Below are 55,786 nucleotides of genomic sequence, written 5' to 3' on the forward strand. Positions count from 1 at the left end.
GGCCGCGCGCCCCCCCGCGCGCGGGCCGGGGGGGGGGGGGGGGCGCCCCCCCCCCCCCCCCCCCCCGCCACTGGGATCGCTCACCAGTGCTCACTCGGACGTGCTCACTCCGAAGCGCTCACTCGGCGGTCCTCACGCAGTGCTCACTTGTTGAGGCCCGGCGGCGTCCGCGGGGACCTGCCGGGGGTGGCGTCCGTGAGGCCGTCGAGCAGCGCGAAGTACGCCGGCTTCTTCTCGAACTCCTCGGTCATGATCGTCGCGTAGCCCTCGTCGAAGACGCCCGGCACCCACGAGTGCCCGTCGTCGAAGCCCCAGACCGTGAAGCTCGAACAGGCCGGGACGTTCAGGCACGCCTGGAGCATGCCGTCGTACCGCTCCGCCTGCAGCGCGATCTGCTCCGCGGTCGGCTCGCCGTTCTCGTCCAGCGGCATGCGGACGTCGGCCTCGGTGACGGCCACCTGCAGGCCGAGGTCCGCGAACCGCTCGAAGTTCTCCTGCATCGACTCGTCGAACCCGTACATCAGGCTCAAGTGCCCTTGGGCGCCGAAGCCGTGCAGCGGCACACCGTCGGCGAGCAGCTCCTGCGCGAGGGCGTAGTAGGCGTCGGTCTTCTCGTTCACGCCCTCGGCGTTGTAGTCGTTGAGGAAGAGCGCCGCCTCGGGGTCCGCCTCGTGCGCCCACCGGAAGGCGTCGCCGATGAGGGCGACCGGGTCCTCCGAGCATGCCTTGAGGAAGGGGTTGGCCTCGGTGCGCAGCTTGACGCCGCCCGCGTCCCAGGTGTCCTGGAAGATCTCGTTCGCCACGTCCCACTCGTAGATGTCGCCGGCGTAGCGGCCGACGACGGTGCGGATGTGGTCTTCGAGGACGTCGCGCGCCTCGTCGCAGGTCCAGGTCGCACTGGCTTCGGTCACCCACGCCGAGTTCTGGCTGTGCCACAGCAGCGTGTGGCCGCGCACCTCCTGGCGGTTCGCCTTGGCGAAGGCCACGACGGCGTCCGCGCCGGAGAAGTCGTAGACGTCGGGCTCGGGATGGATCTCGGCCCACTTCATGTCGTTCTCGGGGGTCACCGAGTCGAACTCGCCGCCGAGGATGGCCTCGAATTCGTCGGGGTTCGCGTGGTCGTAGTCGAGCAGCTCGCTCTGCCCCCAGACGGCGCTGCCGATCCTGAGATCGATCGGTGCTTCACCGCGGAGGGTGGGCTCGTGCGGGTCCGCCCCGGCTGTGGCCCCCGTCAGCGCCGCTGCCGCGACGGCCGCCGCCGAGACGGCGGCAGCCCGAATAACGGTCCTGGAATAGGACATGTTCGTTCCTCTCGTATCGGGTCCTACGGGAGGTGAGGGCACACCGTGGAACTCGTCCGAGACTAGCGGCGCCGATCACACGACACAAGAGCCCCTCTCGCATCCTGGTAGGCCGGGCAGGGCGCGCCCGACCGCCCCGACCGCCCGGCCGGACGCGACGCGGCCCGCGGTCAGGCGTTGCGGTCCCAGATCATCCTGAGGCCGTGCAGGGTCAGGTTCGGCTCGTAGTGGGTGATGGTCTCGCACTCCTCGATGACGACCGGGGCGAGGCCGCCGGTCGCCACGACCGCGGTCGGGTCGGTGCCGAGCTCGGCGGTGATGCGGCGGACCAGGCCGTCGACCTGGGCGGCGGTGCCGTAGACCATGCCGGACTGGAGGCATTCGACGGTGTTCTTGCCGATGACGCTGCGGGGCTTCACGAGCGGGATCTTCAGCAGGTTCGCGGCGCGGGAGGCGAGGGCGTCGATGGAGATCTCGATGCCGGGCGCGAACGCCCCGCCGAGGAAGTCGCCGGTCTCGGAGATCACGTCGATGTTCGTCGAGGTGCCGAAGTCGACGGTGATGCACGGCCCGCCGTAGAGGTGGAAGGCCGCGTACGTGTTCGCGATCCGGTCGGGTCCGGCCTCGCGCGGGTTGTCGATGCTCAGGCGCACACCGGTCTTCACGCCGGGCGCGATCTGGACGAGGACGGCGTGCGGGTAGTACCGCTGCGCCATCTTGGCGACCTCCGCGCCCTGCTGGGGCACGGTGGAGGACAGGGCGATCCCCGACAGGTCCACGCCGTCGCCGTCGAGGAGGGCCCGGAACGTCAGGCCCAGCTCGTCGGCGGTGGCGTGCGGGTCGGTGCGGATCCGCCACGAGTGCTTGAGGGTCTCGCCGTCGAACACGGCCAGCACCGTGTTCGTGTTCCCGATGTCGACGCACAGCAGCACGGGTCTACTCCTCGAAGTCCAGGCCGATGTCCAGAATGGGCGACGAGTGCGTGAGCGCGCCGACCGAGATGTAGTCGACCCCGGTGGCGGCGTACTCGACGGCCGTGTCGAGGGTGATCCTGCCGGTGGCCTCGAGCTCGGCGCGCTCGCCGACGGTCTCGACGACCTCGGCGAGCTCCTTGGGGCTCATGTTGTCGCACAGGAGGAACACCGCGCCGGCGGCGACCGCTTCGAGGGCCTCCTCGAGGGTCTCGACCTCGACCTGGATGTCCACGTCGGGCTCGGCGGAGCGGACGGCGGCGAAGGCCTCGCTGATCGAGCCGGCGGCCTCCTTGTGGTTGTCCTTGATCATCGCGACGTCGTACAGGCCCATGCGCTTGTTGTCGCCGCCGCCGGCACGCACCGCGTACTTCTCGAAGGCGCGCAGGCCGGGCGTGGTCTTGCGGGTGTCGAGGACGGTGGTGTGCCAGTCGGCGAGGACGTCGGCGAAGCGGCGGGTGTGGGTGGCGACGCCGCACATGCGGCACAGCAGGTTCAGGGCGGTCCGCTCGGCGGCGAGGAGCGACCGGGTGGGGCCGGTGACGCGGGCGAGGACCTGGCCGGCGCGGATGCGCGCGCCCTCCTTCGCGAGGTACTCGAACCGGACGTCGCCGGGCATCGCGTGGAAGACCGCGTGCGCGACCGGGAGGCCCGCGAGGAGCCCGTCGGCGCGCGCCGTGATGGCCACTGTGGACTTGTGATCGGGGCCGAAGATGGACTCGGAGGTCACGTCGCGGCGGGCGTGGGAGAGGTCTTCGTCGAGGTAGTCCTGGACGGCGACGTACACGTCCTCGGGGTCGAGGCGGAGGGCGAGCAGCCGCTCGTCCAGTCCGGCCCCGCCGGGGACTTCGGCGAATCGGCTCATGCGATGGGCTCCCAGGTGGTCTCGAGCTCCCCGTCGGAGCTGATGGAGAGGCACAGGTGGCCGAGCCAGGCGTCGGCGGCCTCGGGGTGGTCCTCGCGCCAGTGGCTGCCGCGGGTCTCGCGGCGCCGGTGGGCGGCGGCGGTCACGGCGGCCGCGACGGTGAGGAGGTTCGTGGCCTCCCATGTGGCCGGTCGCGGACGTCCGGACACATTGTCCCCCAATGCCGTCAGCGACGCAGCGGTGGCCTCCAGTGACGCCTCGGAGCGGAGCACGCCGGCGCCGGCGGTCATCGCCTCCTGGAGGGGCGCGCGGGAGGTGGTGGAGCAGACGCTGCCCTCGCCCTCGGGCAGCTCGGGGACGCCGGGGCTCGGCTTGGACTCGGCGAGGCCGTCGGCGATGCGCTGCGCGAACACGAGCGCTTCGAGCAGGGAGTTCGAGGCGAGCCGGTTGGCGCCGTGCAGGCCGGTGCAGGCCGCCTCGCCCGCGGCGTAGAGCCCGGGGACGCTGGTGCGGCCGTGCAGGTCGGTGCGGACGCCGCCGGAGGAGTAGTGCGCGGCGGGCGCGACGGGGATGAGGTCGGTCACGGGGTCGACGCCGATCGCCCGGCACGACGCGGTGATCGTCGGGAACCGGTGCTCGAGCATGTCGCGGCCCAGGTGGCGGGCGTCGAGCCACATGTGCGGCTTGCCTTCTGCGATCATCCGGGAGGTGATGGCCTTGGCGACGACGTCGCGGGGCGCGAGCTCGGCGAGCTCGTGGACGCCGACCATGAACCGGTCCCCCGAGAAGTCGCGCAGGTGGGCTCCCTCACCGCGGAGCGCTTCGGAGATCAGGGGTTGTCGGTCCCCGGAGATAACTTCGGAACCCAGTTCGGTGCCCCCGGCCGCGGAGCCGCCGCCGGGGCCGGGGGTCCCGTTCAGTCGCAGGTCGCCGCCGGCGACGAACAGGGACGTCGGGTGGAACTGGACGAATTCGAGGTCGGTCACGGTCGCGCCGGCCCGCAGCGCCAGCGCCACGCCGTCGCCGATGGACACGGAGGGGTTGGTGGTCGACTGGAAGATCTGGCCGAGGCCGCCGGTGGCGAGCACGACCGCGCGGGCCTCGACGCCGCCGACGCCGTACTCGACGCCTTCGCCGAGGACGTGGAGGCTCACCCCGGCCGCGTGGCCGCGGGCGTCGGTGAGCAGGTCGAGGACCATGGCGTGCTCGATGATCCGGATCCACGGGTCGCGCAGGACCGCGGAGTGGAGTGCCCGCTGGATCTCGGCGCCGGTGGCGTCGCCGCCGGCGTGGACGATCCGCCGGGCGCGGTGCCCGCCTTCGCGGGTGAGCTGGAGCGAGCCGTCAGGATGGCGGTCGAACTCGGTGCCGAGGTGGATGAGGTCGGCGATGCGCTGCGGGCCTTCGGTGACGGTGACGTCGACGGCTGCGGGGTCGCAGAGTCCGACGCCGGCGATCTGGGTGTCGCGGGCGTGCGCTTCGGGGCTGTCGAGGGGGTCGAGGACGGCGGCGACGCCGCCTTGTGCCCAGCGGGTGGAGCCGTCGTCGATGCGGACCTTGGTGACGACGGTGACGTGGAATCCGGCCTGGCGCAGGTTGAGCGCGCAGGTCAGGCCGGCGACGCCGGAGCCGATGACGCACACGTCGGTGGTCTCGGTCCAGGACGGCGCCTCGGCGCGCAGGCGCCGCGGCAGACGCGGCAGGTGCGGGAGCGCCCCGGCCTGCGGTCCGGTGAACACGGGTGGCACGTGCCGTCGCCCTTCTAGCCCGGCCGCCCGGCTCGCCCGGGGACCTGCTCGGTGTGCGCTCCGGCCGGAGCCGGTGCGCGGTTCGGATCAACTGTGCTCTCAGAACGCGCCCTCGCGCCAGCGGACGTGACGCCCGCATCAGCGGCTCCGGCTGCAAGTCCGGTCCGGCGGAGCAGTCCCCGCACCGCGGGCGCCGCGCGGCGCACCGGGGTGCCGCGAGACTGAAACCGTCGTGCCCGGCCGGAGATGGACCGCACGGAGTCGTGGCCGCCGCTGGGAGCCGTCGCGCGGGAGCCGCCGGCGGGTCCGGGGTGCGGCGTGTTCTCGGCGGGACGCGGCCGGGCCCGGCCCGCGCCGCTCGAGGCGGTGCAGGCCGGGCCCGGGTTCGCGGTGGTCACGGGTGCGGTCAGCCCCGGGCCGAGGCGCGCTGGACGAAGTCGGCGAGGTCGGCCGACTGGCGCACGCGCGATTCCTCGTGCACGTACATCATGTGGCCGGCCGGGTAGGACTTCGTCTCGACGCGGTCGCGGTCCGCGAGGGGGATCTCGAGCTGGTCGAGGGTGTACTCGATGGCCTCGATCGGGACGCCGCCGTCGTAGCGGCCCATGGCCACGTGGACCTTCATGTGCGGGTTCAGGCGCATGGCGTTGCCGAGCTTGCCGATGACGTCGACGGCCTCGCCCTCGAACTCCTTGTAGGACCACGGGTGGACGGCCCGGGAGAGCCGCTCGTAGACGTGGTCGTTCTCGTATTCGAGCTCGGCGCGCAGGTAGTACTGGAGCGCGGCCGAGTACGGGCCGTCGGTCCCGGTCAGGAACGGGTCGTACGGCATCTGCTCGTACGTGTAGTGCTGGGCCGGGCCGGTGAAGCGCGTGTCGAGGCGGCCGGTGACCAGGCGCTTGTGGCGCAGCAGCTCCGCGTAGAAGCGGGTGTGCTCCAGGCGCAGGTTGGCGCGGTCGACGTAGTCCTCGCTGACGCCGGCGAGCGACGCGATCTTGGCGACGGCGGCGGCGCGCTCCTCGGGGGCGAGGTTCTGGCCCTTGGCGAGGACGGCGCGGTACTCGTCGGCGTAGGCGCGGGCCTCCGCGACGACGTCGTCGAGCTCGCGGTCCGGGTGCAGCCCGTGGTAGTGGGCGGTGGCCGCGTACATCGGCAGGAACAGCGGGTTCGGCAGGTCGGAGCGGCTGGTGTGGTACAGCGTCTCCATGTTGAACGCGGGGGCGATGAACATGACGCCGTTGAGCGCGAGCCCGAACCGGGTGAGGAGGTACTCGGCGATGCCGGCGCCGCGGGTGCCGCCGTAGGACTCGCCGATGAGGAACTTCGGGGAGAGCCAGCGGTTGTTGCGGGTGGTCCACAGCCGGATGATCTCGCTGACGGACTCGATGTCCTTGGAGAAGCCGTGGTAGTCGCGGGGGTTGCCGCCTTCGACGGCGCGCGAGTAGCCGGTGGAGATCGGGTCGATGAAGACCAGGTCGCTGTGGCGCAGGAGGGTCTCCTCGTTGTCGAGGAGGCCGTACGGGGGCGGGGTGAGGTCGCCGGCGTCGCCGGAGTCGACGCGGCGCGGGCCGAGCAGGCCCATGTGCAGCCAGATCGACGACGAGCCGGGGCCGCCGTTGAAGGCGAAGGTGACCGGCCGCTCGGTGACGTCGGCGTCGTCGAGGGTGTAGTAGGTGATGGAGACCTCGGCCTTGGGCTTGCGGCCGTTGAACTTGTCGTCCTCGGTGACCTCTTCGTGGAACACGATGCGGCCGGTGGTCGCCGTGTAGGAGAGGTCGCCGAGGGTGTGGTGGGTGGTCTTCAGGTCGTCGACGGGCTCGGACTTGTCGGTCTTGCCCCCGTCCGTCCCTTTGTCAGCGGTCTCGTTTTTGGGTTCTTCGCTCATGAGTCTGTAACTTACCGCTCGGCTAGTGGCGATGCCACTGCGTTGCCGGCGGTCCCGGGCGCGGGGTGGGCCTTGTCGTCGTTGACCTCGATGATCTCGTTGCGCTCGTTCACGTGGACGACCGTCGGCCGGAACGCGCGGGCCTCCGCGTCCTCCATCTGCGCATACGAGATGAGGATCACAAGATCGCCGGGGGCGACGAGGCGGGCGGCGGCCCCGTTGATGCCGATCACGCCCGAGCCGCGCTCGCCGGCGATCGTGTAGGTCTCCAGGCGCGCGCCGTTGGTGATGTCCACGATGGACACCTGCTCGCCGTCGAGGATGTCGGCGGCGTCGAGCAGGTCCGCGTCGACGGTGACCGACCCGACGTAGTGCAGGTCGGCCTGGGTGACGGTGGCGCGGTGGATCTTGGACTTGAACATGGTCCTAAACATCGGGGGTCCAGCCTTTCTGAATGACCACGGGGGCGTTGTCGATGAGGCGGGTGTTCCCCACCTTCACCGCGATGAGGATCCGCGCCGCATCGGCTTCCGCGAACGGGATCGAGAGGAGGTCGCTGCGGACGTCGACGTAGTCGACCTCGACGCCGGGCTCGGCCTCGAGGACCGCGAGGGCCGCGCCGCGGACGCGCTCGGCCCGGTCGACGTGCTCGGAGACGCCCTCCTCGGCGAGGGCCACCGCCGCCGCCTGCGCGGCGCGGATCGCGCGCGGCACCGCCAGCGCGGTGCGCCGCTCCGCGGCCGACAGGTACGCGTTGCGGCTCGACAGGGCGAGGCCGTCGGGCTCGCGGACCGTCGGCACCGTCTCGATCGCGACCGGGAAGTCGAGGTCCCCGACCATGCGGCGGACCATCGCCTGCTGCTGGAAGTCCTTGGCGCCGAAGCACGCCACATCGGGGCGGGTGAGGTTGAACAGCTTCGCCACCACGGTGAGCACCCCGGTGAAGAACCCGGGGCGGGACGCGCCTTCGAGGACCTCGCCGTGCTCGCGCGGGTGCACCTTGGTGACGTCCTCGCGCCCGTCCGGGTAGATCTCCCGCTCCGAGGGCGCGAACACGAGGTCGACGCCTTCGGCCTCGCACATGGCGACGTCGGCGTCGAGGGTCCGCGGGTACTGGTCGAGGTCCTCGCCGGGGCGGAACTGGAGCGGGTTCACGAACACCGTCACGATCACCGAATCGGCGATCTCCTTGGCGCGCTTGATGAGCGCCCGGTGCCCGTCGTGGAGCGCGCCCATCGTGGGGACGACCGCGACGCGGCCGGGCAGCGCGGCGCGGGCCTGCGCGAGCTCGGCCTTCGTGCGGACCAGCCGTACGGCGCGGCCGGACGGCACCGTCTCGCGCTGCGGCACCGACGTGTCGGGCGAGGGGTGGGGGCTCAAGGGGTCTCCTCCTTGTCGGGGTGGGCGAGCACGTCGAGAAGGCCCTCGGCGTCGCCGCTCCTGAGGCGCCCGGAGTCGAGGGCGCGCTCGGCGGTGCGCCGGGCCATGGCCCGGTAGGTCCCGGCGATGCCGGTGCCCTCGAGCGCCTTCAAGTGCTTGGCGACCGTGCCCGCGTCGCCGCGCGACACCGGCCCGGTCAGGGCCGCGTCGCCGTGTCGCAGGGCGTTGTCGAGCGAGGCCGACACGAGCGGTTCCATGAGCCGCTCGGGGTTCGCGACCCCAATGGCGCGCAACTGGTCCGCGGCGTCGTTCACCAGGGTCATGAGGTGGTTCGCGGCGTACACGAGCGCCGCGTGGTAGCGGGGCCGGTCGGCCTCGTCGACGTGCTCGGGCTCCCCGCCCATCTCCAGGACCAGGGCCTCGCCGACGAAGCGGGCCTCGGCCTCTCCGGTGACCGCCCACGAGATCCCGGCGAGCCGCTCGAGGTCCTCGTCGCGGCCGGTGAACGTCATCGCGGGCGCGAGCGCCACCGTCAGGGCCCCGGCGTCCCTGGCGGGCCGCAGGACGTCGGCGCCGAGCGCACCGGAGGTGTGGACCCAGATCTGGCCGGGCCGGACCTCCAGGGAGGCGACGAGCGGCGCGATCGCGTCGTCGGGGACGGCGATGAGCACGAGGTCGGCGGCGGCGACCACGTCGGGAGGGGAGAGGATCTCGGCGCCGGGCAGGTGCCGGGCGGCGCGCTCGCGGGAGGCGTCGGATACGGCGGAGGCGGCCACTACGCGGTGGCCGGCGCGGGTGAGGGCCGCTCCGACGACGGAGCCGACCCGGCCTGCGGAGACGACGCCCACGGCGAGCCGTGAGGCCGGCCGCTGCCACGCTCCGCTGCGCTGCTGATCCATGAATGCTGATCCAGTCCTCAGAGGTACCGGTCATTGCTTACGCGTTAATTGTGCGTCTCCGAAATGACAACGCCAGTCCGGGAGCCCCCGAGTGGTGATTCTCACTGACGGCCGGGCCGGTGGCGGAGGCCCGGACCTACCGGAACGCCGACGGCGAAACCGACTGCCACCGGTGAACCCGGCGCGAACGTGCGGGCCCGTCCGTTCGCGCGTAAGGCGACCGACCGTCCCGGCACCGGCGACGGAGCGAGCCGGCGGGTGGGACGTGCCCGCGCATCTTCCCGAACCACCGGACAGGGCCTATGGTCAGACGATGGCGGGGTTCGAGCGGTGGGGCGCGGCGATGGCGCGCGCCCTCTACGGGCCCGGCGGCTTCTACCGGCGCGAGCTGCCCGCACACCACTTCGCGACCAGCGCCCAGACCCGCGCCTTCGCCGACGCCGTCGCGGCCCTCGCCGAGGAGGCCGACGCGCGGCTCGGCCGACCCGACGCGTTCACGGTCGTCGACGTCGGCGCGGGCGGCGGCGACCTCCTCGCGCACCTCGCCGACCTCCTGCCCGAGCGGATCGCCCTGACCGCAGTGGAACTGCGCCCTCGGCCCACGGGCCTGCCCGAGCGGATCGGCTGGCGCGCCGAACCCCCCGAGCGGATCACCGGCCTGCTGATCGCCTGCGAACTCCTCGACAACGTGCCCTGCGACATCGCCCTTGTGGATGACGCCGGCGAGCGGCGGTACGAAGAGGTCGACCGCGACGGCGCGACCCGCCCCGGCGACCGGCTCGACGCCCGCGACGCCGACTGGCTCGACCGCTGGTGGCCGATCGCGGCGCCGGGCGACAGGGCCGAGATCGGCCGGCCCCGCGACGAGGCGTGGCACGACCTGACCGGCCGCCTGGTGCGCGGCACCGCCCTCGCGGTCGACTACGGGCACACCAGGACCGACCGGCCCGGGGACCGCACCCTCACCGCGTTCAAGGACGGCCGCAGCACCGCGCCGGTCCCGGACGGCACCTGCGACCTCACCGCCCACGTCGCCGTCGACGCGGTCGGCGCCGACCGGATCGAACGCCAGCGCGACGCCCTGCGCGACCTCGGCGTACGCGCCGAGCGCCCGCCCATGGACCTCGCCTACCGGGCGCCGGTCGAATACGCGACGGCGCTCGCCAAGGCGGGCGAGGCGGCCCGGCTCACCGACCCGGCGGGCCTGGGTGCGCACTGGTGGATGCGCACCGACCGGTGACCCTGCGCCGCTTCGCGGACCGCGGCGGTGCAGGTCACCGCCGGCGTCGCCGCCGAGCCGGTGGCGACGAATCCCCATGCCGAGATCGTCTGGCCGGCCCGCACGCTCCCGTTCCAGCCGACGTCGGCCGCGGTGACGGTCGATCCGCTGGTGGTGACGTCGGCGTTCCAGTGGCTGCTGATGCGCTGGCCGCCGGGCCAGGTCCAGGTGACCGTCCATCCGCTGACGGCGCCGGATCCGGCGGTGACGAGGAGGTTGCCCTGCCAGCCGGAGCCCCAGTCGTTGACCACGTCGATCTCGGCCGAGCAGCCGGAGCCGGTCGGGGGCGGGCTCGTGGTCTCCCCGGGGGAGGTGGTGTCGTCGGGAGAGGTGGTCTCCTCGGGCGGGTCGGACGCGAACCGGTTGAAGAACGCCCAGGTCTCGCCCGGGAGCCAGGAGTTCGCGCCGTCACCGGAGGCGCCGTCCCGCGGGGCCTGGATGTGCCCTTCGTCGAACGAGGCCCAGACGACCGGGTGGTCCTCGGAGCATCCGGCGAACTCGGTGGTGATGTGCGTCCGGCTGCCCCGCGGCGGCGACGGCGTGGTCTGCGGGGTGCAGCCGTTGTTGGCGACGAACCTGTCGCGCTGCGAGATGCCGTCGGTGAAGTTGTCGGTGGTGCCGTGCGCCGCGAAGACGGCGACGGGCTCGGTGCCGCCGCTGCATCCGCTGACGAACCCGGGCGAGCCGTACGGGGCGATCGCGCGGAACACGTCGGGGCGGGAGCACGCGAGCGAGTAGCTCATGGCGCCGCCGTAGCTGAATCCGACCGAGAACCGCTGGTCGGTGTCGATGCACAGCGCGCCTTCGATGACGTCGAGCATGGCGTCGGTGAAGGCGACGTCTTCGCCGCCGTTGTTGGCCCAGGCGTTGTCCAGGCCCTGGGGGGCGACGAAGATCGTGGAGCCGCCGGCGAGCCGCTTGAGCCCGTAGTAGGCGTAGGTGCCGGTCTGCACGTTCTCGCCGGTGGCGACGTTCTGGGCGGTGCCGCCCCACCAGTGGAATCCGAAGACGAGCCGGTACGGGTGGTCGCGGTCGTAGTCGGCGGGGATGTCGAGGATGAAGCTGCGGCTCTTGCCGCCGCTCTGGATGGTGTGCGTGCCGCTGGTCAGGCCGGGGGCCCGGCCGCATCCGGCGGTCGATGCGGCCTGCGCCGGGGAGGCTGCGGGGTCGGCCGCGGCGGTAAGCGCGCCGGCGGTGACGAGCGCCGCCAGGGCTGCCGCGACAAGCGCGAGGCGCGCACCTGTTCGCAAGGGCTTCATGATGAGACGCCTTTCGTGTTGACGAATGGGGTGGATGAACTGCGTCCCTGTGGCCGAGCGTGCTGTGAGAGGCCCTGAGCCCCACAGTACCGTGGTTATCGATAACTGTCTATATATCGGTGTGTCGCGAACCGGCGCCGGCTCCCTCCGGAAGGCTCACACCGCGACCGGGTGCCGGTTCGCCGCCCGGTACGCCGTGGGGCTGGTCCCCTTGCGGCGCTTGAACGCGTTGCTGAACCCGAACTGGTCGGCGTAGCCGACGATCCGGGCCACCTGCGCCACGGTCAGCTCCGGGTCGGCGAGGAGCTCCTCGGCGCGCTCCATCCGCCGCTCGGTCAGGTACGTCAGGGGCGGTTCGCCCATGATCTCGTTGAAGCGCTTGGCGAGCAGGGCCCGCGAGACCCCGGCCTCGGTGGCGAGGCCGGCCACGGTCCACGGCGCGGACAGGCGGGTGTGGATGGCCTCCAGGGCGGGCCCGGCGACCGGGTCGGCGAAGCCGCGGTACCAGGCGGGGGCCTGCTCGCCCTGCTGGTCGAACCAGGTGCGGAGGGTGCAGACCAGCCCCCAGTCGAAGAGGCGGTCGATGTACGCCTGCGTGCCGGGCTTGCGGGAGGCGAAGTCCTGGATGGACGCGTCGAGCATGACGCACACCTCGGTGGGGTCGTCGATGACGAGCACCGGCGGCAGGGCCCGCATGAGCCGCTCGTGGCGGCGGCCCGAGGCCCGGTAGGCGCCGACGTACAGGTCGGTCGCCTCGCCCGGCCCGCCGGGCGGGTCGCCCACGCCGGCGGGGCCGCACGCCTCGGGGTCGAAGCAGGTGAGCCAGTACTCGAGGTGGGAGCGTTCGACGGAGGCCGGGTCGTCGGCCATGCGGAACGGCTCGTGGCCGCGGACGACCGCGGTCTGCCCCTCCTTCAGGGGCACCTCGGTGCCGTCGGCGAGGAGGATCACGCCGCCGCCGCGGGCGACGCTGATCATCGTGAGCGGGGCCCGGTCGTCGAAGCCGACCACCCAGGGCGCCTTGAGGATCGCGCCGGAGAGGAGCGCGCCTTCGGCGCGGATGCCACCGAGGAGTTCACTGAGCGGGTCCATGCCCCGATGGTAGACGATCGCGCATGAATCGGAGCGCCTCGGCCATCGCACGTCCACGCGTTCGCGGTTGTACTGGAGTCCACCACACCGTTTGGAGGCCATCATGAACCGGACCGCCCTGGTCGTCGTCTCGCACCACCGCGCCGACTCGCTCACCGTCCACATCGGCGACGTCGCCGCCGCGCGCCTCAAGGAGGCCGGGTACGAGGTCGACGTGCTCGACCTGCACGCCGAAGGGTTCGACCCGCGCATGACCGAGGCCGACCAGCCGGACTGGGACGACCGCGACAAGGTCTACTCCCCCGAGGTCCAGGCCCACATGGAGCGGATCCTCGCCGCCGACGTGATCGTCCCGGTGTTCCCCGTCTACTGGAACGGGCTCCCGGCCCTGCTCAAAGGCTGGATCGACCGCGTGTGGAACTACGGTTTCGCCTACGGGCGCAGCAAGCCCCGACTTGCGGGCAAGCGCATGCTGTGGCTCGGCCTGGCCGGTGCCGCCGACGGGGACGAGTACGCGGCATGGATGAAGGACATCCTGGACCGCGTGCTGCGCGAGGGGATCTCGTTCTACAACGGGATCACCGAGGCCGCCGTCGCGGTGCTCCACGACGCCGAGGGGGAGCCGCAGATCGTCGACGCCGAAGGGAACTTCAGCAAGGGCGAGGCCCTCTCCGGCGAGGCGCGCGCGGCCCACTACGCGGCCATGGACCGCCGGGCCGCGGCGCACCTCGAGGCGTTCCTCGGCCTGCCCGAGGCCGCGCCGGCGCGCCCCTGAGCCGGCCGGCTACTCGCGCCCGAGGAGCCAGCCGATCCCGGCGATGAGCGCGATCAGTCCGAACGCGACGTAGATGGCCAGCTCGACCCAGTCGCTGGGCGACAATCGGCGCCAAAAGCCCTTGGGGGTCCGCTCGGGACCGTTCCGGTCAGGGGTGTCGTTCATTGCTCCAGCGTATGCAGGTCCGCCCGGCCGCGGCCACCGCCGCAAACGCTTTGACGGGCGGAGCACGTCCGACCACAATCGCGGGATGGGATTCGTGGACCTCGCAGGCGTACGGTACGGGCTCGGCGACGGCCGGACCCTGTTCTCGGACGTGTCGTTCCGTGTCGGCGAGGGCGCGAAGGTGGCGCTCATCGGTGCGAACGGGACGGGCAAGACGACCCTGCTGCGGATCGTCACCGGCGACCTCCAGCCGGAGGCGGGGACGGTCGCGCACGCGGGCGGGCTCGGCGTCATGCGCCAGCTCGTCGGCATGCGCGAAGGCGAGCGGCCCCTGGGGGACCTCGCGGCCGAGCTCGGCCCGCCGCCCCTCCGCGCCGTCTGGGAGCGCCGCCGCCGGGCCGAGCGGCGGATCGCGGACGGCGGCACCGAGCGCGACCAGCTCGCGTACGCGCAGGCGCTCGCCGACTGGGGCGAGGCCGGCGGGTACGAGTTCGAGGTCGTGTGCGACACGGTCGCCGTCGCGGTCCTCGGGAAGCCGTGGACGGAGGTCGAGCAGCGCCCCCTGCGGACGCTCTCGGGCGGCGAGCAGAAGCGGTTCGCGCTCCACCTGCTGCTCCAGGGCCCGGGCGAGGTCCTGGTGCTCGACGAGCCGGACAACTTCCTCGACGTCCCGGCCAAGCGCGAGCTGGAGGCGGCGATCCGCGAGTCGGCCAAGTCGATCCTGTTCGTCTCCCACGACCGGGAGGTCCTCGCGAACGCCGCGGACCGGATCGTCACGCTCGAGGCCGGGACGGCCTGGACGCACGGCGGCGGGTTCGCGACCTGGCACGAGGCCCGCGCGGCCCGGCACGAGCGGTTCGAGGAGCTGCGGCGCCGCTGGGACGAGGAGCACCACAAGCTGCGCGAGCTCATGCTCATGTACAAGAACAAGGCGGCGTTCAACTCCGACATGGCCTCCCGGTACCGGGCCGCGCAGACGCGGCTGCGGAAGTTCGAGGAGGCCGGGCCGCCGCCGGCGCCGCCGCGCGAGCAGGACATCCGCGTGAAGCTCGCGGGCGAGCGCACCGGCAAGCGCGCCGTCGTGTGCGAGCGGCTGGAGCTGGAGGACCTGACGTTCCCGTTCGACCTGGAGGTCTGGTACGGCGACCGGGTCGCGGTCCTGGGCGCGAACGGCACCGGCAAGAGCCACTTCCTGCGGCTGCTCGCCCGAGGCGGCTCCGACCCGGAGGCCGGGGTGGCGCCCGAGCGGCGGCTGGACCCGGTGCGGCACAGCGGGACCGCGCGGCTGGGCGCCCGCGTCCGCCCCGGGCACTTCTCGCAGACGCACGAGCATCCGGAGTTCGCCGGGCGCACCCTGCGGGAGATCCTGTGGGAGGGCGACCGGGACCGGCCCTCGCTCGACCGCTCGCGGGCGATGAGCGCCCTGTCCCGCTACGAGCTCGCCGACCAGTCCGAGCAGGACTTCGGGACGCTCTCGGGCGGCCAGCAGGCCCGGTTCATGGTGCTGCTGCTGGAGCTGTCGGGCGCGACCTGCCTGCTCCTGGACGAGCCGACGGACAACCTCGACCTCGCCAGCGCCGAAGCGCTCGAGGAGGGCCTGAAGACGTTCGACGGCACCGTCATCGCGGTCACGCACGACCGCTGGTTCACGCGCGGCTTCGACCGGTTCGTGGTGTTCCAGCAGGACGGCGAGGTGGTCGAGTCGGACGAACCGGTCTGGGACGTCCGCTGACGGCGCGCTGGGGCGCGGCCGGGACCGCACTGGTGGCTGGCGGTCCCGGCCGCGCGTCTCGGGGGGGGGGGGGGGGGGGGGGGGGGGCCCCGGCCGGGCAGGCTGGGGGGGGGGGGGGCCCGGCCCCCGCGTCTCGGGGGGCGGTGCGGGGCGGGGCGGTCGCCTCGGCCGGTCACCGCCCGGCGGTGCTCATCAGGCTGTCCTCACCGGACGGTGCTCATCAGGCTGTGCTCATCGACGGTGCCCGCCATGCGGTGCTCACCAGGCGACCGGGAGGGTGTGGACCCCGTAGGTGACCATGTCGCTGCGCAGCGGGATGGTCTCGGAGGGGACGGCGAGCGCGAGGCCGGGGAACGCGGCGAGGAGCTTGGCGAACCCGATGCGCATCTCGATGCGGGCGAGCTGGTGCCCGATGCACTGGTGGACGCCGAAGCCGAAGGCGAGGTGGCCCTGGGCGTCGCGGGTGACGTCGAGCGCGTGCGGGTCGGGGAAGCGGGACGGGTCGCGGTTGGCGGCCTGGAGCGAGATGGTGACGTGGTCGCCGGCCCGGATCCGGTGCCCTTCGAACTCGAAGTCCTCGGAGGCGACGCGGAGCCGTCCGATGTGGAGGATGGTGAGGTAGCGGAGGAGTTCTTCGACGGCGCCGGGCATGAGCGCGGGGTCGGCCCGGAGCAGCGCCATCTGGTCGGGGTGCTCGAGGAGCGCGAACGTGCCGAGGGCGAGCATGTTCGCGGTGGTCTCGTGGCCGGCGAGGAGGAGGAGCGCGGCCATGCCGCAGATCTCGTCGTCGCCGAGCTCGGGGTCGGCGGCGAGGTCGCTGAGGATGTCGGGCCCGGGGTGCTCGCGCTTGCCGGGGACGAGCCCGGCGAGGTAGCCAAAGAGCTCCATCATGACCTGGCCGCGCCGTTCGAACGGGAGGGTCATGTCGACGACTTCGGCGGAGGCGGTGTGGAACCGCTCGCGGTCCTCGTCGGGGACGCCGAGCATCTCGCCGATGACGAGGGCGGGGACGGGGAGTGCGAAGTCGGTGACGAGGTCGGCCGGGGCGCCCTTGGCCTTCATCGCCTCGATGTGCCGGTCGACGAGGACGCCGACGTGCGCTTCGAGGGCGCGCATGCGCCGCAGCGTGAACGACCCGGTGAGCTTGCGGCGGATGCGGGTGTGTTCGGGCGGGTCGAAGAAGTTGAAGAACCCGGGGGTGACGGGCCGTCCGGCGTCGTGGAAGCCGGGCAGGTCGATCGGGGAGCGGACGGGGTCGGCGGCGCTGGACCAGCGGACGTCGGCGAGGGCGCGCTTAGCCTCGTCGTACCCGGTGACGAGCCAGCCTTCGACGCCGTCGGGGTGGTACCTGATGCGGCGCACGGGGACCGCCTGGAGGTCGAGCAGCGCCGCCGGCGGGTCGTACCGGCTCTCCTTGCGGTAGGGCATGCCGAAGGGGAGCGTGTCGGCTTGGGACATGTGGTCTCCTGTGCGCGAACGGATCGGCTCGTGGTCCCCACCACAGGGGAGCCTAGGGCGGTTCGCGCCGCGGCGCAACGGCCGCGGCGCGGGTTGTCCGAGATCCGACAGACCGCTCCGGGCGGCTACAGGAGTTCGAGGAGTTCCTCGATGTACTGTGCGACGCCGTCGTCGTTGTTGCCGGCGGGCGCGATCTCGCTGGCGGCGGCCTGGACCCACGGGTGCCCGTTGGGCATCGCGACCGAGTGGCCGGCGGCCCTGATCATGGAGAGGTCGTTGGTGGCGTCGCCGAAGACGAGCACGTCGGACCAGTCGATGCCGAACTTGTCGAGCACGACCTGGATCCCGGCGGCCTTGGTGACCCCGACCGGGCAGACCTCGAGCATGCCGACGCCGGACTCGGTGACGGTGACCAGCTTCGGGTCGACGACGTCCTGCGCGGCCACGAGCAGCTCGGGACCGGTGTGGTGGTCGGACACGAAGTAGCCCTTGACCATCGGGCCGGTGAACGCGACCTCGCGCGGCGCGGTCTCGAGGTGGACGCCGGGCCACGGCCAGTCGGGCATGGCGTCGCCGATGATCGCCCGGTCCGGGTCGGCGGGTTCGGCGAGCGCGCGCACGGGGCCGACCTCGGCTTCGATGAGCCGCAGGGCCTCGTGGAGGATCTCGCCGTCGACGGACCGGTCGGCGAGCTCGACGACCGTGTCGTCGTAGCGGCACTCGTAGACGAACGCGCCCTGGCCGAGGACGAGGAAGTCCGCGGACGGGACGTCGTTGCGGCACATGTCGAGCAGGCGCGGGCCGCGGCCGGTGGCGCCGACGAGGATGACGCCGGACGCGGCGAGGCGCTTGAGCGCGGCCATGGTCCTGGGGGACACGGTCTCGTCCGTGCGGACGACCGTCCCGTCGAGGTCCGTGGCGACGAGTCTCGGGAGCCGGGCCAGTTGGATCATGCGTCCTCCTCGTAGTCTCGATCCGCTGCCGCCACGAATCTCGTTCGTCGTAATCCCGCCCGGCTCATGGGAACCAGCGGGCGAGCACTGTCGCGACGCCGTCCTCCCACACCGAGGGCGCGACCTCGTCTGCGGCGGCGCGCACGTCGGGATCGGCCTGTCCCATCGCGACGGCGTACCCCGCCCACGCGAACATGGTCAGGTCGTTGTGGGCGTCGCCGAAGACCACGGTGTCGGCCGATGATACGCCGTAGCGTTCGGCGATGCGGGCAATGCCGGTCGCCTTGCTGACGCCGGGCGGGCCGATGTCGACCCAGCCGTTGTATCCGACCTCCACGTGGTACGCGAGCGGGTCGAGCCCGGCGCCCTGCGCGAGGCGCAGCGCGTGCGGGCAGCGGCTGGCGCCGCCGTACCGGTTGTCGGAGGCGACGCGGGCGACGATCCGGGCGGCGGGCCGGCCCATGATGTCGTCGAGGTCGATCGCGCCGGCCCACTTCGCGTGGAAGTCGCGCTTGAAGCCCTTGGTGTGCCACCAGCCCTCGAGGCCGTACGCGACGGCGAACTCGACGTCGGGGTCGGAGGCGAGGAACGCCTCGATCGCGGCCCGGGTGTCGACGACCGCCTCGTGCGAGACCTCGCCCCGGCCGAGGTCGTACTCGGCGGCGCCGTGGTTCGCCGACGCGAAGCCCTCGTCCAGGCCCAGGTCGGCGGCGGTGCGGACGGTGCCCCACAGGGCCCGGCCGGTGACCACCGCGACCGGCACGCCGGCCTCCCGGACGGCCGCGATCGCGTCGATCACGGCCCGCGTGGGGGTCGTGAGCTGCTTGTCGTGGTAGTCGACGACGGTGCCGTCGAGGTCGATCGCGACGAGTTTCGGGGGCGTCTCTCTCAGTCGGGCCGGGGCGATGTCTGACACACTCCAACCGTAGCGTCACCCGGGTGAACAGCGGGGTGTCGAGCGGCTGAACTCACGTGGCCGGCCTCGTGAAAGCTGCAATCGCACCAAACCCACCCATCGCGGGGCGCGGGGGCCTACCGTGCGTGTATGTCCGACATCACGATCCAACGCGTCTACGAGTACCGCCAGGAGCCGCAGCGGGCCGGGGCGGTGTTCCTCGTCGACCGGCTGTGGCCGCGCGGGGTCAGCAAGGAGGACCTCGACGGCGTCGAGTGGGCCCAGGACGCGGCGCCCTCGCCGAACCTGCGCATCTGGTTCGGCCACATGGCCGACCGCTTCGACGAGTTCGCAGGCCGCTACCGCAGCGAACTCGACAACCACCCCGACCGCGCCGAACCCCTCCTCGCCGCCGCCCGCCAGGGCCCGGTCACCCTCCTCTACGCCGCCAAGGACCCCGAGGTCAACCACGCCCTCGTCCTCAAAGCCTGGCTGGACGAGCAACTCACCGAGTGACGCCCCCGGACTGTCGGACCCTCGTGTCAGGGTTCATTACCGGGCCCGCGACACGGCGCCCGTCGGCTCCGCCCCTGCCCGCGAAACGAAGCGGCCCGCCGACGATCCGCCGGCGGGCCGCTCCACGCGTTCGCTACTTCTTCGGTTCGAGGACTTCCTTGCCGAGGTACGGCTGGAGCGCCTTCGGCACCGCCACCGTCCCGTCCGGGAGCTGGTGGTTCTCCAGGATCGCCACGATCCAGCGCGTCGTCGCCAGCGTGCCGTTCAGCGTCGCGGCGACCTGGTTGCGGCCCTGCTCGTCGCGGTACTTCACGTTCAGGCGGCGCGCCTGGAACGTCGTGCAGTTCGACGTCGACGTCAGCTCGCGGTAGCGCCCCTGCGTCGGCACCCACGCCTCGCAGTCGAACTTCCGCGAAGCCGAGGTCCCCAGGTCGCCCGCGGCGACGTCGATGACCCGGTACGGCAGCTCCATCTTCTGCAGCATCCGCTCCTCATAGGACAGCAGCTGCTCGTGCTCGGCCGCCGCGTCCTCGGGCCGGCAGTACGAGAACATCTCGACCTTGTCGAACTGGTGCACCCGGATGATCCCCCGGGTGTCCTTCCCGTACGAGCCCGCCTCGCGGCGGAAGCACGACGACCAGCCCGCGTACCGGCGCGGCTGCGTCAGCTCCCCGAGGTTCTCCCCCGAGTGATACGCCGCCAGCGGCACCTCCGAGGTCCCCACCAGGTACTGCTCGTCGCGCTCGAGGTAGTAGATCTCGTCGGCGTGCTCGCCGAGGAAACCCGTGCCCTCCATGGCATCCGGACGCACCAGCACCGGCGGGATCATCGGCATGAAGCCCGTCTCCACCGCCTGCTGCATCGCGAGGTTCAGCATGGCGAGCTGGAGCAGCGCCCCGTCGCCGGTCAGGTAGTAGAACCGCGAGCCCGAGACCTTCGCGCCCCGCTCGGTGTCGAGCAGACCCAGCGCGGTACCGAGCTCGAGGTGGTCCTTCGGGTCCTCGATCTTCGTGCGCTCGCCGACCTCGCGGAGCACGACGTAGTCGTCCTCGCCGCCGGCGGGGGCCTCGTCGGCCACCAGGTTCGGGATGGCCTTCCCGGCCGCCTCGAACGCCGCGGCCGTGGCCGTCACGCGGGCCTCGGCCTCCTTGACCTCGGCCGCGAGGGTCTTCGTGCGCTCGAGCAGCGCCTGCTTCTCCTCGGCGGCCGCGCCGGCGATCCGCTTGCCCAGGCCCTTCTGCTCGGCGCGGAGCGACTCGAAGGACTGGAGGGCACTGCGGTGCTCGGCGTCGGCGGAGAGGAGGGCGTCGACGGCGTCCGGGGACGCGCCCCTCTTGCGCTGGCTGTCGCGATAGGCGTCAGGGTGCTCTCGCAGTGCTCGCAGATCAATCACGTCCACAGATTACCGGCCGGGCCGCCGGGGTCCCCAGCGCATATTGTGGGCGTGTGGCGGTAGATATGGACGAGGCGGACTTCGAGGCGGCGGTCGCCGACGCGCTCGACTCGGTGCCGGCCGAGCTGATGGCGATGCTCGACAACGTCGTGATCCTGGTCGACGACGAACCCGAGGGCCCCGACCGGGAGCTCCTCGGCCTCTACCAGGGCACGGCCCTGACCGACCGCGGCTGGGAGTACGGCGGGGTCCTCCCCGACACCATCACGATCTACCGCGGCCCGACTCTGCGCATGTGCTCGACGCCCGAGGAGGTCGTCGAAGAGGTCGCGGTGACCGTCGTCCACGAGATCGCCCACCACTTCGGCATCGAAGAGGAACGCCTCCACGAACTCGGTTGGGGCTGAACCGGTTCGAGGGCATACCAAACCGGTATTCGGCCGTGAGTACCGCCGAATCCGCGGGCCCCCGGTTCAAGAACCGTGCCATACGGGTCCGACAATCGGCCCACGCCGACGGGAGGCTTTCGGAGGGCAGCCCAAACCGCTTTTCGGCCGCCCGTACCGCCCAACCCGCGGGCCCCCGGTTCAAAGACCGTGCCACAGGGGTCTGACATTCCAGAGGCTGCAAATGCGATGCTGAACCGATAACGGTCTGGTGAATACGAGCGATGTTCACTACCACCGCTCGCATTCGCGAGGCTACGATCTCCGGGTGACGACGTTTCGCATCGGAGAGGCCGCCGAGCTGCTCGGGGTCTCCGCCGACACCCTCCGCCGGTGGATCGACGCCGGGAGGCTCGCCGCCGAACGCGACGAGCACGGGCACCGGGTGATCACCGGCGCCGACCTGGCCGGGTTCGCGCGAGAGCGGGCGGCCGCGCCCGACGGCACCGGGAACTCGTCGGCGCGCAACCGGCTGCGCGGCATCGTCACGGCGATCGTGAAAGACCAGGTCATGGCCCAGGTCGACCTCCAGGTCGGGCCCTTCCGCGTCGTCTCCCTCATGAGCCGCGAAGCCGTCGACGAACTCGGCCTCGAGGTCGGGTCGCTTGCGACGGCCGTCGTCAAGTCCACCAACGTCGTGGTCGAACGATGATGCGGCCGGGGAACGGCGCCGCCGAACCACCGACCGGCCCGGGAGCACAAGCCGAGAACGGCGCCGCCCAGGCGCCGACCGACCCAAGAGCGCCGCGAGCGGGGAAAAGCACCGCCCAGGCACCGACCGGTCCAAGAACGCCGCGAGCAAGGAACAGCGCCGCCGGCACACCGCCCGGCCGGGGAACGACACGAGCGAGGAAGAATGCCGCCCCGGCCCCGCCCGATTCAAGGACGACACGGTCGAGGACCGGCGCCTCCGAATCGACCACCACTCCGAACACCGAACCCCGGGAGACCCGCATGCGCACCGGATTCGCCCTCGCCCTGACCGCTTGCCTCTCGCTCGCCGCCCTCACCGGCTGCGGCGGCAGCGACGCATCGGGGACGACGACCCTCACCGTGTTCGCCGCCGCCTCGCTCACCGAGGCGTTCACCGAGATCGGCGACCGGTTCGAAGCCGAGCACGACGGTGTCACCGTCGAATTCAACTTCGCCGCCTCCTCCGACCTCGCCGCGCAGATCACCGAAGGCGCGCCCGCCGACGTCTTCGCATCCGCCGACCAGGGCAACATGGACAAGGTCGTCGACGCCGGCGCCGCCGCCGACCCGCAGACCTTCGCGCTCAACCAGCTGGTGATCGCAGTCCCCGAAGGCAACCCCGACGGCGTCACGGGCCTCGCCGATCTCGCACGGCTCGACTTCGCCGCCTGCGCCCCCGAAGTCCCCTGCGGCGCCGCCGCCCAGACCGCCGCCGAAGGCACTGACCTCACCCCGGTCACGTACGAAGCCGACGTCAAGTCCACCCTCCAGAAGCTCACCCTCGGCGAGGTCGACGCCGCACTCGTCTACCGCACCGACGCCCTCGCCGCACAGGACGAAGTGGACGCGGTCGAGTTCCCCGAATCGGCTGCGGCAGTGAACGCCTACCCGATCACCGCCCTCGCCGACGCCCCCGAACCCGACCTGGCCGCCGCGTTCACCGAGTACGTCCTCGGCGACGACGCGCGGACCGTCCTCGAGACCGCCGGATTCCAGCGACCCTAGCCCTACGATGAGGAACACCATGCCCGCCAAGCGAACCCGCCAGCGCCGCCGAGTCCCGGCCGCACTCCTGGCGCCCGCGGTCGTCGGCCTCGCGTTCCTCATCCTCCCGCTCGCCGGCCTCCTCGCCCGCGCCCCGTGGACCGAACTCCCCGCGCGTCTCACCGAACCGGCGATGCTCGACGCGCTCCGGCTCTCACTGGCCACCGCCACGACCGCGACCGCTCTGTCCCTCCTCTTCGGAGTCCCGATCGCGTGGCTGCTCGCGCGCGGGGACTTCCCGGGACGGAGCGTCCTGCGCGCGCTCGTCACCGTGCCCCTCGTGCTCCCGCCGGTCGTCGGCGGCGTCGCGCTCCTGCTCGTGTTCGGCCGCAGCGGCATCGTCGGCTCCTGGCTCCACGAGCGCTTCGACGTCACGATCCCGTTCTCCACCACCGCGGTCGTGCTCGCGATGACCTTCGTGTCCATGCCGTTCCTGATCGTCTCCGTCGAAGGCGCCCTGCGCGGCGCCGACCTTCGGTTCGAAGAGGCCGCCGCGACACTCGGCGCGGGCCGGTGGACCGTGTTCACCCACGTGACACTGCCGATGATCGCCCCGGGCGTCCTGGCCGGGGCCGTGCTGTGCTGGGCGCGGGCGCTCGGCGAATTCGGGGCGACGATCACGTTCGCGGGCAACTTCCCCGGCCGCACCCAGACGATGCCGCTCGCCGTCTACCTTGCGCTGCAATCGGATCTGGAAGCCGCGATCGTGCTCAGCCTGATCCTGCTCGCGGTGTCGGTCGTGGTGCTGGCGTCGCTGCGTGAGCGCTGGACGGCGGTCGCATGAGCACCTCTCCGCACCGAACCACCACGCCAGGACTGGACGCGCACCTCGTCGTGGATCGCGGCTCGTTCCGCCTGGACCTGCGCCTGACGGCCGCCCCGGGGGAGACCGTGGCGCTCCTGGGACCGAACGGCGCCGGAAAGACCACGGCACTGCGGGCCCTCGCGGGCCTGGAGGCGCTGTCCGACGGGCACATCGCACTGGACGGTGTCGTGCTCGACCGGCCGCGCGGCGGGCGCAGGGTACCGCCCGAGCACCGCCGGATCGGCGTCGTCTTCCAGGACTACCTGCTGTTCCCGCACCTGAACGCGATCGACAACATCGCGTTCGGGCCGCGGCGGCGCGGCCTCGGCCGGGCCGAGGCAAGGGACCTCGCCGCCCAGTGGCTTGACCGGGTCGGCTTGGGCGACTTCGGGAAGCGGCGCCCCGGGCAGCTCTCGGGCGGCCAGGCGCAGCGGGTCGCGCTGGCGCGGGCGCTCGCCGCGGAGCCTTCGCTGCTGCTGCTCGACGAGCCGCTCGCGGCCCTGGACGCGCGGACGCGGCTCGACACGCGGGTGGAGCTCCACCGGCACTTGGCCGGGCTCGCGGGCCCGGCGGTGCTCGTGACGCATGATCCGGTGGACGCGCTCATGCTCGCCGACCGCCTCGTCGTGGTCGAGGACGGGCGGGCGGTCCAAGAGGGCGACGGCGAGTCGGTGACGGCGCGGCCGCGCACGGACTACATCGCGCGCCTGGTCGGACTGAACCTGTACCGGGGCACGGCTTCGGGGCGGACGGTGCGGCTCGCCTCGGGCGAGGCGCTGACGACTGCTGAAGCGCTCGAAGGGGATTCGTTCGCGGCGTTCCCGCCGAGCGCGGTGGCGCTGTTCCGGACCGAACCGGACGGCAGCCCGCGGAACACGTGGCGCGCGGTCGTGACCGGGGTGCACCGGCACGGCGATCACCTGCGGGTCCAGCTCGACGGTCCGATCCGTGCGGCGGCGGACGTCACCCCGGCCGCCGCGGCCCAGCTCGGCCTCGAACCCGGCCAGGAAGTGTGGGCCGCGGTGAAGGCCGCCGAGATCCGCGCCTACCCCGCGTGAGATGGGCGGGGCCGCAGCGGCCCGGCTCGGTCTCGAACCCGGCCGGGACCTGTCCGATGGATCGGGGCGAGGCGGTGTGAATCGGTGCAGCGCTTCCGTTCGCTCCCCCGGACGAATGAATTCGGGCCGGTGATGGACTCGCGAGCGCGAAACTGTCGGACCCTCGCGCAAACCTGGCGCCTACGGTCCCCTGTGGGTGGGCGGGGGCTAGGGATGGCCTACCTGTACTTCGCGCGCGACAGCGAACACCGGACGACGACGCCCCAGGACCGGGAAGGCCGGAGGCGCTGTGCGCCTCCGGCCTTCGTCTCCTGGTCGGAGCTTTCTCGCGGACCCGCCCGGGCTCTTTCACCATCCCCGCTGCGGGACCGGTGCTAACGCGGCCGCGCCGGCGAGTTCGGGCTGCGGCGCGGGGGCCGGGCCGGCCCCGGCCCGGTCGGTGCCGTCCGTACCGGTGCCCTCGGCTCCGGTGCGGTCCTCGTCGTCGCGGGCGGCGCGGCGGATGATCGGAAGGCAGGCGAGGACGATCGCGATCGAGGCGAGGCCGACCGCCATGAACGCGACCTGGACGTCCAGGACCGTCGACAGTGCGCCGCCGAGCAGGAAGCCGATGAGCTGGGCCGCGTTGACCGGGCCGTTGACCGCGCCGTTGGCACGGCCGCGGAACGCCTCGGGGACCCGCCGGGCCAGCGCGATGCCGAGCGCGGAGTTCTCACCGGCGTTGAGGATCCCGCCGATCAGGTTGAGCGGCACCATGAGCAGGACCGAGAACAGCGGCAGTCCCTGCCCGAAGCACACCAGGCCGACCCCGGCGAGGCACGCCATGAGCATCCACGCGAGCTGGACGTCGCGGTCGAGGCGGCGGATCACGGCGGCCGCGATCCAGGCCCCGGCGACCATGCCGAGCGTCCAGCACGCCTTGATGAGTCCGTACATGCTCTCGCTCGCGTCGTAGACCTCGCGGACGAGGAAGACGCTGAGGACGTTCACGGCGCACATCGCGGCGATCACGGCGCTGAGGCCGAACACCATCGCGGTGAGCAGGCGGTCGCCGCGGAGGCGCCACTTGGCCTTGCCGGACGCGGCACGCGCGGCCGGGTCGCGGCGCACGCCGCCGCGGCGGGTGCGGATGTCGAGGCAGAACAGGACGCGCAGCAGCGCGCACCCCGCGGCGAGCATGAGGGCCGCGCCGGAGGAGTGCGAGCCGATGACGAACCCGGCGGCGGCCGGTCCGGCCGCGAGCCCGATGAGCATGCCGGTCTGGACCATCGCGACGGCGCGCGGCAAGTCCTCGCCGCGGGCCATGACCGGGACGAGCGCGCTGACGACCGGCTGGTTGATCGCGGTCCCGCAGGCGTTCAGGATCACGAGGCCGTAGAGGGCGATCAGGTCGTCGGTGAACGCCATCGCGACGATCGAGGCGGCCTGGAGGAGCCCGGAGGACGCCATGAGCGCCCGGCTGTCGAAGCGGTCGGCCATGCGGCCGGCGACCCGGGAGAGCGCGACGAGGGGGAGCGTCGCGCAGATGATGAGCGCGGCGATCGCGAACCCGCCGTGGCCCTCGGTCTGCAGGCGGAGGGTGAGGGCGAAGTCGGCGGTGAACATGGCCGTTCCGGCGAGGAACGCGCAGGCGGCGGCGGTGTAGACGTCGGACCAGCGGGTCCCGTCGAGGAAGGATGTGAAAGACATATTTCGAAGATACTCTTTCACGCTTGGATGCGAAAGAGGTTTTTCAGATTTTTGAAGAAGTTCTTTCACGACTCAGTTCCCCTCGCGGTCCGCGCCGCTCGCAACCGAGTCCAACGGCGCGGATCCGAGAACCGCCTCGACACGGGAGGCATCGGTCCCGATCGCGCGGACCTCGTCATCCTGACGCCGCTCGCAACGCTCACCGGCAGCGCCGCACCACGCACCCGACCGACCCGTTCCTCGAGCCGGCGACCCGCCCCCATTCCGGCCGACCCGCCCCCAAGCCCTCGCCCCCAGCCGGCGCCGCGCGGTCAGATCCGCGGGAAGAGCCGGACCAGCACGCTGAAGACCAGCGTGCCGTCGTCCGGGTCGGCCCCCTGCTCGGCGCGCTTCACACCCAAGTCCACGTACTCCTGCTCCAGCGCCTGGAGCCGCCGCTTGAACTCGGCGGCCTCCTCCAGCGTCAGCCGCAGATTGCCCAGCATCACGAGCGAGGAATTCCGGATCTCTCTCGACACGTGCGCTCGCTTCTCGATCCAGCGCGTGAAGTTGCGCTCCTGCTGCTGCCGGAACGCCTCCCCCATGGTCTGCTCGATGACGAGATGGCTCTCCGGCGCATCGTCCTCGGCCTGGATCGAGAAGTTGTGGAGCAGCATCCGCCACACGCGCTCGCGGGCGTCGCCGCGGCTCGGAGCCTCCTCGATGAACCCCGCCTTCGCCAGCGTGCGCAGGTGGTAGCTCATCGCGCTCGGGGTCATCCCCGCGACTTCGGCGATCTCCGTGGCCGTCGCGCCGTCGAAGCCCTCGGCGCGGCGCTTCGCCAGGTAGTCGAACACGGCCATGCGCGCCGGGTGCGCAAGCGCCTTCATCCGCTCCGGGTCGGTGATCCTGGTGTGCTCCATGTCGACCCTTCGCGGCCCGCCTGCCTCGGGCGGCGCGGGCGGGGCCGGCGGCGCGGGGTCGGCCGGCGCCGCCGGAGGCTCCGGAACCGGCGGCGGCTCCGGCGCGCTCGGCGTCACGGGAGGCACCGGGGCCGGCGGCGGCTCGTCGCCCGGATGCGAAGCAGATGTTTCAGACATGGCTCAAGCTAACCACGTCAGCGGCCCGACCGCACCGAGGACTGCTCGGGAAATCCTCAGGCCCCTAGCTCGACGCCGCCGCGGCGTTCGCGCCGTCCCGGTTCGCGACCGCCTTGCGCGTCGCCGCGCCCACCCAGTGGGCCTCGGCGAACGCCTTGAACTCCTTGCGGGACGGCCGGGTCTGCCGGTCGGCGAACACCGCCTTCTCCATGCGGACGGCCGCCACGAGCGCCAGGAGTGCCGCCGTGCGCTCGTCGAAGCGGCCGGTCCGGACGGCGGAGGCGAGGCGCGTGCGGATGCCCGCCGCGGCGCTCCGGTGCTGCGGCCGGTACCGGTCGACCGGGAAGATCCCGAGGGCCTTCCCGCGCTCGCGCCGCAGCACGCCGGCGGCGACGAGCCCGTCCCGCACGGTCGGCAGGAGCCGCTTGGCGGTCCGCTCGACCGCGGCATGGGCCGAGCGCGGCTTGTCGGCGGCGATGGCGGCGAGGCGGGCGTCGACGACCGGGTCGCCGGTCGGAGCCGGGTCGAGGACGCGGACCTTCTTGCCGTCCAAGCCGATGCGTCCGGCGAGCGCGAGCTCGTACAGGACCGCGCCGCCGAGGCCGAGGTCGAGGTAGCCGGCGGGGCGGCCGGTCGTGCCGTCGTACGAGAGCAGCGCCAGCTCTTCCAGCAGTGTGGACATGACTCCAGCGTAAGCGGACCCGGCTTCCGGCGCGTCTCACGCGGTGCCGCCGCCGCGGAGCCGGTCGAGCCAGGCCGCGGCGTCGGCGAAGTCGGCGTCGCTCAGCCCCTCCGGGGGCGGGACGGGCCGGTCGGAGTGGTCTCGCGGGTAGGAGCCCAGGTAGCGGACGTCCGCGCAGATGCGGCGCAGGCCGGTGAGCGCCTCGCCCATGCGGGCCTCGGCGAGGTGGCCGGTGCAGTCGAGGAAGAACGCGTACCGGCCCAGGCCCTCGCCGGTGGGACGCGACTCGATGCGCGTGAGGTTGATGCCCCGGATCGCGAGCTCGGTGAGCACGGCCAGGAGCGCGCCGACCCGGTCGTGGTCGATGTAGACCACCAGCGACGTGATGTCGTTGCCGCTCGGCTCGGCCGGAGCCGCAGGGCGCACGACGTGCACGAAGCGCGTCTCGGCACCGGAGCTGTCGCCGATGTCGAACGCCTGCACCGGAAGTCCGACCGCTTCGGCGGTGAAGGGCGCGCACACGCAGGCGTCGAACTCGCCCTCGGCGACCCGCTGGGCGGCCTGGGCGGTCGAGAGGGCCTGGTGGACGACGGCGTGCGGGAGCTCGCGGCGCAGGAACCCGCGGGTCTGGGCGATCGCGTGCGGGTGCGAGGCGACCGTGGCGATCTCGGCGGGCGCCTTCGCGGAGGCGAGCACGAACGTGACCGGGAGGACGACCTCTCCGGCGATGACGAGCGGCTCGCCGCCGACGAGCTCGTCGACCGTCAAGGTGACGGTGCCCTCCTGGGAGTTCTCGATCGGTACGAACCCGGCGTCGACCTCCCCGCGGCGCACCGCCTCGAGGACTTCCACGATCGAGGCCATCGGCACGTGGACCGCGCCCTTGGCGGCCGGCAGCCGGCGGAGCGCGGCCTCGGTGAAGGTCCCGCGCGGTCCCAGATAGGCGAACTCCATGGACCAACGCTAGCAAGCCCCGCCCGGCAGGGCCGCGAGCAGCACTTCGGCCCCGGTGCCAGTCCACTCCGGCGCCCGCTCCGACCAGGAGTGCGGCGCCGGTTCACCGCGTCCGGCATGAGACGGCGGTCTCAACCGGCACCCGCCGCTGGCGGCTTCGCCGCTGTCGCGTATGCTTGTCGAGCCCAAGCGGAATTCCGCGGTGGTGAGCCGGAGTAAATGGAATGCGACTCTCCTTGTCGCCTGCCAGGATCAACGTGCGCCCCCATCGTCTAGTGGCCTAGGACGCCGCCCTTTCAAGGCGGTAACACGGGTTCGAATCCCGTTGGGGGTACAGCCCAGACGCGGCGCCGGTCACACGGCGGCGGCTGGTATAAATGGAGAGGTCTTGCGACCTTGACGAACTCGATCGAGTTCAACAAGGTCCCGTGGAGCAGCTAGGAGTGCTCGCCGCCCTGTCAAGGCGGAGGTCGCGGGTTCAAATCCCGTCGGGACCGCAGTGAAAACCCCCAGGTTTACCTGGGGGTTCTTTCGTTTCATAGGCTCTATGAGCGTCCATATCGACTCGTTCCCGCTTGCGCGGGGGCCAAAAGGGGGGCCACGCGGTTTGGCGTGGCCCCCCTTTTCGGCGCTCAGGACTCCTCGGCGGGCGGGTCCTCGTAGGCCCCGTTCATGACCTCCATGCCCCGGGTGATGACCGGTCGCAACTGCTTGCGGTAGACCAGCCGAGTCGTGCTCGTGCGTTTATGCCCAACGAAGTTGGCAATCTGCTCCTCGCCCGCCCCCCGGTCGGAGGCGACGGAGACGAAGGTGCGTCGCCAGTCGCGCGGGCTCCACCGCTTCGGGTCGAGTCCGGCCCTGCGCAGGATCGTGCGGTGCATCCGGCGGATGTTGCCCGCGTCCTTGACGGTGTCGTTCCACGTGCCCCACACGTAGCGGATGCCAGCCGATTTGTAGCCGCGCAGCTTGCGCCATTCCCGCTGCTCGCGCTGCCAGTCGATGAGCACTTGCGCGTTGTAGGGCGTCAGCGCGACCGTGCGGCGGGATTTCTCGGTCTTGGTGTCACCGCTTTCGCGGGTCGACTCCCACACCTCCAGGTGCGGCGGCAGCGTCTCCTCATGGACGCGTCCGCAGGTGCACCGCTCCCCCGCGACCGGGTTGGCGTGGGTGTGCGCCCACTCCAGGGGCCGCAACTCCTCGGCGCGGGCGCCGGAGTTGGCCGAGGTGACGTTGTACGAGAAGATCCACGTGCCCTGGCTGGCCTTGAACACCGCCCCGGCTTGCGCCTCGGTCATGGACTCGCGTTCGCGGGTCGGCCGCCCCTCGGGCAGGTCGACCAGCTCGGCGACGTTCCGGCCAACCTTGTCGCGCCGCTGCGCCCGGCGGATGGCGCGGCGCAGGATCGACCGGGCCTTCTTAAGGCTGTCGGTCGACAGATCGCCCTTGAGGGAATGAAGCCAGTCCTCCACGTCGTCGGCGGTCAGCTCCTTGAGCTTGATCCCGCCCAGGTGCGGCAGGACGTGCAGATCGATGATGCCCTTGTGCCGCTCCAGGGTCTTCGCTGCGCCCCTGTCCTCGCGTTCGAACCAGTCGAGCACCACGGCGGCGACCGTGAGGCTGTTCGACGTGTCGAGTCCGGCCTCGTGCTCTTTGACCTTGTCGCGGAGGTTCCGGCGGGCCTTGGCCTCGGTGGTGCCGTACGCCTTGAGGCGCAGGCGCTTCCCGGACTTGGTGCGGCCGAGAGAGATCTCGGCGCGGTAGGTCTGCTTGGCCTCATCCCAATAGACGGTGCCCTCACCCTTGGGGGCCTTCTTACGGCCCTCTGCGGGCTCCTGCGGCTCGTTCACGCCGAGACCCCCTGTCCCTCTTCGATGAGGAGTTGGCGGTACTCCTGGAGCCATTCGGCGGGGATGCGGGTGGCACGGCCGACCTTGACGAACCGGAGCCGCCCGGCGGCGATCTCCTCATACAGCTTGGAGCGGCCGAGGCGCAGGATCCCCCCAGCCTCGGAGACGGTGTAGAACGGCTCCACGTCGAGAGCGTCGGAGCGCACGGCGTGTGCATTGACGGTCGTGGTTGGGGCTGTCATGCTGGGTGTTCTTCCTTTCTTGGCGGACGGGAAGACAAGGGCCGGTGACGTGCTGCTAGGCGTGGTCATCGGCCATTGCCATGTCTGGGTGCAGGTCGTAGCGGGGCGAGGGCGGTCGGCCGCTGCGGCGGCGGGCGGCGGGCCGCTCGCGGAGGTAGCCGTGTTCGACCAGGCGGGCGACGGCGTCGCGGATGGCGGCGGCCGTCGACAGGCCCCGGCGGCCCCTCAGGGCTCGGTGCATGTCGCGGACGCTCATGCCCGACTGCCCGTGGCGGGCGAGCCAGTCGAGCAGGGCCACCGCGGGGCCGGTCTCGGGCCCGGCTCCCATGTAGGACCACACGCCGAGGGCGTGGTCGGCGAAGTAGTAGCCGAGCATGGTGGCGGCGTCGAGGGTGTCGGCCTCGATCGGCGAGGCGGCCCCGGTGTTGGGGTACTTCGCCAGGTGCAGCAGTCCGGCGAGGCGGACCACGGCGCCGGTCCACTTGTTCGCCCACGACAGGATCGGCTCCCACTCCCCGCCGGGGCCGAGGCGCGGCTCGCGGTCCCGCTCCAAGGCGACGACCTTGGCGCGCGCCTCGGGGGTGAGGTCGAGGACGACCGGCTCGGTGCGCGGGTGCATGGCGTGCACCAGGGCGCCGAGCTTGCGCCCGTACTCGGCCTTGACGGCGGCCGGGACCGGCGGCGGGGACGGGTTGCGGAACCCGACCTTGGAGGCGGGCAGGGTGAACAGGAACCGCGCCAGCAGCCCCCGGTCTTCGAAGCCGGGCATCCGGGCGGCGTCGCGGAGCACTTCGGGTTGGACGGCGAGGCCGAGGGTCAGCGCCGGGGCGGCGACGTACTCGGCCGGGGCCGACTTGCGGACGACGCGGAGCATGTCCCCGGCGTGGCCCTTGAGGAACGCGTCCAGGTCCGGGACACCGGAGTAGCGGCCCGCGATGGTCGCGAAGATCCCGCCCTCGGCCGAGAGGATCGCGAGGCGTCCGCCCTGCTCGGCGAGCAGGCTCTTGGCAGCCTCGGGCGTGATGTCGTCGGCGACCAGCTTGGGCGACACCGGGATCGTGATCTCGTCGGCCTCGCGGGCGGCGGACTTGGCGCCGTTGGCGAGGTCGGGGTCCCCGGGGTTCTTGGAGGCGGCGGCGAGGGCTTGCTCGGCGGCGCGGCGGGCGATCTCCGATTCGGTGACCGCTTCGATGATCCGGGGCCGGGCGTCCTCGGCGAGGGCGGCCTCGGCGTCGAGGATCGGGCGGACCATCGCCGCGAACACCGACGACTTGCGGTTGCCCGGCGGCAGCGCCGTGCAGGTGAACAGGTTGCACGGCTCCACCCAGTCGGGCCCGGCCTGGACGGCGAGGCGGCCTTGCACGGCCGTCGAGAGGACGGCGAGGGCGATCGATCCGGCGAGGTCGGTCGGGGTCTGGGTGGCCTCGGCGACGGCGTCGACCATGTCCCCGACCCAGTCGGGCAGGCACGCGGCCGGGAACGGCGGCAGGACGCGCGCCTCGGTCAGCGGCACCGGAGCGGGCCACGCCTCGCCCGGTGCGGCGACGGCGTCGAGGGCGGTGCGGGAGCGGTCGAGGACGGCAGCGACGCTCTCGCCGGTGGCCTCGGCGTACTGGTTGAGCCGCGCGGCGACCACCTTGATTTCCCGTCGGCGGGCGGCCTCGGCGATTCGGCCGGCGTAGTACTCACCCGAGGCGGGCGAGGAGACGGCGGCGATGCAGTCGTGCAGGTACGGGCCGCCGCCGACCTTGGCGAGGTGGCCCTCGTCGGCGAGGCGGGCGAGGACGGCGGCGGCCTCGGTGGGCGCGCCGTCGGCGTGCTGGGCGGCGATGGCCTCCCAGATGAGCCCGTGGCGGGGCACCTCGAACGATCCGGCGTCGATCAGGGCGGCGAGCTTGGGCACGGTGCGGCCGTCGAGCATGGCCGCACCGAGGACGATCTGCTCGGCTTGGTGGTTCGGGTCCTTGGCTTTCATGGCATTCGGTGTCCCTTCGAACGGTTGGCGGACGGGCTACTTGGTGCCGTCGCGGTATTCGCGGCGGGCGGCGTCGTAAAGGCGGCGGCCGAGGCGGACGCGTCGGCCGGTGCCGTGGCAGGCGTTGCAGTAACCGGCGGCGTTGCGGCCGTCGGATCGGCACCACCAGCAGCGGCCGTAGGGGAAGGCCCAGCAGCGGAAGAGGTAGGCGAGGGCGGCGGCGAGGCCGAGGGCGGTAGCGGCGAGTGAGAGGGTCACGGTTGCTCCATTCGGCTGGTTTTTGGGTGAGGTCGGCTAGGGGCGCTAGCGGCTAACGCCCTGATCAGGTGTGGTGTGGGGTGCTAGCGGGCCCGCTATCGTTAGCGCGGGGCCCGCTAGCGCTAGCGGCTCCTATCGGCCTCCGGTTCGGCCCTCGCGGGCCTTGTCGAGGTCGCCTCGGTTGAGGCCGCGCCGGTTGACGACCTCGCCGCCGACGCGGCGGCCGACGCCCTTGGTGGAGAGCCCGTAGGGCTTGACGGCGGCCGTCAGCGCCTCGGTCTTGGCGGTGTCGGCGAGGCCCGTCCACTGCCCGTAGACCTCGGGGCGCAGCTCGGCGAGGCGGTCGACCAGGACCGTGTTCCACACGTTGGCCTCGCCGCCGGGCCAGACGGCGGCGAGGTCGTCCAGGACGTGGTGCGCGGGAGCGGCGGCCGTGGCGGTGGCCTCGCCTGCGGCGTGACCGGCGAGGGTGCCGCGCTCGATTCGCAGGGCCCGAGCGCGGGCGGCGATGCGGTCGGCGGCGGGCCCGTCGACGAACGCGCCCTTGACGATCAGGGCCGCGTCGGCGGCACCGACCAGGTAGAACACGCCCCGGTCCCGCTTGGTGAACATGGTCGCCCGGATGCCGTTCTTGTAGGCCGAGGTCCCCAGGATCATGTCGTTTTCGACCTGGCCCATGACCCGCAGGCACGCCCTGGTGCCGACGTTCGCCGAGACGCCGGTCGGCAAGCTGTCCTTGTCGGGCCGCTGCGTCGCCAGCAGGAGGATGACGCCGAGGGCGCGGCCGAGCTTGACGACCTTCTCCGCCAGCTCGGCGGCCTCCTTCCCGTACTCGGGGTGGCTGAACAGCTCCTGGCACTCATCGATCGCGACGACGAGGGGGTGCAGGCCGAGGCCCTTGCGGCTCGCGAGTTCGGGCGTGACCTTGTTCTCGGGGCACAGGTCCCGGGGCAGGCCCTTGATGATCCGGGCCCGCCGCTTGCACTCGGCCCGCAAGTCCCGCAAGGCGATCAGCGCGGCCTCGATCTCCTCGTCGTCGGCACCGGAGGCGTAGCGGGTGGCGTACTGCTCGGCGAAGGCGAGGTCACCGGTCCCCTTGAGCTCGAACACCTGGACCTCGGCGCGGGCGTCGAGTCCGGCAGCGAGCACGGGCAGCTTGACCAGGAACGTCTTGCCCATGCCGGGAATGGACCCGACCAGCCAGTTCGTGTACATGAGGTCAGCGGTCACAGCCTTGCCCCTCGGGTCGACGCCGAGCGGGAACGGCGCGAACAGGTCGACCGTGCCGCCCTTGGCGAGCGGCCACGCCACGGCCTTGGCGTCGGCGAGGTCGGTGTCCCCCACCCACAGGACCAGGCGGCCCGGGTGGACATCGGACTGGCCCTCGGGCCACACACACCCGAGCGGGCGGGCGAGGGCGGCGGCGAGCTTGTCGCGCCGGTCGATCACCTCAACGGCGGTGGTCCCGGCGGGCAGGTCGATCACGGCCCGCCAGCCGGAGCCGTCGCGGCTGATCGGCTCGGGCCAGTGGATGCCCTCCCCGCCCTTGGCGATCGCCGTCAACGCGGCGATACCGATGCGCGACAACGCCTTCTCGACCATGGGCGAGGTCAGCGGGCGCAGCTTGACCTTGACCACGGCCCGGGTCACCAGCGGCTTGTCCGCAGGTTTCCCGGCGAGGCCGAGGGCGGCGACGGTCCCGCCGAGAGCCGACCAGGCGAGGGGGTCCGGGGCACCGAAGCCGAGGTAGAGACCCGCACCGGTCAGGCCGAGCGCGCCGGTGATGGTGAGCGCGCCCCGGAACCGGACATGCCGGTCCCGCAGGCGGACAAGGCCCTGATAGGCGGCGTAGTCGTGCGCGGTGACCGCGTCGGAGCGGATCGGGCGGCCCTCGGCGTCCGAGGCCCACCGCCAGACCGCGCCGACCACGCGGGCCGTCCCGACCGGGGACCACGCCGCCAGGCGCGCACCGTAGAGGGGCAGGCGCACCCCGTGGTAGGCGCACCGGTAGGCCACGAGCTTCCCGAACCGGGTCAGCTCGGCCGCCAGACCGGACCGCGACAGGACCCAGGCCGGGAGGATCGGGGCCCGCCGGTCGGCCTCGGGTGCGTTCCACGCCCGGTGCGCCTCGGCGTCGTCCACCGGGACGGCGGCCGCGTCGATGTAGTCCTCGTCCGGGGCGATGGTCTCGACCTCGGCCCGGTCGCCGTTCAGCTCGGCCTCGGCGGCCTTCCAATCGAAGTTCTCGATCGTCATAGTCGTTGGCTCCTTTCCAGTTCGGAGCGGTAGGGGCGGGGCCGGTCGAGCAGCTGACCGGCCCCGCCGGGGCGAGGTCTAGGCGTCTTCCTTGACCAGGTGCGCCAGGGCGGCGCCGAGGCCGAGGACGGCGACAGGGATGCAGGCGACGGCGGCGGTGATGAGCGGGTGCGCCGCAGGGACGTTCGCGGCCGACATCAGGTGGTAGGCGATCTGCCCGGCCGCGCCGATCCCGAGCGCCAGCAGCGCCGAGACGCGGGCGAACGCAATCGCCTTGGCACCGGCCCGGCCCGACAGCCAGACATAGAGCGCATAGGCGGAGTAGGTCTCCATCCCGATGGGGAGCGTGATGGACGTATCGATCACGAACGAGTCCGCGATGCCCGGGAGCGGGTGGACGGGCCCGAACCCGGCGAGCTGACCCAGGCCCACCCAGCCGGACCAGATAGCGACCGTGGCCGGGAGCATGAGCAGGAGCACGGGCCAGGTCGCCAGACGGCGGCGGGTCCGGGGCGGGTCCGCCTCGGCGGGCCCGGCGACCGGCTCGGCCGCAGTGGTGCCGGTGTCCGCCACAGCGGCGGGAGCGGGCGCGACCGGGTCTGCGAGGGTCGCGGCCTCGGGCTTCACCTCGGCCGGGGCCGCGTCGACCACGGGCCGGGACTCGCGGGTCTCGTCCTCAGCGGGCCCGGTGGAGGCCGGTGCGGCGGCGGGTTCGTGCGGGGCCGTCGCGGTGGCCGGGTCGGCCGGGGCCGGGTTCGGGACGTAGTCGGCGAGTTCGGCAAGGACCGCGTTGGCCTTGGGCGCGCCGATCCGCAGGCGGGCCTTGAGTTGGTTGCGGGACGGGATCGAACCCAGTTCGTCAGCCAGGGCCCGCGCCTGCGGGACCAGGTGCTCAACCGGGGCCGGGTAGGCGCTGCGCGTAGTCGTCATGGTCATCGGTGCTCACCCCTAGGACAGCGAGAAGGTCGGAAAGCCGGGGGCGAGGGTGTCACCGAGGGCGCGGTCAATGTCGAAGGCCACGAACCGCTCCGGGGCCGGGCCGGTGAGGGCGCGGTCCAGTTCGGCGAGGCCGGCCTCGATCTGCGGCCATTCGATCTCGATCGCGTCGAGTTCAGAGAAGGACGGCTCACCGTCGAGCCAGTCCGGAAGTTCGGGTGTTGCGAGTGCGGTGGTCATTGGTTGTCTCCCTTGGTGTCTTGGCGGACGGGAATGGCTTGGCATCATCAGCGCCGGAGGGGCCACCTACCGACGGACCACGGGCCCGGAGGCCCGGGTTTCGCCTACCAGCGGCCCTTGCGGGCGTCGGCGACCTTGCGCCGGGCGTCCTCGGCGGCCTTGGTGGTCTTCTGCTCGTCGCGCTTGGCGGCCTCGCGGGCGCGATCGCTCGCGAAGCGGTTCTGACCGACGACGGTGGTGCGGGTGCGGCTCGGGGTCTTCGGCATGGCGTTCTCCTTGTGCTGGTTGTGGCTTGGCATCGTCAGCGGGTCGGGTGCCACCCGGGCCCGGACCAGGCGGAGTGCCTGGTTTCGCCGGTCAAAGGGTCACGGTGATGAGCGCGGAGATCAGCAGCCATCCGAGGTGCCAGGACTGGTCGAGCTTGTAAGCGGCCTCGGGGTCGGCGTCGAGCCAGCCGCCGTGGCCGGTCAGCCGTGCCAGGGCCGCGAGGGGCTTGCGGCGGTCGATCACGTAGTGGGTGATGCCGTTGACGGCGAGGCCGACGGCCACACCGAGGACCGAGAGGGTGCCGAGGATGCCGAGAGCGGCGGTCACGCCGAGGACGGCGACCAGGCAGGTAGCAAGGTAGGTCAGAACATGCGTGAGGCAGGCCAGGTGACCGGCGGCCCCGGCGTTGCCCTTGGCGCAGGCGGAGGTGTGGGACTGGACCCAGTGGTCACCGACCGCGTGAGCGGCGTACAGGGTCGGCGCGACGGCGCCGAAGGCGAGAGCGGTCTCGATCTGCTCGGGGGTCATGTGGGGCCTCCTACGGCGTCTTGGCGGACGGGAGGACGCGAAGGAACGTCCTAACCAACCTGGCTAGCCAGGTTGGTTAGCAATGACCTTAGGGGTCTTGGCTAGCCATGTCAACCACTCTGGGCAGAAATTTCCATCCTGGCTAGCCAGGTGGTAGCCTGGCTGGCATGGAGGATTACACGGATGAGTACGACTACCTGGGGAAACTCGACCCAGATAGCACCGACAGCTCTTCAGTCCAAATCGCAAATCGCATCAAGGCCGCGATCCTGACTGGCAAGTTCGCCCCCGGCGAGACCCTGCCTTCAAACCAGAAGCTTCAGCAGCGCTTCGGCGTCGCCCGCGAAACCGTGAAGAGTGCGTTCAAGATCCTCACGGACAAGGAAAAGTTGGTGGTGACGCAACAGGGGCGCCTTCCCCGGGTTCGTGTCAAGACGCATCGGAGCGTTGAACTTCGTCCGCACGTGGAGGCGTTGTTTAAAGATGACCACGTCGCCATCGACTTCGCCGGATTCTCTGGCGAGACCCTGAAAGGCGTCGTGTCAGAGCCGCTAGACCGAATCCGGCTCGGTGAGCTGACCCCACAGGACGTCAAGCTGCGCGTCATGGTCTCCGACATGCGCATGCCGATGGCGCTGCCCACTCCGGTCGACCCTTCCTACGACGCCGAGGCGGTGACCAGTCGCATGGCTCGCATCACCGACCGCGCGTTGGAGTCGATCGTTAACGACGTGCACGAGCTAGAGGAACTCGGCCTGATCAACACCGGATCGGTTGAGGTCCGAATGCACGGGATCGCACCGGTGTTCAAGCTGTTCATCCTCAACGATTCCGAGGTCTTCTTCGGCTTCTATCCGATCGTCCAGCATGCGGTGCCGATCAATGGTGACCGCGTCGAGATTTTCGACCCGATGGGAAAGGACGCCAGCCTGTTCCACTTCTCAAGCACCGGAGAGGAATCCGAGCAGGGATCGATGTTCGTGGACTCCGCGCGCGCCTGGTTCGACTCGGTGTGGGTCAACGTCGCAACTCCTCGGAGCCTCGGATGAGGCTCGATCCAGAGGAAGTACTGCTGCGCAAGTCCCTGCTGATGCTGGACTTCGATGGGCCTGTATGCAGTGTGTTTGCCGGGTACCCAGCGCCCCAAATCGCACTGGAGCTAATCACCTCCATTGGTGAGCATTCCGCTCAGCTTGCCGCCGTGCTCAAGGGCGAGAGCGACCCGATGGAAGTGCTTCGGGCCGCGGCCCGGTCACTCTCTCGCGATCGGGTGAAGCAGATAGACGAGCAACTGAGTCGAGCAGAGATGAAGGCCGTCGAGACCGCCCAGCCGACTGCCGGCATGGCTGACCTGATTGAAGTTGCACGACGCGCGGGCATCGGAGTTGTGATCGTGAGCAACAACAGCTCGGACCCGATCGGCAGCTACCTGACGCGATGCGGCCTTGATGTGGCAGTCGATCACGTCATCGGTCGGCCCTTTGGGAGACCCGAACAGATGAAACCTGATCCCTACCTGCTCAACCAAGCCCTCAAAGTAACCGGCCTTCCGGCGTCCCGAGCTTGCTTCATCGGTGATTCGGTGACCGACGTTGAGGCCGGGCGGGCCGCCGGGGTTACAACCATCGGTTACGCGAACAAGCCCGGGAAGGCGGAGCGGTTGGAGAGAGCCGGGGTCCACTTCGTCGTGGACTCGTTCTGAGTCTTCCCTTGGACAGAATTGACAGAATGGACAGAACTCGGTAAAGCATGCCTTGAGCTGCGGAAACGCGAGCGCTCGGGACATGGACAAAACTCGGACAGAACTGTGACAGAACCCGGCGGCCGATCTCGGCCGCCGGGTTCTGTCCATGTCCGGCGGAGTTCTGTCACAGTTCTGTCCATGTCGCTGCGACCAGCGTTGCCCCAGGTAGACAGCTCCTTTACCGAGTTCTGTCCATTCTGTCAATTCTGTCCGGGGGTCGGTTCCCTCAGCGCCTCGGCGGCGGAGCCGTAGCGGCGAGGTAGGCGTTGACACGCCCGTGTTGGCGGTCCCGCCAGTCCTCCGGTCGGGTGGTCGCCGAGCCGCGCCAGTCGATGCGGTCGGCGCGGTCGCCTGTCGCTTGGAACGTCCCAACGCGCTCATCTCGGCCGTCGCCGACGCGGAGCACCAGGCATCCGTCACGGCGTACCTGGTCGAGGAACAGCTCAACGATTTCCCCGGGGGCTTCCCAGGTGCGAACCCAGTTCATCCGGGCCGGGACGACTCCGAGCATCGGCTCGGGGTCTTCCGCCAGGTCGTCATTGGTCGATACGCTGTCCATGTCTCGCCCCTTCGTCGGGTGAGGCCACACCCTGGGGCCGGTGCTAGCGGTCGCCAGGGTCTTTCCGTATGGCTCCAGCGTAGCCAGCCTGTCTGGTCCTGTCTGCATACAGGTGAACCTATCGATCCTGGTAGTTCGGTAGGTGTACCGCTCTACGGTCAGAGCATGGATGCAGACGCCGAGATCGACCACGAGGCCATTACGCCGGTCTACGCACAGCTCGTGGCGATCCTGCGCGCCCGCATCGAACGCGGCGACTGGGCCGAGGGCCGCCGGATCATGTCGGGCCCGCAGCTTGAGCAGGCGTACGGGCTGTCTCGCGACACGGTCCGGAAGGCGCTGCGCGTTCTCATCGATGAGGGTGTGCTGACGGCGGTACCGGGACGAGGAACCTTTGTGGCCCCCGCTGACGGCGCCGAACCCTCAAGACCGGACGGCACTGGGGAGTCTGCCGAGTAGTCGCGAGTTCTCTGGGCGCTGCGGGGCCTGCGGGCCGCGTGCCGCGATTGTGGCACTTGTGGGCAATACTTCGGCATGACGTTCTGTGATCAATGCGGAGCGAAGCTCCCGCCCGGTACCACGGCCGTCTGCCCCGCGTGCGGGGCGCTCCTAGTCGGACCGGTTGCCCCAGCCCCTGCCGAGGCGACCCGCTGGGATGGTCGCCCTGCCGTCTGGAGTTCGGCGGGACGCTGGCTGTGGTCGGCCGTCGCCGCCCACCCGGCCGGGACGGCATCGGCGATCGTGTGCGCGTGGTTCGGCCTGCCCCTGGCGGTGCTCCTCGGCGCGGTCGGCACCGTCGCCGGAGCCGTCCTCGGATTCTTCTCCGGGACGCCCCTCGGTGAGGGCGTCCAGTCGCGGCTATGGGTGCTGTTCGACCTCGTCTTGCCGCTGCCCGTGGCGATTCCGGACCTGATTCCGGACATCGCCTGGCAGCTCGGAGCCATGCTCGGACTGATCATCGGGGCCGTCTACGGCGGCGCGTCCCTCGCCTGGCTCGGCCTGTCCGGGTCGTGGCGGGCGCTGTGGGAGGCCGACCCGACGTGGCCGCTGTCCATGGCGGCCGGGAACGTCGCCGCCGCGCTCGTCCTCGGCGTCGCCTTCACTGCGGCCATGGTCGCCGCCGAACGCTGGCGGCTCACCCGCTTCGGCGGGGCCCGGGCGGCAAGCGGACGCGAGGCCGACATGATCGCACCGGCCCTCGCCGAAGCGGCCCGCCGCCTCGGCGTCGCCTCCGTCCCGCACGTCCTCATCACCGACGGCGGCGGCCCCGCCGTCGTCGCACACGCCCGGCACGTCGTCATCTCCCGGGCGCTCCTCGCCGAGTGCGTCGGCGACGGCGACCGGCTGACCGCGCTGCTCGGGCGCGAGCTGGTCCACTGGCGGGCAGGCCACCCGGTCACCCAGTTGTGGGTGCGCGGCGTCGCGCTGCCGCTGACGGCCGTCTACGAGGTCGCCGCCCGCCTGCTCGCCCCGTCGACCAACACCAGGGCCCGGCCGTTGACGCTGACGCTGTACCTGCTGCTGTGGCCGGTCATCTTCACCGTGCAGCGCATCATGGTCCCGCTGCAAGCCAGGTGGTGGCGGCGGGCCACCGTCGAGGCCGACGCGGTCGCCGCCGCCTGCGGGTGGGGCCCGGCCCTCGCCGAAGCACTCGCCACCACCCCGGCCGCCGAGGGCCCCGGCGTCGTCACCTGGCGGACCGCGTTCGACACCACGCCACCCGCCGAGGCCCGTATCGACGCTCTGGAGCGGGCGGGCGTGCCCCGCCGCGACCTTGCCGCCGACCTCGCCGGTTGTAGGAACCCCAACCGCCGGCACGGGGTCCCGGTTGTAGAACTCCCACAACTCAGACGACAGGAGGTCCCCGCCGATGCCGACTGACACCACCGACGCCCCCGCCGCCGCTGCCGACTGCGACCACGCCGGGACCCGCGACGGCGCCCGGTTCTGCCCCGCCTGCGGAGCCGCCCTCGCACCCGACGCCACACCGACACCCGTCGCCACCGCGATACCGCATCCGGCCGGAATCCCTCGGCCCGCGCAGTACGGCCGGGCCGATCGGGCGCGGCGGATTCGCCTGCCGCGCCGGGCCGCCGTCGCGGTCGCCGTCCTCGCCGCCGCTGCGGTCGCGGCCGCCGGGACGCTCTACCTCGTACAGGGACAGCGGTACTCGCCAGAGCAACCCGCGCGCGAGCTGATCGCGGCTCTGGAGACCGGCGACGGCCCGGCCCTCGCCGCCCTCCTCGGCGTCGAGGCCGACGCCCACCCGCTCCTCGCCGCCGGTGCCCTCGAGACCGGATATGAGCCGCCGACCGACCTCGCCGTCGTCGGCGTCGACTACGACACCGCCGGGCAGTGGGAGGCGACCGGCGACGGCATGTCGTCCCGCTGGGTCGAGGACTACACCCAGCGCCCCGACATGGAACACGCGACCGTGACCATCGCCTACAGCCTCAACGGGGAAGCGCACACCATCGAGCTTGACGCCACCCGCGAGGGCGGCGGGTGGGCCCGCCCCTGGAGCCTCAACCCGGCCGTCCTGGAAACGACGGTGACGCCCTCGGCGAGACGGCCCGGGCCGGTACAGCTCGCCGCCGCCACCGTCGACCACGCCCCGCCCGCCGAGGACGACCAGTGGAGCACTCAGGACGACCCCACAGGCCTGCTCGCCCTCCCGGGGGTCTACACCGCCACGGCACCGGGCGACGCGCTCTGGACGGACGCTGAGGCGACCGTGGCCGTCCCCCTCGGCGAGGACACCGCCGCCGTGCTCTCCGCCGACATCCGGCCCGACGCCGAGGTCGACACCGTCGCAGCCGTCGTCGCCCACATCGACGCGTGCGCGGCGATCGGCGGCTACCCCAACGCCGAATGCGGGTGGCGCGACGACTCCGGATGGATCACGCTCCTGCCCGACGACACGCCGTGGACCCTGGAGACGTATCCGGCTGTCGAGGTCGAGCCCGACTACGCCGGGGAACTTGAGGTCTACACCGTCGAACCCGGCTCGGCCGTCGCCACGTACGAGACGGCGGCCGGAGAGGCGCGCACCGTTACCGCCGAGGTCCACGCCAATGGAACGGCGACCCTCGGCGACGGCGGCGCGCTCGTATTCCAACCGCAAGCGTGCGACCTCGGCGCTTCGTATTGCTAATGCGCTGCGGGCGTAGAACACTCACCCTCACGAATCCGGCTCTGATCAGCAAGGACATCCCGGAATCCGGCCCGCTGAGAGCCACTGAGACGAAACCGGCCCTACCCCAGGTAGGACCCGACCGTAAACGGCCCTCAGGAACGATCTCAGCGGGTCGCGTTTTCGCAGGTCAAAGCCCGGTTAGCGACAGAGCCAGGCATTGACCGAGCACGCGCAGCGTCACTCCCATATAGACGGTGCCCGCAGGGGGCCAGGGGGGGCCAATTGGGGGGCCAATGCCAGTGAACCTCGGCGGACCTTGGCGGACAACCTCCGCCCGCATATCCGCTGGTAGACGAGCGTTGATGTCAGAAGATCCCAGTTGGCTCGCGGCTCCATTCGCCCTGTCAAGGCGGAGGTCGCGGGTTCAAATCCCGTCGGGACCGCAGTGAAAACCCCCAGGTTCGCCTGGGGGTTCTTTCGTGCTCCCGGCTCGTATGCGTGCATTCGGGACCTCCCCGCAGTGAAGGCCGATGAGGGGAGCCGCACCGGCGGTGCGCCCCCCTCATCGATGCCCGGACTCCTCGGTCGCCCCGGCCGTATGCCCGGCCGTCACCAGGGCTGCGGCGGGGCCGGCTCGTCCGGGAGGGGGCGGTTCGGATCCGGTTCCGTCGGCTCGAGGGGATCGTTCGGGTCGGGCTCGTCCGGGATCGGGTCGCCCGGGCGCGGCGTGCGCGGGTCGCCGTCCTCAGCGAATCCGGTATCGGGGATCTCGGCGTCAAGCTGATCCTGGAGCGGCGCGCCGCGGCGCTCCTCCTCCGGAGTCATGCCGAAGCGGTCGGCCTCCCGGTAGTCCCGCGCGTCGAGGATCGCGTCCTCGAGCGGCTCCTCGTTCTCCTCCTCGTCGTCGACGAACCCGAAGGTCTCCTGGTCAGTGGCGTCGTACGTCATGATCCGGTCGGACATGGCTCCCCCTTCGCTTCCCGGTGGACTGCGGCCCGCGGAATACCCCGCCCCGGGCGGAACATGCGCCGGGCCCGGTCATCTGGCGGACACCTTCACGCGGCCCGGTCCCAGCCCGGGACACGGGCGACGCCGAGGGCAGAGGGCGCGCCCCCGGGCCCGGAGATCCATTATGGTCACGCACTGTGATCCCGTGATCATGAGCGGATTTCAAAGCGCGTTCACCTCGGGTTCACTTTCTTCGTTAACCTTGTGATGTATGACGAATAGTGACCCTGTTCCCCTCGTCGACGCCGGTTTGCCACCCGACCGGTACCTCGACCGCGAGGAGAGCTGGCTGCGGTTCAACGGGCGCGTCCTGCGCCTCGCGCAATCGCCCGAGCTGCCCCTGCTCGAACGGGTCCGGTTCCTCTCGATCTTCTCGAACAACCTCGACGAGTTCTTCATGGTCCGCGTCGCCGGCCTCATGCGCCGCCTCGCCACCGGCCTGCCCGTGCGCACCTCCTCGGGCCGATCCCCGCACGCCGTCCTCGGCCGCATCGCCGGGCTCGCGCACCAGCTCAGCCTTGAGCACGCCGGGTACTTCCGCGACGAGATCGCCCCGCTCCTGGCCAAGGAGGACATCGCGATCGTCCGCTGGGCCGACCTCGAGGACGTCGAGCGCGCCCGCATGCAGGAGCTGTTCCGCACCCGCGTCTACCCCGTCCTCACCCCCCTCGTCGTCGACCCCGCCCACCCCTTCCCCTACATCTCCGGGAAGTCCCTCAACCTCGCCGTCCAGGTCCGCGACCCCCGCAACGGCACCACCCGGTTCGCGCGCGTCAAGGTCCCGCCGCTGCTGCCGCGGTTCATCGCCGTCGCCCCCGACCGGTTCGCGCCCCTCGAAGACGTCATCGCCGCGAACCTCGCGCAGCTCTTCCCCGGCATGGACGTCCTCGGCCACCACACGTTCCGCGTCACCCGCAACCAGGACCTCGAGATCGACGAGGACATCACCGAGAACCTCCTCCAGACCCTCGAACGCGAGCTGCTGCGCCGCCGCTTCGGGCCCGTCGTGCGCCTCGAGGTCGAGGACAGCATCGACCCGCGCGTCCTCGACCGCCTCGTCGCCGAACTCGGCGTCGACGACGAGGTCGTCTACCGGCTCCCCGGCCCGCTCGACCTCGCCGGGCTCGACGCGATCGCGAACATCGACCGCGCCGACCTGAAGTACCCGCGGTTCCGGCCCTCCGAGAAGGTCCTGCCGCCCGAGTCCGACCTGTTCGCGGTCATGCGCGAACGCGACGTCCTCGTCCACCACCCCTACGACTCGTTCACCGCATCGGTCGAGCGGCTCATAGAGGAGGCCGCCGCGGACCCGAAGGTCCTCGCCATCAAGCAGACCCTCTACCGCACCTCCGGCAAGTCCCCCATCGTCGACGCCCTCATCAACGCCGCCGACGCCGGCAAGCAGGTCGTCGTGGTCGTCGAGATCAAGGCCCGCTTCGACGAGCAGGCCAACATCGACTGGGCGCAGAAGCTCGAGCAGGCCGGCTGCCACGTCATGTACGGGATCGTCGGCCTCAAGACCCACTGCAAGCTGTCCCTCGTCGTCCGCCAGGAATCCGACGGGACCCTGCTGCGCTACACGCACGTCGGCACCGGCAACTACCACCCGACCACGGCCCGCCTCTACGAGGACTTCGGGCTCCTCACCACCGACCCCGAGGTCGGCGAGGACGTCAACGCCGTGTTCAACCACCTCACCGGCTACTCCCGCGACGAGGACTACCACCGGCTCCTGGTCGCCCCGCACTCGCTGCGGCCGGGCCTGATCGAGCGGATCGAGCGCGAGATCGAGAACCACAAGGCGGGCCTGCCGGCGCGGCTGCGGTTCAAGTGCAACTCGCTCACCGACGAAGGCATCATCGACGCGCTCTACCGGGCCTCCCAGGCCGGCGTCAAGGTCGACCTGTTCCTGCGCGGCATCTGCGCGCTGCGCCCCGGCGTGCCCGGCTTGTCGGAGAACATCCGGGTCCGCAGCGTCCTCGGGCGCTTCCTCGAACACTCGCGGGTGTACGTCTTCGAGAACGGCGGCGACCCGGAAGTATGGTTGGGCAGCGCGGACCTCATGCACCGCAACCTCGACCGGCGTGTCGAGGTCCTGGTGAGGGTCACCGGCGACGCACACCGCGCGCAGCTGACCTCGCTGCTCGACCGCGGCATGGACGACGCCACCCGGACCTGGCGCCTCGGCCCCCTCGGCCTGTGGTCCCGCCCGCGGGGCGGCGTCGACCTCCAGGAACAACTCATGCAGGAGCACCGTTGATAGAACCCGAGATCTTCGCCGCCGGCGCCGTCCTCTGGCGGCCGGGAGCGGACGGGCCCGAACTGGCCCTCATCCACCGGCCCAAGTACGGCGACTGGACCTTCCCGAAGGGCAAGCTCAAGCGCGGCGAGCACCTGCTCGCGGCCGCCCAGCGGGAGGTCTTCGAGGAGACCGGGATCCGGCCCGTGCTCGGCCGCCCGCTCGCGCCCTCCTTCTACGACAAGGAGGGCAAGCTCAAGCGCGTCGACTACTGGTGCGCGACACCCGCGGCCGACGAGGCGGTCGACGAGGCCGTCGACCCGCGCGAGGTCGACGACCTCGAGTGGATCCCGCTCGACCGGGTCGCCGACCGGCTCACGTACGAACGCGACCAGCCGGTCCTGGCGGACTTCAAGCAGGACCTCGCGCGCGAGACCGTCCCGATCGTGTTCGTCCGCCACGCCGTCGCCATGTCCAAAGCGGACTGGTTCGACCAGGACGAGCTGCGGCCCTTGAACCAGCGCGGCCGCGAACGCGCCCAGCAGCTCGAAGTGCTGCTCGCCGCGTTCCCCGCAGGCACCGCCTACAGCTCCACGAGCGCCCGCTGCCTCGAGACGCTCCTGCCGTACTGCGCCGCCGAAGGCGTGCCCGTGACGGGCCTGCCCGAGTTCACCCTCGGCACCAGCAAGCCCGCAAAGGCCACGGCCCGCCTCGACGAGATCATCGAGTCGGGGAAGCCCGCGGTCGTCTGCGGCCACGGCGAGCACATCGACGAGATGATCGCCTACACCAGCGGCCGCCTCGGCACCACGGTGCCGGTGGGGCCCTTGGAGAAGGGCGAGTTCGTGGTCTTCCACACCGCCGGCGGCCGGGCGGTCGCGACCGAGTATCACGTCTGAGCACTGGTCGGATGCGGCGCCGCGGTCGGGCTCTGAGCACGGGCTGAGCCGCGGCCGGGTCCGGTGGTGCTGAATCTGGTCGGTTTGCGGGCGGCCGACCCGGGCTGGGTCGGCCGCCCGCGCATGCTCCGCGCGGAGCGTTCGGACCGGCGGGGACCGCCGCGCGGGCGGCTTCCCGCGCGCGGTCTCGGTATGGCGACGTTCGCGAATCCCCATCTGTCGCCGCCATCCCGCCGGTCCGGCTGATGACGTTTTTGCTATCCACTACAACAGGCAGGGGCAGTCAGTGTCGAACGCGAAGAACCTACTTGTGGATAACTTCGTGCAGCCGCTGGTCGCGGCCGTTCAGCGGGCGAGGCGGATCGTGTCGATGTAGACCCCGCTCGCCTTGAAGACCAGGTACAGGTCCTCGATCCCCTCGGCGCCGCGGAGGTCCGCGGACACGTCGGTGAACGACTGGAGCCCGCCGGTCTTCGGGACTTCGACCTCGCCGAGGAGCGGCCCGGTCTCGCCGCCCGAGCGGACCTCGATCCGCGGGTCCGACAGGTCGGCCCAGTCGGCGGTCGTGGTCGCGACGCGCAGTTCGATCCGCTTGGCGCCGTTCAAGTCCACTCGGGTGAACCCGACGTGGGCGCCGGGGGCGCGGGACGCCGTCGAGTGGTAGCCGCCCTGGCGCGCCAGGGTGTTCAGCTTCGAGACCTCCCAGTAGGTGAGGGCGTGCGCGATCGTGGCCTTTTCCCAGACGTTCGCCGCCTCGGCGAGGTCGAGCGGCGCGATGGTCTCGCCGTGGAGGCGGATCTTCCCGGTCGCGAGGCCGTCGCCGGCGGTCAGGGTGTACTCGCCGGATTCGACGATGCGCCGGCCGCTCACCACGTCCCACACGAACAGGTGCTGCGGGTCGACCTCGATCTCGACACGGCGGGTCTCGCCGGGGGCGATGTCCTTGGCGCGGGTGAAGCCCGCGAGCCGGCGCGCGGGGACGCGGTCGCCGTAGGCCGAGTCCAGGGCGCTCGCGAAGAGCAGCACGACCTCGTCGGAGGTGCGGTCGCCGGTGTTGGTCACGTCCACGGCCGCCGTGAACCGCTCCTCGGCGTCCGCTTCGGACGGCGCCTGGAGCGGGCCGTATGCGAACTCGGTGTAGCTCAGGCCGTGTCCGAAGCCGAAGACCGGCTCGGCCTTCGAGTACTGGTAGGTGAGTCCGGCGCTGATGACGTCGTATTCGAGCATGTCGACGTCGCTGACGCGGTATGCGTCGGCGCGCGGGCCCGCCTTCGGGAGCGAGGACGTGTCGGCCAGCCAGGTCGAGGTGAGCCGCCCGGCCGGCGAGTAGTCGCCGGCCAGGGCCTCGGCCAGCGCGGGGCCGAGGGCCTGCCCGGCGTGGGAGGTGTAGAGGATCGCGGCCACGTTGGGGTCGGCGGCGATGTCGCCGATGGCCAAGGGGTAGGCCGAGACCACGACGACGACGGTGCGGCCGGGCTTGGCGGCGGCGACGTCGCGGACGAGGTCGGCCTGGCGCGGGGCGAGGTCGAGGCCGGGCCGGTCGAAGCATTCGCGGGCGTTGACCATCGGGTGGTTGCCGACGAACACGACGGCCCATTCCGCGTCGGCCGCGACGGCTGCGGCGGTTTCGGGGCCGTTCTCGACGATCGTCTCGGTGAGGATCGGCTCGGCCGGTCCCTTGACGAGCGGCAGTGAGCCGTCTTCGGCGAGGCGCACGTGGTAGGGGCCGTCGGCTTCGGCGGGGACGTGGTTGACGCCGAAGAGCTCGACCGTGTCGCCTTCGCGGCGGTAGTGGAGGTTCTGGTGGGTGAACCAGGCGTCGCCGTCCTCCATGGCCGTGGTGACGGCTTCGAGGCGCGGCCCGCCGCCGCCGGAGGCGCCGGCCTGGTTCTCGAAGGTGGCCGGGCCGTCGTTCTGCTGCAGCAGGTTCGCCTGGACGAACTTGCCGGTGGCGTGGTGGCGGAACATGTGCTGCTCGTGCGCCCAGTCCCAGACCTCGAAGGTCTCGGTGCCGCCGGCGGTGTCGGCGCGGGCGGCGAGCGTCCCGTCTTCGGCGACGGTGACGTACCGGTCGCCGGCCTTCCAGGCGACGGTGTCGTTGCCGCTGTGGTGGGTGACGTGCGCGAAGCGCTCGCGGAGGGCCTGGAGGGGGCTGGGGCGGCGTTCGGCGGGGACGGTGGGGCTGTAGAAGTCGCGGAGGTTGAGGTCGGCGAGGGGGCCGACGACGGCGATGCGGGCGGTGTCGGGGATCGGCAGTGCGGCCTGGTCGTGCTTGAGGAGTACGAGCTGCTCGCGGGCGGCCTGGAGGGCGAGTGCGATGTGCTCGGGCCGGTCCTGGGGGTGCGGGTCGGCGGGGATGAGGTTGTACTCGCAGGCGTCGCCGTCGAGTTTGCCGGTGCGGACGAGGAAGCGGAGCCAGTCGCGCACCACATTGTCCACATGGGACATGGTGACGCCGAGGGTGCCGCGTCGGACGGCCTCGGCCGCGTTCGGCACGAACGGCAGTTCGGAGCCGTCGGCGAAGTTGCTGACCCCGGCGTGGAGCATGAGCGCGGAGGCGTAGACGCCGATCTCGTCGGCGTCGATGGCGAGGCCCTGCTCGGCGGCGAGGGCTTCGGGGTAGGGCACGTCGCCGCGCGGGTCGACCTGCCAGGAGTCCCACGGCTGGCCCTTGGTGGTGTGCAGGTTGACGCCGTCCCAGCCGTCGGGGAGGAAGAAGAACTCGCCGTCCTGGGCCCATTCGGCGCGCAGGGTCTGCATGATCGGGGAGATGATCGAGGGCACGCCGTTGACGTTGTTGTACGCGGTCATCGCGCCCATGACCGCGCCGGCCTCGACCGGCATCCGGTAGGGCACGGCCTGGTACTCGTGGAGGGCCCGGACGCTCATCGACGAGGAGCTCTGCGAGCGGTGCCACTCGTGGTCGTAGCCGAGGAAGTGCTTCATCTGCGTGAAGGTCTTGACGTACACGGGGTGGCGTCCGCGCAGGCCCCAGGCGTAGGCGGTCGTCATGGCGCCGACGTGGAGCGGGTCTTCGCCGAAGCCCTCTTCGAAGCGGCCGGCGAGGGGGTTGGAGCGGATGTCGGCGACGGGGCCGAACGAGGCGTACACGTCGGTGTCGCGGGCGCGGACCTCGTGGGCGACGGCTTCGCCGACGGCCTCCATGAGTTCGGTGTCCCAGGTCGCGCCGAGGCCGACGGCCTGGGGGAAGAACGTGGCGTCGGGTTTCTTCCCCGAGCTGTGCAGGACTTCGTTGAACTCGTTGGTGAGGGCCGGGAGGGTGTTCCCGTCGGCGAGGACGGTCTCGGGGATGCCGTTCAGGCAGGCGATCTTCTGCTCGTCCGTCATGAGGGCGAGGATCGCCTCCACGCGTTCGGCGACAGGCCTGGTCGGGTCGAGGTACACGGGAGCGGTCATGCTCGTCCTATCGGTCGGTGTCAGTCCCCTCAGACATTACGACGGGCGACCAGACAAATTCAAGCGGATTCGCGGGTGACCGGCGCGACGCGCCCCGGCCGCGGCCGCGGGCGGCCGGCGGTGCGCAGGGGCGGCCGCCGTCCGTTCGGTTCGTTACGATTCTCGTCATGAGCCCCGGCCCCCAAGGAACTGCGCTCGGCGTCGACTTCGGCACCTCGCACACCATCGCGGTGGTCCGCCGCGCCGACGGGAGCGTGCGGCCGCTGCTGTTCGACGGCGCGCCGCTGATGCCCTCGGCGGTGTGCGCGGATTCGGAGGGCGGCCTCCTGGTCGGCCGGGACGCCGTCCACGCGGGCCGGCGGCACCCGGAGCGGTTCGAGCCCAACCCGAAGCGGCTCATCGACCGGCCCTCGACGCTCCTGGGCTCGCGCGAGTACCCGGTCCCGGACCTCATCGCGGCCGTCCTCGACGCGGTCGCCGACGAGTGCCGCCGCGTCGTGGGCGTCCCTTCGCAGGTCACGCTCACCGTGCCCGCCGAGTGGGGTCCGGCCCGGCGGCAGGTCGTCGAGGACGCGGCCGCCCGCTCCGGCCTGGGCCGGGTGCGGCTGGTGCCCGAGCCGGTGGCGGCGGCGACCTACTACGCGGAGGCCCTCAAGCACCGCACCGCCGTCGGGTCGTCGATCGTGGTCTACGACCTCGGGGCGGGCACGTTCGACGCGAGCGTGGTGCGCCGCACCGAGACCGGGTTCGAGACGGTCGCGCTCGACGGCCGGAACGACTTGGGCGGCCTGGACATCGACGCCGCGCTCATCGAGCACCTCGGCGGCGTGTACGGGGACCGGGAGGGCTGGAAGCGCCTGGTCGACCCGACCACGATCGAGGAGCGCCGGTTCTTCCGCGAGTTCCAGGAGGAGGTGCGCGGCGCCAAGGAGCGGCTGTCGCGGCACCAGCAGTCCGACATCGCGATCCCGCTGCTCGACGTCGAGGCGCACCTGACGCGGACCGAGCTGGAGCAGATCGCCCGCCCGCACCTGGAGCAGACGATCCGCGTCACGCTCGCGGTCGTGCGCGCCGCGGGGCTGAACCTCGCCGACAGCGCGGGCGTGTTCCTCGTCGGCGGCGCGAGCCGCATGCCGCTGGTCGCGACCATGCTCCACCGCGAGCTCGGTGTCGCGCCGACGGTCCTCGACCAGCCGGAGGTGGTCGTCGCCGAGGGCTCGGTGCTGTGGACGCAGTCGGAGGCCGCGACGCTCCCGCTCCAGCGCCCCTTCACGCCCGCGGCGGCCCCGGCGCGGCCCGCGCCGTCCCCGCTGACGCCGCAGGCCGCTCCGGGACTGGTGTTCCCGCAGCGCACCGAACCCCAGCCGCAGTACCGTCCTCCCGGGCAGCACACGCCGCCGGAGCCGCGCACGGTCTCGCCGCCCGGCTCCCCGCCGCAGCAGACGCTGCCGCCGCGCACCGCCCTGGCGGACACGCCGCCGCTCGCGGTGTCCGGCGATACCCCCGAGCCGCCCGAGACCGACGCGGACCGGCTGCGGCGCAAGAAGATCGGACGCCGCCTGCTCGCGGGGTTCATCGCGGTCGACCTGCTCATCGTCGCGGCCCTCGCCTGGTACTTCAACCGCGACACGACCGCCGACGACTTCGACGCCGACGCCGGCGGGACGGCGACCTCGTTCATCCCCGACTGGTCGGAGGCGGAGGCGGGCACGCTCCTGTCCGTGATCGAAGGCGCCCACGGCGACACGGTCATGGCCCTGACGCCCGCCGAGACGATCGACGGCCCGATGCTGTTCTCCGGCGGCAACGACGGCATGATCCGCCAGTGGGCGCTGGACTCCGGCGAACTGGTCGACGAGTTCGACCTCGCCACCGGTGTGCAGGCGCTGTGGCCGGCGACGTCGTCCGACGGCTGGGAGATCGTGGTCGCGATCGGCTCCGAGGACGAGCCCTACGTCTGGACGCCCGAAACCGCGGACTTCACCGGGGCCGGCCTTCCGGAGATGGTCGACGAAGGCGCCGAGATCCAGTACGCGCGAACCGGTTCCGTGGACGGCCACGCGGCCCTGGGCGTCCTCAACGAGTCCGAGTTCGAGCTGTACGACCTCGAGGAGCAGGTCACGGTCGCGCGCTACCCGATCCCGAGCGGGTACGGCTACCCGCGCTTCTACGCCTCCGCGGACGGCGTCTCGACGAACCTGGCGGCGGTCACCTCCGCCCAGGAGGTCGACGTGGTCGACGGCCTCACCGGCGAGCCCTGGGGCCTGAACATGACCGCCGGCGACGACACGCTGGTCACCGCCGCGTTCGGCGTCGTCTACTACTGGGGCACACCGTACGCGATGCTCTACGACGAGAGCGGCTACCTGTACTTCTGGGACATGGACTCGCAGACGCCGGCGCTCTCCCCGATCGAGTACGGCAGCACCGACGACGAGTACCACTACGAGATGGTGGACACCGCGCACGGGATGTCGCTGCTGTGCCTCGACACCTGGAACTCGGCCCAAGCGGTCAGCGTCGACACCGGTGACGTGGTCTACTTCGAGCCCGACGGCGGCGAGGTCGCCAAACTCGTGGACGTCACCGTCGACGGCACGCAGTACGCCGCCACCGGCGACAGCAACGGCAACATTCAATTCTGGAGTCTTGGACTGTGATCATCCTGGTCGTCGCGGCGGTCATCGTCGCCGCCATCACCGCGTACGCCATCTGGGCCGGGAGCAAGGAGCACCGGATCGAGACCACCGTGCACCTGGACGCGCGCGCGAACGAGGTGTGGGCGGTCCTGACGGACTTCCCCGCCTACGGGGAGTGGAACCCGTTCATCACCGCGGTCTCGGGACTCCTCGCCGAGGACGAGCGCCTCGAGGTCCGGTTCATGCAGGCCGGCGGGAAGCCGATGACGTTCCGGCCGCGGGTCCTGCGGGTCTCCCCGGCCCGGCAGATCCGCTGGCTCGGCAAGCTCGGCCCGGGCGGGCTGTTCGACGGCGAGCACTACTTCGTGCTCGAACCGCAGCAGGACGGCACCACCATGCTCACCCACGGCGAGCGGTTCACCGGGATCCTGGTGCCGCTCATGGGGAAGACCATCAACGAGACCGAGGGCGGCTTCACCTCGATGAACGACGCCCTCGCGGCGCGGCTCAAGGAGGTCGGGGACTGACCGCGGGCCGTCCCGGGCGCAGAGCCGCGCCGCGGCCCGGGAGCAGAGCCGCGCCGCGGCCCGGGAGCAGAGCCGCGCCGCGGCCCGGAGGCCGCGGCGCGAGTCGTCGGATTCGCATCGATCTGCAGGGCCGCGCCTGGGGCGGCGCGGGTCCCTTCGCTCGGTCCTAGAGGACGCCCGCGCCGGCCAGCTCGGTCAGGTTCGCGACCGCGTCGGTGGCCGTGTCCGCAACACCTTCGGAGGTGGTGTTGCCGACCAGGCCGCCCGCGAGGCCGCCGACCACCGGGGCGCCGCTGACGGCGCCGCCGACGGTGTCGAGGCCGGGGACGGGGAGGGCCTCTTCGTTGAGGTCCATGTCCGCGGCTTCGGCGGTGGCGAGCTCCTTGTGGCTGTCGTGGCCTTCGTGCCGGTCGTTGCCGGGGATCTCGGCCTCGGAACCGCCGTCGCACGACGCGGTGGCGACACCGAGGACCGCGATGGCGTTGCCGCACACGTTGATCGGGGCCTGGATCGGCGCGAAGATCTGGTTGCCGTTGCCGAGGCCCACGTTGTCCTGGGTGGTCAGGTGGCCGGCGCCGCTGTAGTCGGCTTCCGAGCCGCCCTCGCAGCCCGCGTCGGCCGCGCCGCCGACCGCGACGGCGTTGCCGCAGGCGTTGATCGGGGCCTGGATCGGGGCCAGGAGCTGGTTGCCCGAGAGGGCGCCGATGTTGCGCTGGGTCGTGGTGTTCCCGGACTCGGTCACGCGGCCGGACTCGGCGACGGTGGCCGACGAGCCGCCCTCGGAGCCGGCCCAGGCCTGCCCGCCGACTGCGGCGGCGATGCCGCTGACGTCGACCGGGGCCTGAACGGGCGCGAAGACCTGGTTGCCGTTGCCCAGACCGGTGTTGTTCTGGCTGGTGAGCGTGCCGGCGCCTTCGAATTCGGCGTCGGCGCCGCCCTCGCAGCCGGCGTTCGCGGTGCCGAGAACGGCCGCGGCGATGCCGCAGATGTTGATCGGCGCCTGAATCGGGGCGATGACCTGGTTGCCGGAGACCGCGCCGATGTTGTCCTGCGTGGTCGCGTCAGTGCCGTCGGCGTGGGCGGTGCCGGCGCCGGCGACGAGGACCGCCCCGACGGCGACGAGTCCGGTCTGCGCGGTCTTGCGAGCCCATGAGTTGTGCACGAAGTTCACCTTTCAGGGAAATGGTTGTTGCTGTTCCATCACGTCCCCCGTGAAGCTCCGTGGCTCCAATGGCTTGTGCACGTTCGATGAAGGCGAGCTGGGTCTCGCCTGTGAACGGGGTGCTATTGAAACCGGGAGAGTTGTGCGGTCGGCGGGCCGTCCGGTCGGGCGACCGCGGTCGGGCTCGCGCGGCGCTGGCGGTGCACCACCATGTCGCGTTCGCCGTTCCGCCCGTCGTCCTGGGCCGGACGGTCCGCCGTCCGTGTCGACCGGGGCGCGGCGGGCGCCCTGGCCGTGTTCGGGTTCGCCCTAGAAGGGCAGCGGGACCGGAAGGCCGCCGCCGAGGCCGCTGAGCAGGTCGCCCACGGGCAGCGCGTCGAGCGGACCGCCCTGGGGCGCCTCGTCCTGACCGCCCCGGGGCGCGTCGTTCCGGTCGCCCTTGGGCTCGTCGTCGTCCCGGTCGCCCTTGGCCTCGGCCTTGGCGCCCGCCTTGCCGTCCGCCTTGGCGTCGGCTTTCGCGTCGGCCTTGGTGTCGACCTTGGCGTCCGCGGGCGGCGCCAGGAGGCTGAGACCGGGAACGGAGCCGACCGCACCGAGACCCGGGACCTTCTCGGTGACCCCGGAGGTGACTCCTCCGACCGCGTCGGATGAGACCGGGAGCCCCCCGAGGGCCTCCGGTGTCGCCATGACGAGGTCGCCCGCGGACTCCTCGACGTTGTCGGCGGCCTGAACGGCCGTCCCCGCGAGCAGCAGAGCCCCCGTGGCGAGGCCCCCGACGAGGCCCGCCGTACGCACAGTGCGCATCTTCATCTGCTTCATTGCCTTTCCTCGTGCCGATCCGGCCCGGTCGCTGGGGAAGCAGCGTTGACCGGGCCGCCGAGCGGCACTAGA

51 protein-coding genes and 2 tRNA genes are annotated in these 55,786 nt (G+C 71.7%); 20 read left to right on the forward strand and 33 right to left on the reverse strand.

What is annotated here, in order from left to right; translation table 11 throughout:
* Window positions 1-143: 143 nt before the first annotated feature.
* The 8 genes from GFD30_RS13700 to GFD30_RS13735 form a co-directional block, all read right to left on the reverse strand.
* Window positions 144-1,301, reverse strand: a complete 1,158-nt coding sequence (locus GFD30_RS13700) for an endo-1,4-beta-xylanase (RefSeq protein ID WP_153025766.1) — start codon at window positions 1,299-1,301, stop codon at window positions 144-146.
* A 170-nt stretch (window positions 1,302-1,471) separates the two neighbouring features.
* Window positions 1,472-2,233: a type III pantothenate kinase gene (locus tag GFD30_RS13705; protein ID WP_322633230.1), complete on the reverse strand. Its 762-nt coding sequence runs from the start codon at window positions 2,231-2,233 to the stop codon at window positions 1,472-1,474.
* A gap of 4 nt (window positions 2,234-2,237) precedes the next feature.
* Window positions 2,238-3,137: a carboxylating nicotinate-nucleotide diphosphorylase gene (gene nadC, locus GFD30_RS13710; protein WP_153025767.1), complete on the reverse strand. Its 900-nt coding sequence runs from the start codon at window positions 3,135-3,137 to the stop codon at window positions 2,238-2,240.
* The gene (locus GFD30_RS13715; RefSeq protein WP_322633231.1) at window positions 3,134-4,885 is read right to left on the reverse strand and encodes an L-aspartate oxidase; all 1,752 of its coding nucleotides are present in this window, start codon (window positions 4,883-4,885) and stop codon (window positions 3,134-3,136) included. Before GFD30_RS13715 ends, nadC begins: the two co-directional genes overlap by 4 nt.
* 406 nt (window positions 4,886-5,291) lie before the next feature.
* Window positions 5,292-6,770, reverse strand: coding sequence for a S10 family peptidase (locus GFD30_RS13720; RefSeq protein WP_153025768.1), 1,479 nt, complete (start codon window positions 6,768-6,770; stop codon window positions 5,292-5,294).
* A gap of 11 nt (window positions 6,771-6,781) precedes the next feature.
* On the reverse strand, window positions 6,782-7,204 hold the full coding sequence (gene panD, locus GFD30_RS13725) for an aspartate 1-decarboxylase (RefSeq protein ID WP_153025769.1): 423 nt from the start codon (window positions 7,202-7,204) through the stop codon (window positions 6,782-6,784).
* The gene (panC, locus tag GFD30_RS13730) at window positions 7,197-8,102 is read right to left on the reverse strand and encodes a pantoate--beta-alanine ligase (RefSeq protein WP_407649052.1); all 906 of its coding nucleotides are present in this window, start codon (window positions 8,100-8,102) and stop codon (window positions 7,197-7,199) included. Before panC ends, panD begins: the two co-directional genes overlap by 8 nt.
* Before the next feature lie 44 nt (window positions 8,103-8,146).
* Complete coding sequence (locus GFD30_RS13735) at window positions 8,147-9,049, reverse strand: Rossmann-like and DUF2520 domain-containing protein (RefSeq protein ID WP_153025770.1); 903 nt, start codon at window positions 9,047-9,049, stop codon at window positions 8,147-8,149.
* 313 nt (window positions 9,050-9,362) lie between these two features.
* Between GFD30_RS13735 and GFD30_RS13740 the strand changes: the two genes are divergently transcribed.
* Window positions 9,363-10,289 carry an SAM-dependent methyltransferase gene (locus GFD30_RS13740; RefSeq protein WP_153025771.1) on the forward strand — a complete coding sequence of 309 codons (927 nt, stop codon included), beginning with the start codon at window positions 9,363-9,365 and terminating at the stop codon, window positions 10,287-10,289.
* On the opposite strand, the gene GFD30_RS13745 is transcribed toward GFD30_RS13740, so the two are convergent.
* Together GFD30_RS13745 and GFD30_RS13750 are read right to left on the reverse strand one after the other, a co-directional pair.
* Entirely contained in the window at window positions 10,178-11,587 is a 1,410-nt protein-coding gene (locus tag GFD30_RS13745; RefSeq protein ID WP_153025772.1) for a cellulose binding domain-containing protein, read from the reverse strand. The genes GFD30_RS13740 and GFD30_RS13745 overlap by 112 nt on opposite strands.
* Window positions 11,588-11,743: 156 nt before the next feature.
* Window positions 11,744-12,679 carry an AraC family transcriptional regulator gene (locus GFD30_RS13750; RefSeq protein WP_153025773.1) on the reverse strand — a complete coding sequence of 312 codons (936 nt, stop codon included), beginning with the start codon at window positions 12,677-12,679 and terminating at the stop codon, window positions 11,744-11,746.
* Window positions 12,680-12,782: 103 nt separating this feature from the next.
* Between GFD30_RS13750 and GFD30_RS13755 the strand changes: the two genes are divergently transcribed.
* Window positions 12,783-13,454, forward strand: a complete 672-nt coding sequence (locus GFD30_RS13755; protein ID WP_153025774.1) for an NAD(P)H oxidoreductase — start codon at window positions 12,783-12,785, stop codon at window positions 13,452-13,454.
* Window positions 13,455-13,463: 9 nt separating this feature from the next.
* Here the strand turns inward: GFD30_RS13755 and GFD30_RS13760 are convergent, their stop codons facing one another.
* On the reverse strand, window positions 13,464-13,619 hold the full coding sequence (locus GFD30_RS13760) for a hypothetical protein (protein WP_153025775.1): 156 nt from the start codon (window positions 13,617-13,619) through the stop codon (window positions 13,464-13,466).
* Between the two features lie 85 nt (window positions 13,620-13,704).
* Here GFD30_RS13760 and GFD30_RS13765 point away from each other — a divergent pair, with 85 nt between their 5' ends.
* Window positions 13,705-15,351, forward strand: coding sequence for an ABC-F family ATP-binding cassette domain-containing protein (locus GFD30_RS13765; protein WP_153025776.1), 1,647 nt, complete (start codon window positions 13,705-13,707; stop codon window positions 15,349-15,351).
* Between the two features lie 258 nt (window positions 15,352-15,609).
* Here GFD30_RS13765 and GFD30_RS13770 read toward each other — a convergent pair whose 3' ends face one another.
* The 3 genes from GFD30_RS13770 to GFD30_RS13780 form a co-directional block, all read right to left on the reverse strand.
* Entirely contained in the window at window positions 15,610-16,809 is a 1,200-nt protein-coding gene (locus GFD30_RS13770) for a cytochrome P450 (RefSeq protein WP_153025777.1), read from the reverse strand.
* 125 nt (window positions 16,810-16,934) lie between these two features.
* Window positions 16,935-17,762, reverse strand: coding sequence for an HAD family hydrolase (locus GFD30_RS13775; RefSeq protein WP_153025778.1), 828 nt, complete (start codon window positions 17,760-17,762; stop codon window positions 16,935-16,937).
* 64 nt (window positions 17,763-17,826) lie between these two features.
* Window positions 17,827-18,678, reverse strand: coding sequence for an HAD family hydrolase (locus tag GFD30_RS13780; RefSeq protein ID WP_153025779.1), 852 nt, complete (start codon window positions 18,676-18,678; stop codon window positions 17,827-17,829).
* A 129-nt stretch (window positions 18,679-18,807) separates the two neighbouring features.
* Between GFD30_RS13780 and GFD30_RS13785 the strand changes: the two genes are divergently transcribed.
* A complete protein-coding gene (locus GFD30_RS13785) occupies window positions 18,808-19,173 on the forward strand; it encodes a DUF488 domain-containing protein (RefSeq protein WP_153025780.1) in 366 nt (121 codons plus the stop codon).
* Between the two features lie 133 nt (window positions 19,174-19,306).
* Here GFD30_RS13785 and serS read toward each other — a convergent pair whose 3' ends face one another.
* Window positions 19,307-20,566: a serine--tRNA ligase gene (gene serS, locus GFD30_RS13790; RefSeq protein WP_322633232.1), complete on the reverse strand. Its 1,260-nt coding sequence runs from the start codon at window positions 20,564-20,566 to the stop codon at window positions 19,307-19,309.
* Between the two features lie 65 nt (window positions 20,567-20,631).
* Here serS and GFD30_RS13795 point away from each other — a divergent pair, with 65 nt between their 5' ends.
* From GFD30_RS13795 to GFD30_RS13815, 5 genes are all read left to right on the forward strand, one after another.
* On the forward strand, window positions 20,632-20,973 hold the full coding sequence (locus GFD30_RS13795) for a metallopeptidase family protein (protein WP_153025828.1): 342 nt from the start codon (window positions 20,632-20,634) through the stop codon (window positions 20,971-20,973).
* A gap of 307 nt (window positions 20,974-21,280) precedes the next feature.
* A complete protein-coding gene (locus GFD30_RS13800; RefSeq protein ID WP_322633234.1) occupies window positions 21,281-21,664 on the forward strand; it encodes a TOBE domain-containing protein in 384 nt (127 codons plus the stop codon).
* 302 nt (window positions 21,665-21,966) lie between these two features.
* The gene (gene modA, locus GFD30_RS13805; protein WP_153025782.1) at window positions 21,967-22,710 is read left to right on the forward strand and encodes a molybdate ABC transporter substrate-binding protein; all 744 of its coding nucleotides are present in this window, start codon (window positions 21,967-21,969) and stop codon (window positions 22,708-22,710) included.
* A 7-nt stretch (window positions 22,711-22,717) separates the two neighbouring features.
* Window positions 22,718-23,533 carry an ABC transporter permease gene (locus GFD30_RS13810; RefSeq protein ID WP_153025783.1) on the forward strand — a complete coding sequence of 272 codons (816 nt, stop codon included), beginning with the start codon at window positions 22,718-22,720 and terminating at the stop codon, window positions 23,531-23,533.
* The gene (locus GFD30_RS13815; RefSeq protein ID WP_153025784.1) at window positions 23,530-24,612 is read left to right on the forward strand and encodes an ABC transporter ATP-binding protein; all 1,083 of its coding nucleotides are present in this window, start codon (window positions 23,530-23,532) and stop codon (window positions 24,610-24,612) included. The genes GFD30_RS13810 and GFD30_RS13815 overlap by 4 nt, the downstream gene beginning before the upstream one ends.
* A 348-nt stretch (window positions 24,613-24,960) precedes the next feature.
* Here the strand turns inward: GFD30_RS13815 and GFD30_RS13820 are convergent, their stop codons facing one another.
* The 4 genes from GFD30_RS13820 to pheA all read right to left on the reverse strand — a co-directional run bounded on the left by GFD30_RS13820 (window position 24,961) and on the right by pheA (window position 29,016).
* Complete coding sequence (locus GFD30_RS13820) at window positions 24,961-26,301, reverse strand: MFS transporter (RefSeq protein WP_153025785.1); 1,341 nt, start codon at window positions 26,299-26,301, stop codon at window positions 24,961-24,963.
* Between the two features lie 311 nt (window positions 26,302-26,612).
* Window positions 26,613-27,203, reverse strand: a complete 591-nt coding sequence (locus tag GFD30_RS13825) for a winged helix-turn-helix domain-containing protein (protein ID WP_153025786.1) — start codon at window positions 27,201-27,203, stop codon at window positions 26,613-26,615.
* Between the two features lie 241 nt (window positions 27,204-27,444).
* Window positions 27,445-28,062: a GOLPH3/VPS74 family protein gene (locus tag GFD30_RS13830; RefSeq protein ID WP_153025787.1), complete on the reverse strand. Its 618-nt coding sequence runs from the start codon at window positions 28,060-28,062 to the stop codon at window positions 27,445-27,447.
* A 36-nt stretch (window positions 28,063-28,098) separates the two neighbouring features.
* Complete coding sequence (gene pheA / locus GFD30_RS13835; protein ID WP_153025788.1) at window positions 28,099-29,016, reverse strand: prephenate dehydratase; 918 nt, start codon at window positions 29,014-29,016, stop codon at window positions 28,099-28,101.
* Between the two features lie 261 nt (window positions 29,017-29,277).
* Between pheA and GFD30_RS13840 the strand changes: the two genes are divergently transcribed.
* Window positions 29,278-29,350, forward strand: a tRNA-Glu gene (locus GFD30_RS13840).
* Between the two features lie 88 nt (window positions 29,351-29,438).
* Window positions 29,439-29,513: transfer RNA gene (locus GFD30_RS13845), tRNA-Asp, on the forward strand.
* 135 nt (window positions 29,514-29,648) lie between these two features.
* On the opposite strand, the gene GFD30_RS13850 is transcribed toward GFD30_RS13845, so the two are convergent.
* From GFD30_RS13850 to GFD30_RS13890, 9 genes are all read right to left on the reverse strand, one after another.
* Window positions 29,649-30,863, reverse strand: coding sequence for a tyrosine-type recombinase/integrase (locus GFD30_RS13850; RefSeq protein WP_194201966.1), 1,215 nt, complete (start codon window positions 30,861-30,863; stop codon window positions 29,649-29,651).
* Entirely contained in the window at window positions 30,860-31,105 is a 246-nt protein-coding gene (locus GFD30_RS13855; protein WP_153025790.1) for an excisionase family DNA-binding protein, read from the reverse strand. The genes GFD30_RS13850 and GFD30_RS13855 overlap by 4 nt, the downstream gene beginning before the upstream one ends.
* Before the next feature lie 55 nt (window positions 31,106-31,160).
* Window positions 31,161-33,080, reverse strand: coding sequence for a YfjI family protein (locus tag GFD30_RS13860; protein ID WP_153025791.1), 1,920 nt, complete (start codon window positions 33,078-33,080; stop codon window positions 31,161-31,163).
* Window positions 33,081-33,116: 36 nt separating this feature from the next.
* Window positions 33,117-33,338 (reverse strand): hypothetical protein, encoded by a 222-nt coding sequence (locus GFD30_RS13865; protein WP_153025792.1) that lies wholly within the window; start codon window positions 33,336-33,338, stop codon window positions 33,117-33,119.
* A 132-nt stretch (window positions 33,339-33,470) separates the two neighbouring features.
* A complete protein-coding gene (locus GFD30_RS13870) occupies window positions 33,471-35,594 on the reverse strand; it encodes a cell division protein FtsK (protein ID WP_153025793.1) in 2,124 nt (707 codons plus the stop codon).
* Between the two features lie 78 nt (window positions 35,595-35,672).
* Window positions 35,673-36,524, reverse strand: a complete 852-nt coding sequence (locus tag GFD30_RS13875; RefSeq protein ID WP_153025829.1) for an ABC transporter permease — start codon at window positions 36,522-36,524, stop codon at window positions 35,673-35,675.
* Between the two features lie 18 nt (window positions 36,525-36,542).
* Window positions 36,543-36,770, reverse strand: a complete 228-nt coding sequence (locus GFD30_RS13880; protein WP_153025794.1) for a hypothetical protein — start codon at window positions 36,768-36,770, stop codon at window positions 36,543-36,545.
* A 104-nt stretch (window positions 36,771-36,874) separates the two neighbouring features.
* On the reverse strand, window positions 36,875-37,036 hold the full coding sequence (locus GFD30_RS13885) for a hypothetical protein (protein ID WP_153025795.1): 162 nt from the start codon (window positions 37,034-37,036) through the stop codon (window positions 36,875-36,877).
* 91 nt (window positions 37,037-37,127) lie between these two features.
* Window positions 37,128-37,565: a DUF3307 domain-containing protein gene (locus GFD30_RS13890; protein ID WP_153025796.1), complete on the reverse strand. Its 438-nt coding sequence runs from the start codon at window positions 37,563-37,565 to the stop codon at window positions 37,128-37,130.
* Between the two features lie 167 nt (window positions 37,566-37,732).
* On the opposite strand from GFD30_RS13890, the gene GFD30_RS13895 reads away from it, so the two are divergent.
* Window positions 37,733-38,614 carry a winged helix-turn-helix domain-containing protein gene (locus tag GFD30_RS13895; RefSeq protein ID WP_153025797.1) on the forward strand — a complete coding sequence of 294 codons (882 nt, stop codon included), beginning with the start codon at window positions 37,733-37,735 and terminating at the stop codon, window positions 38,612-38,614.
* Window positions 38,611-39,267, forward strand: a complete 657-nt coding sequence (locus tag GFD30_RS13900) for an HAD family hydrolase (protein ID WP_153025798.1) — start codon at window positions 38,611-38,613, stop codon at window positions 39,265-39,267. Before GFD30_RS13895 ends, GFD30_RS13900 begins: the two co-directional genes overlap by 4 nt.
* Before the next feature lie 268 nt (window positions 39,268-39,535).
* Here GFD30_RS13900 and GFD30_RS13905 read toward each other — a convergent pair whose 3' ends face one another.
* Entirely contained in the window at window positions 39,536-39,868 is a 333-nt protein-coding gene (locus GFD30_RS13905; protein ID WP_153025799.1) for a hypothetical protein, read from the reverse strand.
* A 165-nt stretch (window positions 39,869-40,033) separates the two neighbouring features.
* Here GFD30_RS13905 and GFD30_RS13910 point away from each other — a divergent pair, with 165 nt between their 5' ends.
* The 3 genes from GFD30_RS13910 to GFD30_RS13920 all read left to right on the forward strand — a co-directional run bounded on the left by GFD30_RS13910 (window position 40,034) and on the right by GFD30_RS13920 (window position 43,022).
* Complete coding sequence (locus GFD30_RS13910; RefSeq protein ID WP_153025800.1) at window positions 40,034-40,327, forward strand: GntR family transcriptional regulator; 294 nt, start codon at window positions 40,034-40,036, stop codon at window positions 40,325-40,327.
* 282 nt (window positions 40,328-40,609) lie between these two features.
* The gene (locus GFD30_RS27945; RefSeq protein WP_194201967.1) at window positions 40,610-41,749 is read left to right on the forward strand and encodes a M48 family metalloprotease; all 1,140 of its coding nucleotides are present in this window, start codon (window positions 40,610-40,612) and stop codon (window positions 41,747-41,749) included.
* Window positions 41,739-43,022 (forward strand): zinc ribbon domain-containing protein, encoded by a 1,284-nt coding sequence (locus GFD30_RS13920; protein ID WP_153025802.1) that lies wholly within the window; start codon window positions 41,739-41,741, stop codon window positions 43,020-43,022. The genes GFD30_RS27945 and GFD30_RS13920 overlap by 11 nt, the downstream gene beginning before the upstream one ends.
* Window positions 43,023-43,613: 591 nt before the next feature.
* Here GFD30_RS13920 and GFD30_RS13925 read toward each other — a convergent pair.
* Window positions 43,614-43,967, reverse strand: coding sequence for a hypothetical protein (locus GFD30_RS13925; protein ID WP_153025803.1), 354 nt, complete (start codon window positions 43,965-43,967; stop codon window positions 43,614-43,616).
* Window positions 43,968-44,223: 256 nt separating this feature from the next.
* Here GFD30_RS13925 and GFD30_RS13930 point away from each other — a divergent pair, with 256 nt between their 5' ends.
* Window positions 44,224-46,272, forward strand: coding sequence for an RNA degradosome polyphosphate kinase (locus GFD30_RS13930; protein WP_153025804.1), 2,049 nt, complete (start codon window positions 44,224-44,226; stop codon window positions 46,270-46,272).
* A complete protein-coding gene (locus GFD30_RS13935) occupies window positions 46,269-47,150 on the forward strand; it encodes an NUDIX hydrolase (RefSeq protein ID WP_194201968.1) in 882 nt (293 codons plus the stop codon). Before GFD30_RS13930 ends, GFD30_RS13935 begins: the two co-directional genes overlap by 4 nt.
* 345 nt (window positions 47,151-47,495) lie before the next feature.
* On the opposite strand, the gene GFD30_RS13940 is transcribed toward GFD30_RS13935, so the two are convergent.
* Complete coding sequence (locus GFD30_RS13940) at window positions 47,496-50,567, reverse strand: glycoside hydrolase family 3 C-terminal domain-containing protein (protein ID WP_153025806.1); 3,072 nt, start codon at window positions 50,565-50,567, stop codon at window positions 47,496-47,498.
* A gap of 167 nt (window positions 50,568-50,734) precedes the next feature.
* On the opposite strand from GFD30_RS13940, the gene GFD30_RS27005 reads away from it, so the two are divergent.
* Window positions 50,735-53,227, forward strand: a complete 2,493-nt coding sequence (locus tag GFD30_RS27005; RefSeq protein WP_227996262.1) for an Hsp70 family protein — start codon at window positions 50,735-50,737, stop codon at window positions 53,225-53,227.
* Window positions 53,224-53,733 carry an SRPBCC domain-containing protein gene (locus tag GFD30_RS13950; RefSeq protein WP_322633235.1) on the forward strand — a complete coding sequence of 170 codons (510 nt, stop codon included), beginning with the start codon at window positions 53,224-53,226 and terminating at the stop codon, window positions 53,731-53,733. The genes GFD30_RS27005 and GFD30_RS13950 overlap by 4 nt, the downstream gene beginning before the upstream one ends.
* A 166-nt stretch (window positions 53,734-53,899) precedes the next feature.
* Here GFD30_RS13950 and GFD30_RS13955 read toward each other — a convergent pair whose 3' ends face one another.
* Together GFD30_RS13955 and GFD30_RS13960 are read right to left on the reverse strand one after the other, a co-directional pair.
* Window positions 53,900-54,895 carry a chaplin family protein gene (locus GFD30_RS13955; RefSeq protein WP_153025807.1) on the reverse strand — a complete coding sequence of 332 codons (996 nt, stop codon included), beginning with the start codon at window positions 54,893-54,895 and terminating at the stop codon, window positions 53,900-53,902.
* Window positions 54,896-55,204: 309 nt separating this feature from the next.
* Window positions 55,205-55,714, reverse strand: coding sequence for a hypothetical protein (locus tag GFD30_RS13960; RefSeq protein ID WP_153025808.1), 510 nt, complete (start codon window positions 55,712-55,714; stop codon window positions 55,205-55,207).
* Window positions 55,715-55,786 lie beyond the last annotated feature (72 nt).

Origin of the sequence: Glycomyces albidus, assembly GCF_009451885.1 — a bacterium.
Lineage (GTDB): Bacteria > Actinomycetota > Actinomycetes > Mycobacteriales > Micromonosporaceae > Glycomyces > Glycomyces albidus.

Bases quoted from the DNA above. Each gene is read 5' to 3' on its own strand.
- GFD30_RS13830 (WP_153025787.1), bottom strand. From the start codon at position 28,062: ATGTCCACACTGCTGGAAGAGCTGGCGCTGCTCTCGTACGACGGCACG.
- GFD30_RS13870 (WP_153025793.1), bottom strand. From the start codon at position 35,594: ATGACGATCGAGAACTTCGATTGGAAGGCCGCCGAGGCCGAGCTGAAC.
- GFD30_RS13925 (WP_153025803.1), bottom strand. From the start codon at position 43,967: ATGTCCGACCGGATCATGACGTACGACGCCACTGACCAGGAGACCTTC.
- panD (WP_153025769.1), bottom strand. From the start codon at position 7,204: ATGTTTAGGACCATGTTCAAGTCCAAGATCCACCGCGCCACCGTCACC.
- GFD30_RS13785 (WP_153025780.1), top strand. From the start codon at position 18,808: ATGTCCGACATCACGATCCAACGCGTCTACGAGTACCGCCAGGAGCCG.
- GFD30_RS13825 (WP_153025786.1), bottom strand. From the start codon at position 27,203: ATGGAGCACACCAGGATCACCGACCCGGAGCGGATGAAGGCGCTTGCG.
- GFD30_RS13720 (WP_153025768.1), bottom strand. From the start codon at position 6,770: ATGAGCGAAGAACCCAAAAACGAGACCGCTGACAAAGGGACGGACGGG.
- pheA (WP_153025788.1), bottom strand. From the start codon at position 29,016: ATGGAGTTCGCCTATCTGGGACCGCGCGGGACCTTCACCGAGGCCGCG.
- GFD30_RS13855 (WP_153025790.1), bottom strand. From the start codon at position 31,105: ATGACAGCCCCAACCACGACCGTCAATGCACACGCCGTGCGCTCCGAC.
- GFD30_RS13810 (WP_153025783.1), top strand. From the start codon at position 22,718: ATGAGGAACACCATGCCCGCCAAGCGAACCCGCCAGCGCCGCCGAGTC.
- GFD30_RS13860 (WP_153025791.1), bottom strand. From the start codon at position 33,080: ATGAAAGCCAAGGACCCGAACCACCAAGCCGAGCAGATCGTCCTCGGT.
- GFD30_RS13820 (WP_153025785.1), bottom strand. From the start codon at position 26,301: ATGTCTTTCACATCCTTCCTCGACGGGACCCGCTGGTCCGACGTCTAC.
- GFD30_RS13890 (WP_153025796.1), bottom strand. From the start codon at position 37,565: ATGACCCCCGAGCAGATCGAGACCGCTCTCGCCTTCGGCGCCGTCGCG.
- GFD30_RS13875 (WP_153025829.1), bottom strand. From the start codon at position 36,524: ATGACGACTACGCGCAGCGCCTACCCGGCCCCGGTTGAGCACCTGGTC.
- GFD30_RS13700 (WP_153025766.1), bottom strand. From the start codon at position 1,301: ATGTCCTATTCCAGGACCGTTATTCGGGCTGCCGCCGTCTCGGCGGCG.
- GFD30_RS13750 (WP_153025773.1), bottom strand. From the start codon at position 12,679: ATGGACCCGCTCAGTGAACTCCTCGGTGGCATCCGCGCCGAAGGCGCG.
- nadC (WP_153025767.1), bottom strand. From the start codon at position 3,137: ATGAGCCGATTCGCCGAAGTCCCCGGCGGGGCCGGACTGGACGAGCGG.
- GFD30_RS13795 (WP_153025828.1), top strand. From the start codon at position 20,632: ATGGACGAGGCGGACTTCGAGGCGGCGGTCGCCGACGCGCTCGACTCG.
- GFD30_RS13885 (WP_153025795.1), bottom strand. From the start codon at position 37,036: ATGCCGAAGACCCCGAGCCGCACCCGCACCACCGTCGTCGGTCAGAAC.
- GFD30_RS13740 (WP_153025771.1), top strand. From the start codon at position 9,363: ATGGCGGGGTTCGAGCGGTGGGGCGCGGCGATGGCGCGCGCCCTCTAC.
- GFD30_RS13735 (WP_153025770.1), bottom strand. From the start codon at position 9,049: ATGGATCAGCAGCGCAGCGGAGCGTGGCAGCGGCCGGCCTCACGGCTC.
- modA (WP_153025782.1), top strand. From the start codon at position 21,967: ATGCGCACCGGATTCGCCCTCGCCCTGACCGCTTGCCTCTCGCTCGCC.
- GFD30_RS13760 (WP_153025775.1), bottom strand. From the start codon at position 13,619: ATGAACGACACCCCTGACCGGAACGGTCCCGAGCGGACCCCCAAGGGC.
- GFD30_RS13815 (WP_153025784.1), top strand. From the start codon at position 23,530: ATGAGCACCTCTCCGCACCGAACCACCACGCCAGGACTGGACGCGCAC.
- GFD30_RS13895 (WP_153025797.1), top strand. From the start codon at position 37,733: ATGGAGGATTACACGGATGAGTACGACTACCTGGGGAAACTCGACCCA.
- GFD30_RS13745 (WP_153025772.1), bottom strand. From the start codon at position 11,587: ATGAAGCCCTTGCGAACAGGTGCGCGCCTCGCGCTTGTCGCGGCAGCC.
- GFD30_RS13755 (WP_153025774.1), top strand. From the start codon at position 12,783: ATGAACCGGACCGCCCTGGTCGTCGTCTCGCACCACCGCGCCGACTCG.
- GFD30_RS13765 (WP_153025776.1), top strand. From the start codon at position 13,705: ATGGGATTCGTGGACCTCGCAGGCGTACGGTACGGGCTCGGCGACGGC.
- GFD30_RS13770 (WP_153025777.1), bottom strand. From the start codon at position 16,809: ATGTCCCAAGCCGACACGCTCCCCTTCGGCATGCCCTACCGCAAGGAG.
- GFD30_RS13960 (WP_153025808.1), bottom strand. From the start codon at position 55,714: ATGAAGCAGATGAAGATGCGCACTGTGCGTACGGCGGGCCTCGTCGGG.
- GFD30_RS13910 (WP_153025800.1), top strand. From the start codon at position 40,034: ATGGATGCAGACGCCGAGATCGACCACGAGGCCATTACGCCGGTCTAC.
- GFD30_RS13920 (WP_153025802.1), top strand. From the start codon at position 41,739: ATGCCGACTGACACCACCGACGCCCCCGCCGCCGCTGCCGACTGCGAC.
- GFD30_RS13775 (WP_153025778.1), bottom strand. From the start codon at position 17,762: ATGATCCAACTGGCCCGGCTCCCGAGACTCGTCGCCACGGACCTCGAC.
- GFD30_RS13940 (WP_153025806.1), bottom strand. From the start codon at position 50,567: ATGACCGCTCCCGTGTACCTCGACCCGACCAGGCCTGTCGCCGAACGC.
- GFD30_RS13905 (WP_153025799.1), bottom strand. From the start codon at position 39,868: ATGGACAGCGTATCGACCAATGACGACCTGGCGGAAGACCCCGAGCCG.
- GFD30_RS13900 (WP_153025798.1), top strand. From the start codon at position 38,611: ATGAGGCTCGATCCAGAGGAAGTACTGCTGCGCAAGTCCCTGCTGATG.
- GFD30_RS13930 (WP_153025804.1), top strand. From the start codon at position 44,224: ATGACGAATAGTGACCCTGTTCCCCTCGTCGACGCCGGTTTGCCACCC.
- GFD30_RS13880 (WP_153025794.1), bottom strand. From the start codon at position 36,770: ATGACCACCGCACTCGCAACACCCGAACTTCCGGACTGGCTCGACGGT.
- GFD30_RS27005 (WP_227996262.1), top strand. From the start codon at position 50,735: ATGAGCCCCGGCCCCCAAGGAACTGCGCTCGGCGTCGACTTCGGCACC.